The organism is Chryseobacterium sp. 7, assembly GCF_003663845.1.
Taxonomy (GTDB): Bacteria; Bacteroidota; Bacteroidia; order Flavobacteriales; family Weeksellaceae; genus Chryseobacterium.
The window spans coordinates 57,672-115,342 of record NZ_RCCA01000001.1; the positions used below are offsets into that span (position 1 = coordinate 57,672).

42 protein-coding genes and 1 pseudogene (1 of these 43 only partly in view) are annotated in these 57,671 nt (G+C 31.7%); 5 read left to right on the forward strand and 38 right to left on the reverse strand.

Annotated elements, in window-relative coordinates; all coding sequences use genetic code 11:
* Nucleotides 1-239 precede the first annotated feature (239 nt).
* The 3 genes from CLU97_RS00270 to CLU97_RS00280 form a co-directional block, all read right to left on the reverse strand.
* Complete coding sequence (locus tag CLU97_RS00270) at nucleotides 240-542, reverse strand: hypothetical protein (RefSeq protein ID WP_147436383.1); 303 nt, start codon at nucleotides 540-542, stop codon at nucleotides 240-242.
* A 4-nt stretch (nucleotides 543-546) separates the two neighbouring features.
* A complete protein-coding gene (locus CLU97_RS00275) occupies nucleotides 547-1,089 on the reverse strand; it encodes a hypothetical protein (RefSeq protein ID WP_228437422.1) in 543 nt (180 codons plus the stop codon).
* Between the two features lie 227 nt (nucleotides 1,090-1,316).
* Nucleotides 1,317-1,817 (reverse strand): hypothetical protein, encoded by a 501-nt coding sequence (locus tag CLU97_RS00280; protein ID WP_183084484.1) that lies wholly within the window; start codon nucleotides 1,815-1,817, stop codon nucleotides 1,317-1,319.
* 719 nt (nucleotides 1,818-2,536) lie between these two features.
* On the opposite strand from CLU97_RS00280, the gene CLU97_RS00290 reads away from it, so the two are divergent.
* A complete protein-coding gene (locus CLU97_RS00290) occupies nucleotides 2,537-3,517 on the forward strand; it encodes a zinc-dependent alcohol dehydrogenase family protein (protein ID WP_121486199.1) in 981 nt (326 codons plus the stop codon).
* A 437-nt stretch (nucleotides 3,518-3,954) separates the two neighbouring features.
* On the opposite strand, the gene CLU97_RS00295 is transcribed toward CLU97_RS00290, so the two are convergent.
* The 7 genes and pseudogenes from CLU97_RS00295 to CLU97_RS00335 form a co-directional block, all read right to left on the reverse strand.
* Nucleotides 3,955-4,179, reverse strand: coding sequence for a hypothetical protein (locus CLU97_RS00295; protein WP_147436385.1), 225 nt, complete (start codon nucleotides 4,177-4,179; stop codon nucleotides 3,955-3,957).
* 4 nt (nucleotides 4,180-4,183) lie between these two features.
* On the reverse strand, nucleotides 4,184-4,864 hold the full coding sequence (locus CLU97_RS00300) for a hypothetical protein (protein WP_121486201.1): 681 nt from the start codon (nucleotides 4,862-4,864) through the stop codon (nucleotides 4,184-4,186).
* A 69-nt stretch (nucleotides 4,865-4,933) separates the two neighbouring features.
* Nucleotides 4,934-6,166 carry a hypothetical protein gene (locus tag CLU97_RS00305; RefSeq protein WP_121486202.1) on the reverse strand — a complete coding sequence of 411 codons (1,233 nt, stop codon included), beginning with the start codon at nucleotides 6,164-6,166 and terminating at the stop codon, nucleotides 4,934-4,936.
* A 263-nt stretch (nucleotides 6,167-6,429) separates the two neighbouring features.
* Nucleotides 6,430-7,739, reverse strand: a pseudogene (locus CLU97_RS24310) (transposase).
* Between the two features lie 211 nt (nucleotides 7,740-7,950).
* Complete coding sequence (locus tag CLU97_RS00320; RefSeq protein WP_121486204.1) at nucleotides 7,951-8,250, reverse strand: putative quinol monooxygenase; 300 nt, start codon at nucleotides 8,248-8,250, stop codon at nucleotides 7,951-7,953.
* 1 nt (nucleotide 8,251) lies between these two features.
* Entirely contained in the window at nucleotides 8,252-8,956 is a 705-nt protein-coding gene (locus CLU97_RS00325) for a Crp/Fnr family transcriptional regulator (protein ID WP_121486205.1), read from the reverse strand.
* A 1,052-nt stretch (nucleotides 8,957-10,008) separates the two neighbouring features.
* On the reverse strand, nucleotides 10,009-10,362 hold the full coding sequence (locus CLU97_RS00335) for a hypothetical protein (protein ID WP_121486206.1): 354 nt from the start codon (nucleotides 10,360-10,362) through the stop codon (nucleotides 10,009-10,011).
* Nucleotides 10,363-12,361: 1,999 nt separating this feature from the next.
* On the opposite strand from CLU97_RS00335, the gene CLU97_RS00340 reads away from it, so the two are divergent.
* Together CLU97_RS00340 and CLU97_RS00345 are read left to right on the forward strand one after the other, a co-directional pair.
* Nucleotides 12,362-13,861: a transcriptional regulator gene (locus CLU97_RS00340; protein ID WP_121486207.1), complete on the forward strand. Its 1,500-nt coding sequence runs from the start codon at nucleotides 12,362-12,364 to the stop codon at nucleotides 13,859-13,861.
* Between the two features lie 353 nt (nucleotides 13,862-14,214).
* Entirely contained in the window at nucleotides 14,215-14,667 is a 453-nt protein-coding gene (locus CLU97_RS00345) for a DUF2867 domain-containing protein (protein ID WP_183084485.1), read from the forward strand.
* 1,408 nt (nucleotides 14,668-16,075) lie between these two features.
* Here the strand turns inward: CLU97_RS00345 and CLU97_RS00350 are convergent.
* The 9 genes from CLU97_RS00350 to CLU97_RS00380 all read right to left on the reverse strand — a co-directional run bounded on the left by CLU97_RS00350 (nucleotide 16,076) and on the right by CLU97_RS00380 (nucleotide 30,784).
* Nucleotides 16,076-17,800 carry a T9SS type A sorting domain-containing protein gene (locus CLU97_RS00350; protein WP_121486209.1) on the reverse strand — a complete coding sequence of 575 codons (1,725 nt, stop codon included), beginning with the start codon at nucleotides 17,798-17,800 and terminating at the stop codon, nucleotides 16,076-16,078.
* A 399-nt stretch (nucleotides 17,801-18,199) separates the two neighbouring features.
* Entirely contained in the window at nucleotides 18,200-19,543 is a 1,344-nt protein-coding gene (locus tag CLU97_RS00355) for a peroxiredoxin family protein (protein ID WP_121486210.1), read from the reverse strand.
* Between the two features lie 106 nt (nucleotides 19,544-19,649).
* Entirely contained in the window at nucleotides 19,650-21,716 is a 2,067-nt protein-coding gene (locus CLU97_RS00360) for a hypothetical protein (protein ID WP_121486211.1), read from the reverse strand.
* 97 nt (nucleotides 21,717-21,813) lie between these two features.
* Nucleotides 21,814-22,344: a hypothetical protein gene (locus CLU97_RS23455; RefSeq protein ID WP_147436387.1), complete on the reverse strand. Its 531-nt coding sequence runs from the start codon at nucleotides 22,342-22,344 to the stop codon at nucleotides 21,814-21,816.
* Between the two features lie 1,483 nt (nucleotides 22,345-23,827).
* Nucleotides 23,828-25,171 carry a peroxiredoxin family protein gene (locus tag CLU97_RS00365; RefSeq protein WP_121486212.1) on the reverse strand — a complete coding sequence of 448 codons (1,344 nt, stop codon included), beginning with the start codon at nucleotides 25,169-25,171 and terminating at the stop codon, nucleotides 23,828-23,830.
* Between the two features lie 234 nt (nucleotides 25,172-25,405).
* Nucleotides 25,406-27,457: an FISUMP domain-containing protein gene (locus tag CLU97_RS00370; protein ID WP_121486213.1), complete on the reverse strand. Its 2,052-nt coding sequence runs from the start codon at nucleotides 27,455-27,457 to the stop codon at nucleotides 25,406-25,408.
* 97 nt (nucleotides 27,458-27,554) lie between these two features.
* Nucleotides 27,555-28,085: a hypothetical protein gene (locus CLU97_RS23460; RefSeq protein ID WP_147436387.1), complete on the reverse strand. Its 531-nt coding sequence runs from the start codon at nucleotides 28,083-28,085 to the stop codon at nucleotides 27,555-27,557.
* A 642-nt stretch (nucleotides 28,086-28,727) separates the two neighbouring features.
* Nucleotides 28,728-29,264, reverse strand: a complete 537-nt coding sequence (locus CLU97_RS00375) for a hypothetical protein (RefSeq protein ID WP_121486214.1) — start codon at nucleotides 29,262-29,264, stop codon at nucleotides 28,728-28,730.
* A gap of 824 nt (nucleotides 29,265-30,088) precedes the next feature.
* A complete protein-coding gene (locus tag CLU97_RS00380) occupies nucleotides 30,089-30,784 on the reverse strand; it encodes a LytR/AlgR family response regulator transcription factor (RefSeq protein ID WP_121486215.1) in 696 nt (231 codons plus the stop codon).
* A gap of 1,005 nt (nucleotides 30,785-31,789) precedes the next feature.
* Here CLU97_RS00380 and CLU97_RS00385 point away from each other — a divergent pair.
* Nucleotides 31,790-32,602 carry a hypothetical protein gene (locus CLU97_RS00385; RefSeq protein WP_121486216.1) on the forward strand — a complete coding sequence of 271 codons (813 nt, stop codon included), beginning with the start codon at nucleotides 31,790-31,792 and terminating at the stop codon, nucleotides 32,600-32,602.
* A gap of 603 nt (nucleotides 32,603-33,205) precedes the next feature.
* Here CLU97_RS00385 and CLU97_RS00390 read toward each other — a convergent pair.
* The gene (locus tag CLU97_RS00390; RefSeq protein WP_121486217.1) at nucleotides 33,206-34,783 is read right to left on the reverse strand and encodes a thiol-activated cytolysin family protein; all 1,578 of its coding nucleotides are present in this window, start codon (nucleotides 34,781-34,783) and stop codon (nucleotides 33,206-33,208) included.
* A gap of 1,176 nt (nucleotides 34,784-35,959) precedes the next feature.
* On the opposite strand from CLU97_RS00390, the gene CLU97_RS00395 reads away from it, so the two are divergent.
* Complete coding sequence (locus tag CLU97_RS00395; protein WP_121486218.1) at nucleotides 35,960-36,991, forward strand: sensor histidine kinase; 1,032 nt, start codon at nucleotides 35,960-35,962, stop codon at nucleotides 36,989-36,991.
* Between the two features lie 1,024 nt (nucleotides 36,992-38,015).
* Here the strand turns inward: CLU97_RS00395 and CLU97_RS23890 are convergent.
* The 18 genes from CLU97_RS23890 to CLU97_RS00495 all read right to left on the reverse strand — a co-directional run.
* Nucleotides 38,016-38,219, reverse strand: coding sequence for a hypothetical protein (locus tag CLU97_RS23890; RefSeq protein WP_121486250.1), 204 nt, complete (start codon nucleotides 38,217-38,219; stop codon nucleotides 38,016-38,018).
* A 724-nt stretch (nucleotides 38,220-38,943) separates the two neighbouring features.
* Nucleotides 38,944-39,432 carry a hypothetical protein gene (locus CLU97_RS00415; protein WP_121486220.1) on the reverse strand — a complete coding sequence of 163 codons (489 nt, stop codon included), beginning with the start codon at nucleotides 39,430-39,432 and terminating at the stop codon, nucleotides 38,944-38,946.
* 90 nt (nucleotides 39,433-39,522) lie between these two features.
* Nucleotides 39,523-40,047, reverse strand: coding sequence for a hypothetical protein (locus CLU97_RS00420; protein ID WP_121486221.1), 525 nt, complete (start codon nucleotides 40,045-40,047; stop codon nucleotides 39,523-39,525).
* Nucleotides 40,044-42,791 carry a hypothetical protein gene (locus CLU97_RS00425; protein WP_121486222.1) on the reverse strand — a complete coding sequence of 916 codons (2,748 nt, stop codon included), beginning with the start codon at nucleotides 42,789-42,791 and terminating at the stop codon, nucleotides 40,044-40,046. Before CLU97_RS00425 ends, CLU97_RS00420 begins: the two co-directional genes overlap by 4 nt.
* Nucleotides 42,784-43,587 carry a WxL protein host-binding domain-containing protein gene (locus tag CLU97_RS00430; protein ID WP_228437424.1) on the reverse strand — a complete coding sequence of 268 codons (804 nt, stop codon included), beginning with the start codon at nucleotides 43,585-43,587 and terminating at the stop codon, nucleotides 42,784-42,786. The genes CLU97_RS00425 and CLU97_RS00430 overlap by 8 nt, the downstream gene beginning before the upstream one ends.
* A gap of 101 nt (nucleotides 43,588-43,688) precedes the next feature.
* Nucleotides 43,689-44,267: a hypothetical protein gene (locus tag CLU97_RS00435; protein ID WP_121486224.1), complete on the reverse strand. Its 579-nt coding sequence runs from the start codon at nucleotides 44,265-44,267 to the stop codon at nucleotides 43,689-43,691.
* A 3,113-nt stretch (nucleotides 44,268-47,380) separates the two neighbouring features.
* The gene (locus tag CLU97_RS00440) at nucleotides 47,381-47,755 is read right to left on the reverse strand and encodes a hypothetical protein (protein ID WP_147436389.1); all 375 of its coding nucleotides are present in this window, start codon (nucleotides 47,753-47,755) and stop codon (nucleotides 47,381-47,383) included.
* Nucleotides 47,756-47,766: 11 nt separating this feature from the next.
* On the reverse strand, nucleotides 47,767-48,243 hold the full coding sequence (locus tag CLU97_RS00445) for a hypothetical protein (protein ID WP_147436391.1): 477 nt from the start codon (nucleotides 48,241-48,243) through the stop codon (nucleotides 47,767-47,769).
* 54 nt (nucleotides 48,244-48,297) lie between these two features.
* Entirely contained in the window at nucleotides 48,298-48,879 is a 582-nt protein-coding gene (locus CLU97_RS00450; RefSeq protein ID WP_121486227.1) for a hypothetical protein, read from the reverse strand.
* A complete protein-coding gene (locus CLU97_RS00455) occupies nucleotides 48,866-49,423 on the reverse strand; it encodes a hypothetical protein (RefSeq protein ID WP_121486228.1) in 558 nt (185 codons plus the stop codon). Before CLU97_RS00455 ends, CLU97_RS00450 begins: the two co-directional genes overlap by 14 nt.
* A 22-nt stretch (nucleotides 49,424-49,445) precedes the next feature.
* A complete protein-coding gene (locus tag CLU97_RS00460) occupies nucleotides 49,446-50,000 on the reverse strand; it encodes a hypothetical protein (RefSeq protein WP_121486229.1) in 555 nt (184 codons plus the stop codon).
* A gap of 31 nt (nucleotides 50,001-50,031) precedes the next feature.
* Nucleotides 50,032-50,622, reverse strand: coding sequence for a hypothetical protein (locus tag CLU97_RS00465; protein ID WP_121486230.1), 591 nt, complete (start codon nucleotides 50,620-50,622; stop codon nucleotides 50,032-50,034).
* A 45-nt stretch (nucleotides 50,623-50,667) separates the two neighbouring features.
* A complete protein-coding gene (locus tag CLU97_RS00470) occupies nucleotides 50,668-51,165 on the reverse strand; it encodes a hypothetical protein (RefSeq protein WP_121486231.1) in 498 nt (165 codons plus the stop codon).
* A 22-nt stretch (nucleotides 51,166-51,187) separates the two neighbouring features.
* Entirely contained in the window at nucleotides 51,188-52,048 is an 861-nt protein-coding gene (locus tag CLU97_RS00475) for a DUF4138 domain-containing protein (protein ID WP_121486232.1), read from the reverse strand.
* The gene (locus CLU97_RS00480) at nucleotides 52,045-54,402 is read right to left on the reverse strand and encodes a TraG family conjugative transposon ATPase (protein WP_121486233.1); all 2,358 of its coding nucleotides are present in this window, start codon (nucleotides 54,400-54,402) and stop codon (nucleotides 52,045-52,047) included. Before CLU97_RS00480 ends, CLU97_RS00475 begins: the two co-directional genes overlap by 4 nt.
* A gap of 29 nt (nucleotides 54,403-54,431) precedes the next feature.
* The gene (gene traM / locus CLU97_RS00485) at nucleotides 54,432-55,604 is read right to left on the reverse strand and encodes a conjugative transposon protein TraM (protein WP_121486234.1); all 1,173 of its coding nucleotides are present in this window, start codon (nucleotides 55,602-55,604) and stop codon (nucleotides 54,432-54,434) included.
* Between the two features lie 3 nt (nucleotides 55,605-55,607).
* Nucleotides 55,608-56,015: a M23 family metallopeptidase gene (locus CLU97_RS00490; protein WP_183084486.1), complete on the reverse strand. Its 408-nt coding sequence runs from the start codon at nucleotides 56,013-56,015 to the stop codon at nucleotides 55,608-55,610.
* A gap of 169 nt (nucleotides 56,016-56,184) precedes the next feature.
* Nucleotides 56,185-57,671, reverse strand: the 3' portion of a protein-coding gene (locus CLU97_RS00495) for a type IV secretory system conjugative DNA transfer family protein (protein WP_183084487.1). 166 nt of this gene lie beyond the right edge of the window; only the last 1,487 of its 1,653 coding nucleotides appear in the window; the start codon falls outside the window, past its right edge; it ends in the stop codon at nucleotides 56,185-56,187.

The following is a 57,671-nucleotide window of genomic DNA, read 5'->3' on the forward strand; positions in this document are numbered from 1 at the left end:
CAATAGACGAATGTCCCGAAGATTCTTTCCTTCAAAAAGCTCCGAAACCTTTTGGATTGTATCATTTCCATTAGCTTCACCACCCATGCACAGCATAAGTTTTCCGTCAAAGTACTTGTACCGATCAAATAATAAATCTATATTTTCCGTAGAATCAATGTGATTAATATTCTTCTATTCTTACGGTTTCCATTTCAAAAGACGAAGAAACAATAGGGTATCCAAAGCATTTTCAACAATTACCATCTCATTTTAATACCTCTTATTTCAGAGATACCAGATATGCCAATTAAGCTATGATTTTCCGGATATAGAATTTCAAATCCACCGGAATGAGTTGGTATTGCTACGCCGAGATATTTTTTGCCTTCATACTGATAATAAATCTGGGCCGTATTCTGATGAATAAGATTTTTTGAAATCCCTTTTTGTTCAAAATATTCGGTAAACTTATATTTATTAGGACTTAGCTGGCTGATGATTCTTGCAGAAGATTGATTTTCTATAGGGTTAGAGGATTCCTGTTTCGGATAATCAGACATATGATTACTTTTTTTTCCTGCTTTCAATAAAGCGGTTAAACTTAAAAATTTCTTCAGCTTCCAAATCCCAGTTCTTTCGCGGAATTAGCTGCATGGACACAAAAATGTCTTTCTGTTTATCATAAGAATCTATCCTTTCAATTCTTCCGTTATACTCATAATCAACACCTTTGTAAAAGGAATAAGGCAGAATGGTATCGGTGGGATAAATGTAATACCGGGTATAGTTCCAGGGAGAGTTAATTTCAAAACGCTTATAATGCTTTTTAAAAAGCACGGTATCGGTTAGTTTCCTGCGGTTCCTGTAATTAAGGATCGGAACTTTCGAGAAAATTGCTCCGGCTGCTTTGGCATAAACTGAAATTGGTTTTTGCTTTTTTTGTATCTCTGACATAACAACTGATGTATGATCATTTTCCAAATCATAAAAAACTGAGTCTTTGATGAAATAAGTTGCCTTCGTTACTTCAGGAAATTCCAATTCGGGAACCATTTCTATAATCGAATCATGTTTATAATTGAGCTTTGAAATGTAAAAACTCCGCATGTTTTCCAAGCCTTTCGAGGCATCGAAATACACATTGGAAATAATGTCAATCCCTCCTTTTTCAGATGGAGTTTTTTCCGTGCACGACAGCAATATTACTAATAGAGAAATAATTGAAGTAAAAAGATTTTTTTCATATAAAGGTATTAAAAAAAGCGATAAAAGATACTTGTACCACTTTGTTATGGGTTTTAATAAATATCAATCTAAATTCCTCTGGACCAATTCTACTCTCTTACATTGCCTTTCTCATGCTTATTCTCATTTTCCAGCCCTTGCAATGATTTGTTAGTGTTAATGCGGTTCATGTCGTTGTCGTATAGATTTAGATTTTTGTACTGAGGGTTTAGAACGGCTTTTCCTTCGATAACCTGGTCATCAAGTTCAAATTTCACTTTGACAATATTTCCTTTTTCCAATGATTTAATCGCTGCAGTTTTGAATTCCGGCTTGTCAAAAACTAAGTTGGATTTTTCAACAATTTCTGCCGTATTGATTCCATAATTTTTGTAGAAAGTCTGGAAATGATAATTACCGTACTGATTTTTTACTTCTTCAAAATTCAACTTTACAAAAGCAGGCTCATAATCCAATGTATACCCTATATGCTCTACAGCTCTTTGAAATTTTTCATATTGACTATAAAATAATTCACCGTTATCAATATTACTATAGTAATTAGTCAGTTCCTTTAGCGCATCAGTGATTAAGTGCTCGTTATCAAACAAATCAATCTTGTGATGGAATAAATTTTGAATTTCTTCATTTGGAAAAATGAGTTTTTCAGGATGTTTTTTGCTTTGTCAAGAATACTCTTTAATTCATTTTCTTCAAAAGCAGTAATAACATCTAAATCAGAATGATTATTTGGATTATTTTGGTCTAACTTGGATCGTTCGTTTTTCATCTGGATTTTCTTGTTTAAATAAATGAATATCAGACAAATTTGATTAATAGGAATCAGTAAACCTATACAAGTTGTAAGGTCAATACTAAAGAAATCCTTCTGATTTATTGCAAACTTATAACGTAAACCTAAACAAAAGGACTAATTGCTTGATTTTCAAAATTTAATTTAACAAATGCGCAAAATATATCAAAATAACATAAAATTTTTGTAGCGAAGTGCATTGTTTAATTTAAAAGCATTTCAAAAAGTAAATATGTCTTTTGCGACAAATTAATTATATTTTGATAATCAATTATTTAAAATATCGCTTATCCTAAACTATGTTTTAATATTTTAAAAGTAGATTGTTAAATCGGGCAAGCTTCCATTCTAATTTATTCTGCGTCATAACACGTTTATTTATATATTTAATCATATTCACAATCCACACAAACGCATTTTAACACCAAATATACGTCGTTTGGGTTTTTTTTTTATTAAAGAGAGTAATATCAACTATTTTTAAAAAAATTACAAATTATTATTAATAAATAAAATATGAGAGCATTAGTTTTAAACAAGTATGGAGTAGATTTTGAACAAATAAACCTGCCAATACCACATGTAGAAAAAAATGAAGTATTAGTTAAGATTTATTCTAGCGGAGTTAATCCTATTGATAATAAAATTCGTATAGGAAAAGCTCCTTATGCTACTCCAAATTTACCCGCTATTTTAGGAACAGATATGGCAGGAGTAATAGAAGATGTTGGAGAGGATGTTATTAACTTTAAAAAAGGAGATGAAGTATATGGCCTTGTGGGGGGTGTTTTCGGTTCTGGCGGTACCTTAGCTGAATATGTGTCAGTAGATGCTAACCTTATAGCAAAAAAGCCAAATAATTTAACATGGAAAGAAGCTGCCGCTGTTCCATTGGTAGCATTGACGGCATGGGAAGGTATAAAAGATAGAATTAAAATCCAAATTGGAGACAAGGTTCTAATTCATGGTGGAGCTGGAGGTGTTGGACATATGGCATTACAATTAGCAAAAATTGATGGTGCGGAGGTATATACAACAGTATCCAACGAAAAAAGACATATAGTGGAAAAATTAGGGGGTATTCCTATAGACTATAAACAGGAAACAATTGAAGATTATATATCCCGTTATACAAAAGGAGAAGGTTTTGATGTTATTTATGATACGGTAGGGGGAGAAACTTTAAACGAATCATTTCAAGCTGTAAAACATTATGGAAATGTTGCAAGTTGTGTTGGATTTGACTCTCACCAAATGGCTGCACTTTCGTTCCGTGGAGCAAGTTTCCATGGGATTTTTGTTTTAATTCCTCTCCTAAAAGGAATTAAAAGAAATCATCATGGTGAAATTTTAGCCAAAATTTCAACTATGATTGAAAGAAAAGAAATAATTCCAATGCTAGATCCTAGGACATTCAGTCTTGATACTGCTCTATTTGCTTACAAAGCAGTTTGGGATGGTTCATCCTGCGGAAGAATTGTAATAGACATTCAATAATTTGTTCTTTTTATTCGGAACAAATTGACTCAACTTACTAGTTGGCTCATATAATATTAGCCTGATTTCGGGATAAGCAATATTTTAAATAATTGATTATCAAAATATAATTAATTTATCACAAAAGACATATTTACTTTTTGAAACGCTTTTAAATTAAACAATGCGACATTATAAAAAATTAATCCTTTTGTTTAGCTTTGCGTTTTATCAAAGCTTATCCCGAAGTCAGTTTAAAATGGTTATTCTTCATCCTATCATTTTTAATCCCAATGAAGAGTATAAACTAAATATAATCCTCAGTGCTATTGACTAACATACATTACTTTCAAAATTAACAAAAAAAGAGATCTGTAGAAAATCTGAACAGATTATTACAGAATCATTTGAGAGATACCAGATATGCCAATTAAGCCAGGGTTTTCCGGATATAGAATTTAAAATCCACCGGAATGATTTGGTATTGCTACGCCGAGATATTTTTTCCCTTCATACTGATAATAAATCTGGGCCGTATTCTGGTGAATAAGATTTTTTGAAATCCCTTTTTGTTCAAAATATTCGGTAAACTTATATTTGTGTGGACTTAGCTGGCTGATGATTCTTGCAGAAAACTGATTTTCTATAGGGTTAGAGGATTCCTGTTTCGGATAATCAGACATATGATTACTTTTTTTTCCTGCTTTCAATAAAGCGGTTAAACTTAAAAATTTCTTCAGCTTCCAAATCCCAGTTCTTTCGCGGAATTAGCTGCATGGACACAAAAATGTCTTTCTGTTTATCATAAGAATCTATCCTTTCAATTCTTCCGTTATACTCATAATCAACACCTTTGTAAAAGGAATAAGGCAGAATGGTATCGGTGGGATAAATGTAATACCGGGTATAGTTCCAGGGAGAGTTAATTTCAAAACGCTTATAATGCTTTTTAAAAAGCACGGTATCGGTTAGTTTCCTGCGGTTCCTGTAATTAAGGATCGGAACTTTCGAGAAAATTGCTCCGGCTGCTTTGGCATAAACTGAAATTGGTTTTTGCTTTTTTTGTATCTCTGATAAAACAGCTGATGTATGATCATTTTCCAGATCATAAAAAACCGAGTCTTTGATGAAATAAATTGCCTTTGTTACTTTAGGAAACTCCAACTCGGGAACTATTTCTATAATCGAATCATGTTTATAATTGAGCTTTGAAATATGAAAACTCCGCATATTTTCCAAGCCTTTCGAGGCATCGAAATACACATTGGAAATAATGTCAATCCCGCCTTTTTCAGACAGAATTTTTTTCGTGCAGGACATCAACATTACTAATATAGAAATAATTGAAGATAAAAAGATTTTTTTCATATAAAGGTATTAAAAAAAGCGGTAAAAGATACTTGTACCGCTTTGTTATGGGTTTTAATAAATATCAATCTAAATTCCTCTGGACAAATTCTGCTCTCTTACATTGCCTTTCTCATGCTTATTGTCATTTTCCAGCCCTTGCAATTGTTTATTGGTGTTAATGCGGTTCATGCCGTTGTCATATAGATTTAGATTTTTGTACTGGGGGTTTAGAACAGCTTTTGCTTCGATCATCTGGTCATCAAGTTCAAATTTCACTTTGACAATATTTCCTTTTTCCAATGATTTAATCGCTGCAGTTTTGAATTCCGGCTTGTCAAAAACTAAATTGGATTTTTCAACAATTTCTGCTGTATTGATTCCATAATTTTTGTAGAAAGTCTGGAAATGATAATTACCGTACTGATTTTTTGCTTCTTCAAAATTCAGCTTTACAAAAGCAGGCTCACTTTCATTAGATTTAGGATTAACAAATTCAGTTTTTACAGAACGTCCTTCTAAAAGATTCAGGGCTTCTTTTACTGTAAAGAAAGCCTCTTTTGACACTCTGAAATTTTGAACAAGAGATTCTCCTTTTACATTAGTAAGAATTGCATCGTATGAGTTCAGGAAAATTCCACCTTTTTCAGTTTTGTTATAATTTAAAGTATAATCCATCTTATTTCCTGGCAGTGTTTTGTCTGATCCTGTTTTAAGATGAAAATATTTTTCAGTTGAATCAATTCCTTTCTCCAAATCTTGGTGAAGCTTTTCATCTTCTCCGAAACCAAGGTATTTTAGTTGCTTTTTTAAATACTCGGTTTGATCAAATTCCTTTTGTGTTGCCATAATCGATGGGGTTTGTAAGTTAGTGTTGTATTTATCTGAAACTTTTTCAACTGTCTGTAAAATATTTTCAGGGTATATCATTTGATAAAGCATAATCTGCTCATATTTATCAATCGGTCTTAGATTGATCGGTACCGCGTCAAGATCATAATCCAATGTATATCCTATATGCTCTACAGCTCTTTGAAATTCTTCACATTGACTATAAGTTAACTCACCATAATCAATGTTGCTGTAGTATTTAGTCAGTTGCCTTAGCTCATCATTGAGAAAGTCCTCGTTATCAAACAAATCAATTTTGTGATAGAATAAATTTCGAATTTCTTCATTTGGAAAAATGAGTTTTTCAGGATGTTTTTGTGCTTTGTCAAGAATAGTCTTTAATTCATTTTCTTCAAGCGCAGTAATAGCATCTAAATCAAAATGGTTATTTGGATTATTATTTGGGTATAACCTGGATCGTTCATTTTTCATCTGGATTTTCTTGTTTGGATAAAAGAATATCAGACAAATTTGGTTAATAGGAATCAGTAAACCGATACGATTAGTAGGGTCAATACTAAAGAGTACCAAATTGGACTAAAAAATACCCCTTAAGAGGTAATGTACTACAAAAAAGAGGTTGTCTCAAAAGGATAGTCTCTTTTCATGCCATGTTGAGAAAAATGTTTTTTTCAGTTTTGTAATTAAAAAAAGAAATATAAAATTCAAAAAAGAAGTCTTTTTTAGTCTGCACTTTACATTTTCTTGAGATTGTGGGCAATCGCGAGTATACCAATTTCTACCTTGACTTTATTTTTTCCCCGAAGCAAGAATCGTTTAAATTTTTGTTATGTTTGAGCTCGGCAAAACAGGTTCAACATCATGATACCTTTGTCTTTTGAGTTTAATACCTTTGCTCTTAGTAAGAAGTTTAAAAACCTTCACTCTAATTTTCGACAGTTTGAAATTGTTTTGTGAAGTGGTTACTTGTCCTGATTTTTGGTCTTTTCTAAAATAGTTTTATTTAATATAAGCCTTTATCTTCTTAGATTTAATACGTTATAATTTTCTTATGAGCCATAATCGGCATCGACAACTAGCTCTTTAGGAACTTTGTGACAATCCTCTTCAAATTCCTATAAATGAGATTTTAACGTTTTGGCATCTGTTGAATTGGGATGAATTGAATAATGTAAAATGAATTGTTTATTGGTAGAAATTTGAAGAATGTAAGCTGGTTTTCGCTGTCTGTTTCGCATATAATCCTCCTTCATCCACATAAAGGTGGCATCTGTGTCGGTTTTGGAATAAGAATTTCTTCCTTCCAGTATTTGTTGTTTACTGTATTTATCTAAACAATTTGCCCAATTTTCTTACTATAATTCATTTTCTAGCGGACTTTTGAAGGTACCTTTTTATCTTGCAAACCTTATTGATCTTTTCAATGTTTTGAGTTACTTTTTCAGAATCGATCTCTTGAAAATCGATATTTTCTTTATTTTGAAGTTCATCTTTGGTCACTCCTTCTGCATAATCCCATAGTTCTTCCAGCTGCTGAGCGATCCTTTCTTTATGTTTTTTGATGGCCATTCCTCAAACAAAACTATAGCGGTTGGTATTTTATTCTATCTTGATACCGTCCACAAAAGTGGTTTGCAGGCTCACCAGCCCTTTTTCAAAAGCAAAACGATTTGTGTAAAAAGGCTTTAATCTCACCTTTCAAGCGTTCACTGTGAAACCTGTTTAAGATATTATAATCTAGGCGGCTCATGGCCGAAAGCCACATGAAATGAACATTTTTTCAAGGTCTGTTCCATTTTGCAGCTTGAATAGATATTATTCAAATAACCATACATTAAAAACTTTCAAAAGCATTTTAGGATGATATACAGAGGTTCCGCCGGATTTGTAGGTTTGATAAGGTTTTTAATATCAAGGTCATTAATAATGCCTGTAACAATTCTAATAAGATGCTTTTGATCTATGAACTCAAATAAATTCGGAGGAAAAAGCAAGTTTTTTTGGGTTTGTAGTCCTTAAAGACTATTCTTGATTTAATAAACATACAGCAAATTAATTAATTTGCAACAAAGGAAAGCTTTTGCTTTCCTTTGTTGCATAAAAGAGGCTATCTATTTTGAGACAACCTCACTTGAAATCTGATTCGCACTGAATTGTTTCTTTTTCATAACATATACTCCTAAGTTTAAACTTTTTGTCTAAATTTTAGTTGTACAATTTACGGCGGAGTTTACAACAGCAATTCACCAATAAAATTATTTAATAGCAATTAAGTCTATTAATTCTATGCTAGGTTCTTTTGCTAAAAGTTCGGATGCATTAGCCATCAAAGTAGTAGCAATTTTACCCTCTAAGTGAATCTGACGTTCCTCAGTAGTTTCAAATGTGTCAAAGATCCCATATGTTGAAGGGCTCAATTGTGTTGCATACCATTTTATAGTACCTACTTCTTCTTTTGCAAGAGGTAATGCTGATTTTAAAAAGGCTAAGACTTCTTTTTCTTTACCAGGTTTAGCTTCAAGTCGAGCTAAAATTGCAAATTTCTCTGTTTTCATTTTATATTGACGTTATTTTCAATACAAAAGTAATAAGTCCATTACCAAATAATGGTATCAAAAGGTACACAGTAGAAAAAAATAAAACTTTAATCATATTGCGATAAAGTTTTACTTTTCCATTTAGTTCAAACTGCTTTAAGATCCTGGAAATTACAACTCGTGTTGTCCCTAATTCGTTAGCTAGCTGCTGGTGAGACATGGTAACATAATTTTTAGGGTGTAAAGATCCTTGTTGTTGCAGATATTCTAATAATCGTTTGTCTAAATGATCAAATACTATACTTTCATAGTTTACTAATAACTCATCATACCTTTGTTTAAAAGTTCGGATGACAAATTCATTCAACGAATTATATTCACGCTGCCATTGATATATAAATCGAGTTGGAATAATCAATGCTTCTGTTGTTTCCAATGCAATGGCTTGAGATGTGCTTTTTAGATTAAAAAAACCGGCAGAGAGAGACATTATACAGGTTTGATAAGGCTCAACATAATAAAGTAATATCTGCCTAAGCTCTTTGGTTTGAAAAACCCTAAGTTTCCCGGTTAAGACAATTGGTACAACTTTAATATATTCATCCTCTCTTACAACAATGTCATTTTTTGCAAAAGTTTTAATTTCACAATGTTCAGCTATCTTTTTTCGTAGTTCTTGCTCTGGAAAAAGCTTATAAAACTTATTTAATTCAATATCTAACAAAATTTATATTTTATTCTTATTTAAACATTATTGTCTGATAAAAAAATCTCCGAAAACTTTTAAAATAAAAATGCAAATTAGATTTGTAATAATCTAAATACGATGAGTAAAAGTAAGCATTTTTCTAGAAATTCATTTCCGGACTGATTTGTAATAATCTAAATACGATGAGTAAAAGTAAGCATTTTTCTAGAAATTCGTTTCCGGGCTGATTTGTTGGACATCAAAATAAATGATTAAAAATTTTTAATGTACTTATCTGAATACACCAGCACAATTAACCGTATTTCAATTGCTAAAGAAAACACAGCTATTTAACGCAGGAATCGTTGCCGGACCTCTACTAGTTTAAGTATGTTTCGATTTTTACTATCATACTATCTTTAATAATGACAATTTCACTATTGCTTTTTTTCTTGAATTCTATCATTTCTTCATAACCTTTTTCAAATCCTTTTACAATTTTATTTTGCTTTTCAATTTTGGTTTCATTTGTTATAATAACTTTTAATTCATTAAATTTTTCTTGATTGTAAACGTTAATTTCTTCATAAAAATTCTTTTCGATAATTAACTCGTGTTTCCCTTGTGAATTATCAAAAATTAAAATTTGATCTCCAATTGGAAGATATATATTAAAACCTACTATGTATTCAGAATAAGTTAATTTTTATTTTGTTCAACATAATTCTTCCTGCTTCAAATGTCCTTTTTCTGGCTGAAAAGGAGATAATCTTTTTGCTATTTCATCAGCATTTACAAATTCTTTACATTCAAGAATTTCAAGTATGATTGTAAATGCAGCCGCAGTTTTTCCAGCACCATTACAACCTGCAAGTATGTAAAGATTCTTATTATTTCATAATGAAAAATTTAAAATTTATTTCTCATTTCTTAAAACTATTTCAGAAGGTTGGCAGTTGCTATACTTTTTGGAGCTTTCCCATATAAATTTTGCCTCAAAATAGTTGCAAGTTCCCAACATAATAATGATAATGCATTTAAGAGCGTATCAAAAAGTGTAGGCAATTTATGCAGTAACTTTATTTTCTTTATAGTTTCACGACTGTTTCTAAGGTGTCACGTTCAAATGGCTGCCATACTTCCCCATCGAAATAATAATACCCTACAAGGGTCATTTTAGCTGTTTTCAATGTTGTATTTCCGATATCAAGCCCTTCTGTTACATAAACAATTGTTCCTTTCTGATCAGTATTATAGAGTGAATCTTTACTTTTTACCTCTGAACCTTTTAAACGGGGGGCAATAATCCCGTCAGGTTTTGTAATATCAACAGTATTTTTCATGACATCAAGTGTAGCTTTAGGACTGTTTGTATTGATGCCTACCTGTCCCTGAACTGAGACTCCAATAAGTGGAAGAAACAAATAAATTATTGTTTTCATTCTGTTCTTTGTGTTTAGTTTCTACTGCAAAATTGACGCATCAAAACCATGAAAACAATAGTACTCAAAGCCGCTGGATTACATAAGACTACTTTGGATTAGTCTGGAATAAGAATAGATTAAATAAGAATGAATTGTTCTAATTTGGATTTATATACCTCTCAATAAATAAAAACAAAAATACAAGTTCCGCTGTTTTTTCCCCTTTTTGCAAAAAAGCAAGAGAGTCTTAGTTCCTTAAAATTTTGAAAAAATTTGTGGGTACAAAGACACATCTTGCTTAATAAATGAGCTAAATTTTTGAGAGTTCTGAAAAGGAGATATCGGAGTTACACTTATTTCAATAAGATATTGATTGTCAATGCCAAATTTTGTAAATCATATTTTGAGAGTGTAAAATAAATACGTTGTGTTATTTTTTACAGTTCATCTTTTAAACCTTGTGTTATTTTTTACACGCTAATCACTTAATCTGATATTGTTTTTTATAAATCAATACTTAAATTTTATAATGTTTTTATATGCTATAAAAGTTGAACCAAATAGAAATATTGCATATATTATTTTTTTAATACTAATGCCAAATTTATTTGTCCATTAAACGATATATTTGATCTATCAATTCGACACTATCTGTTTTTTTGTAGATTGCCTTTTATGATAAGTACTGAACCATCGGGCAATGGTAGTTTCTGGTCTGTCCAAAACTTATATATGCAATATAAAATATTTACTATAATACCTGCACTTATCTCAATACTATACAACGGAATCACTATGGCAATGATACAGATTTAACAGAATAGTACTGAGCTTGCAGACACATTCCTTCTCAATTCTTTATTTTTTAAAAAAGTAACTTGGCAGTCTTAGATTGTTAGCTTTTTATCATCTTCATAGTCGTTATATTTTAAATTAAATATCAAGCCATCGATTGTGGAATAACGACTATCTTATGCGTAGGCTGTTCCTTTAAAACAGTACTTAATAATTTGTTTCTGAGCAGTTAGGTTTCTTTTGTTCAGGAAATTTTACTTATACTCTAAAACCTCTTTTGTAAATTCATAAAATTCTTCTGCATGAGTTTATCAAAAATGTGTTTTTATTTCTTTATTTTCATATAGCTCCAAAACTTCAGCTCGTTTATTTAGAGAAAAATACAAATTTACTAAACACAGATTAACAAGCAATTAACATATAATTAGATCAACTATCCTATATGTACCAATTCAACATTTTGCCCTCCCGTTCTTATTATGGCTAGTTTATTAGTAGCTATAACTCCTGAAATACTAGTATATTAGTAGATCAACCCAATTTTATGTTTTTGCCTGACATTGCAAGCCAGTTATTTACAGTGTAAACAGTTGCTGCATTGGAATTAATAATTTTCTACCAAATAGTTCCGTCAAAATAATAATAACCTGCATCAGTGATATTGGTAGTTTTAGTAGTTGATGAAGGCACGGAGGCTTAATATAAACCAAACTTCCTGTCTGGTTTGTTCTGTACTGCTCATCAGCAGGCATAATCAGGTCTCTTGTAAATCATGGAATAAATTACCCGTTCCATATGGGGATTTGGCAGAACATCCATATCAGCTTTTGGAGCAGTATCAATAAATCCTACTTATGAAAATACAACTCCTGTTAAAAGCAAACCTGTTGTTAAAATAATTTTCTTTTCCATTTTTTCTATTTCTAATTTTTGATAAAATAGGTATGTTGTAAAAGTATTTAATATCCGGTTGATTAATAAAATTATTACATATAGATAGAATATCTGAGGAATATGCAAAACTGTGTGTGTTTATAATCACATTAAAAAATACAGTTAAAATATATAACACTAAGCATTATTACTCGATTCAATTACGAATGATTTAAGCAATTTTCAATATAGTCAGAGTATTAAATTACAACAATATTGATTTCAATCATATAGACAAAATTTTATTTTATTTACATTTACATCGCAATATTATTAAAAACAAACTAACATGAATTCTATTTTGATAATCATTTCATTATTTTTTTCACTAAATATTGAAAAATCACCAAATGAAAAAAAACCAAAAGTTGACTATTTATTAAAAAAATCTGAAACATATCTATCAATTGATAATCTAAAATCTTTAAGATATGCAAAACAAGCAAGCTTGATAGCTGAGAAAACAGGAAATTCCCCAAAAAAAGCAGAAGCATATCTTCATATTGCGAGGTGTACACAAACATTGGGGACATATAAGGAAAGTCTATATTATATAGAAAAAGCTTTAAAAGAGCATGCCGTAAAAAATGATTTCATTCTAAATGCGGAACTTAAAGAAATAAAGGCGACTAATTATGGGATGTTACATTTATATCAACAGGAAATAATGGAATATCAAGAAATCATAGCAATTATCGCTAATAAATCTGATTTAAAATCACAGAGATTAAGCGCTAGAATCTATACTAAAGTTGCTTCATACTACCTAGAAAAAAAAGATTATGGCAATGCAAAAAAAACAATTAAAAAATCATTCAACCTGTACAATAAAATATTAAAAAAAATTCCTATTAAAACTTCTGAAATTTCAGATCTATATAATATTGAAGGATATATACAACTATATGATAAGGTGTATGACTCCGCATATTTTTACTTCAATAAAAGTTACAATCAAGCAAAAATAGGAAATGATTCAAAAAAAATGTATATTCAACATATTTCGTTTGGTGATTACTATTTTCATTTACAAAACTTTAATAAATCTATTGAATACTATGAAAAAGCTATTAATGATTTGCAAAAATATAACATTGATGATCCAAATTATCAAGAAGTGTATAAAAATATCTCGTCTGCATATTCCAGTCTTAATGACAAACAAAATAGTGCAAAATATTTAAATAAATACTACAGTAACCTTGAGAAAATACAAAACATGAACATGATAAACTTTCAGGCAGCTGTAAATACAATCTTAAAAGGGGAATTTAATCAAAAGGAAGAATTAAAAACCCAAAATTGGGTGGCAAATTCCTTTATTACATTATCATTAAGTACATTATTAGTATTTAGCTATTTAAAATACAAAGAAATAAAAAAAAGAAAAAGGATAATTATATGTGAAAAGGACAATTTGTTACTTATCCAAAAAGAACTTATAGCAGCAAAGGATTCCTATACTAAAAAATTAGAAGAAAAATTACTTGTAACTCCAGAAGAAATCATGAACCTTGTAAAGACAAATAGTCCCTATTTTCTTGATGAATTTAAAAAATTAAATCCGAATTTTCATAATATATTAGAACATATAAATCCTAGCCTTAATAATGGAGAGCTCACACTACTAGCTTTTATTTTTTTGAATTTATCTTCTAAAGAAATAGCATTATATACTTTTAGATCTTACCGTACCATTCAAAATAGGAAATATTTATTAAGAAAAAAACTTGGATTAAATAAGGAAGATGATCTATACATCTGGTTAAAAAAACAGGTTAAAAACTAACTATCTTTATTTCGAATTTTAAGGCGAGCTTACGTTCCAGCTAATTTTACCGGCATTTACCCCATATTAATAAGCTTGGTAATTCTTGCTTTAAATAAATTATGCTGTAATTCGGGTTTTAATTTTCTTAACACTTTTGCAATGCTTTTTACAAATAATATATACTAATTTGAAAATCAAAATATTACATTATTTTTTAAAAAAGAATGACTAAATAATTCTGATTCCTTTGACTTTAAATCTAATTTTTACTATTTTTAAACATAGACAATGAGAGCAGTAGAGTTTTTTACTTTTATCAAAAATTTAAACTATTGTAATACTCTAATTATTTTCAAAAACTTATAATACATTTGGAAACAGAACCTGTAATAGAAGAAGAAACAAAGCTTAGTGAACAAGGAAAAAATAGTTTGAAGAAGATAGATTTTCAGGATACATTTTCGACTACCAACCATATAAATTCTATAGAAGAAATATCAAAAAAAATTTTTGAATATTCCCCTTTATGGATCAAGACCCTTTTCTCAATCCGCAAATTTTTGACAAAAATGATAGGAATAGAAACACCAAAAATAAGAGAGGATAATTCCCAATTTTGTGTTGGTAGCTCTATTGGGAATTTTAAAATATATAGTATTGTACAAAATGAAATAATAGTAGGGAGAGATGATTCTCATCTTAACTTTCGTGGTATCATAACAAATCATCCTGATCTTAAACAGTACAATATTAAAGTGACGACTTTGGTTTCATATAAAAATATAAAAGGGCATATATATGTTTTTTATATCTTATTTTCATAAAATAATAACAAAAAATATGCTAAAACAGGTTTATCGCTTATAAACTCAATTTAACCGAATTTAGTAATCTTTTTATTTTCAAAAAGTATATCAGTCATTTTTCTATCTGAATAAAGGAAAAATCCAATCCCAAGGTTTATCATCTAGGGATACGATATATGTTATTTATAATATTTCCATAGTTAAAGCAGCAAACACGCTTTAAGTGTGTGTATTTTTAATTCTAACTCCTTCACTCTCTTGCTTCGATTGCCCCAGTTACACAATGTGGCTCTGCTAATACGTAGCTACTGACAAGTTCTATCAAAATACTTGAAATGTGATTGCCATTGAATTTTTTCTTTTTCATAATCTACTCCTAAATTTAAACTTTTTTTCAAAATTGTAGTAGTACTATTAAGGGTATTTTACCTTGGAAAATAATTAAATAAATCTACCTGTCAAATAAAAGGTAAATATCATTTAAGTACTATAGCTAAATGCGTATTATGATTATTAGGTACTGTAGCAAAATTGCAGAATCTTCCCAAATGCTTTTATAAATGTCATAACGTACATTGCTATTTCTACAAGTGGCGAGCAAATGGTACTTTATGCTAGTAGAACAGTACATTGAAATCAGATGAATTATATCGGTCAAGGCAAAGCAAATATCCCAAGCCTTTTATCCAATAATAATCAACCTGTTACACATGATGCTTTTTTAACTTTGGAAAAAAGGGATAGATGGGAATAAGAAAGTTAAAGGTCGCTAACCTCATGTGAATACAGATACTACCACCCTTGTGTGCAGAGTGGTAATCAGTGTGGTTAATAAATTTATTGAATGGTTGGGCAACAGCAGGTAAAGTCTTTGTTGATTTATCTTAACATAGAAAGATAGAAATCCCACTTTATAAGATTGTATTTATGAACTGGGAAAAGCTGCGATATGGGTTTAAAGTTGAAATGTCATCACGACCTCCTAGTGAAAAAAGGGATGCTACTGTCAAATTGCGATGGTTACCGAACTGAGTTTCTACACATTAAACTTCCTTAGAAGGCACGACAAAGACTATGAAAAGACACCAGAAAGCCAATAGTATTAAATCTTAAAACAAAATTCTCACTATCAGTCTACACAAAAAACTAACAATCAATTAGTTATTTTCAAACAGACTCTAAATAAAATTGAAGAGCTAACCAATACACTACTACCTTATAGTGGTTGAGCGTAGATCAATTTTATAATTATGAAAATCTTATTGAATATTAACATACAATATTTGACAAGGATTCTGAAAATTATACTAAACTATAAAATATCTTATCTTTACCTAATAAATTAAAAACCAATAGATTATATAAGATTTACGATCTACATCCTCAACCGACTTCAAATAAGGATTGTAAACTATTTTAATATAATTTACTTTTCTACTATTAGTTTTTCAGTTTGAATTTTACTATCAGGAGTTATTACTTTTACTACATATACCCCATTAGACAGATTACCAACCGAAATCTTTTCTTTATCATATTGCTTAAACAAGAGTTTTCCTGATAAATCATAAACCTCAACATTAAATTTACCTAAAGAATTATTAGAATATATAATAGAAAATTCGTCTTTAGCTGGGTTAGGAGATAAAAAAATAGGTAAAATACTGGTGTTTTTGATTCCCATATACTCTTTTACTTTAAAAAAATTATTTTTACTAAAATGATCATGATCATTAATTTCAAATGGAATAATTAGATTTTGAGCATATAATTTATCATATTTGTCTGTAGCTATTTTTTTCTCCTGAAATAGGATTATACTTTGCCTGTTGATAGGCTTTAATGAGATAATATTTGATTTCATAGCTGGAAATGTTGCCATTGGTAAATATTTCTGAGTCCAAAAAAAATCTCCATCATCCTTTAGTAACACAGCATTTAAAGATATATCTAAATTAGTAGATTCGAGTTTTTTCTGGACTATGAAAAAAGGATACTCATTAACCAAATGTAAATTTCCTTGATGAAACATTTGCCTCACATTAACAGGAAAAACCTGTTTAGCATTGTCCGTAAAAAGCCTAGTTCCTGTAACTTTATCAAATTTTTGAATAAATTCACCATTTAAATCTTGTTGTATAGAAGGGTCAAATTTATTATAGTTGGCAATAGACCAGATGTAAGGAGAACCCGGTGTAAATGCGATTTTCATATCTTTTTCCTTATAATCGTGGCTAATATCAAAATCAACACCATTTACTCCCCAAGGCAATGATCCATCTATGTTTATTCTCTGTAGATAGGCATTAATCTCACCTGTTCCTACTGTTCCACCACTGAATCCATAATATACAACATTCCCATCTATAACTCCACTATGTTTAACATTCCAAGCTACGCCCTTTGTTGAAATCTGCTTAGGTGATTCCCACCGTTTTACTCCATTAAAGTCAAACTTTTGTGCATATAAATACGAGCTTGTATATGATCCACTTCCGGGTAAAACTTTACTAAAAATGATTTCAAATTCATTATTGGGCAATTCAAATAGATCAGCAGGAATAGTTGTATTTTCTTCGCTATCAGATTTAATTACCACAGGAGAATTCCATACGCGCTGCCCAGAGGAATTAAATCGTTCTATTCTAGAATACTTTTTACTCTTTGGCCAATAACTAACTAATAATTCTCCATTAGAAAGAGGAAGTAGAGTAGGGCATAGTGCTTCTCCAATATTAATACCATTGGGCCATACTGAAGTTCCTTGTGGAGTTATTTTAAAAATATATCCAAGCTGCTCAACACCTGTGCCGGTAACTCCAATATAAAAATTATTAGAAGAATCAACAGCAGAGTCCTCAACAAAAGTATATGTGTTCATTGGAATTTGATTACTTAGCATAATCCCTTCACTGCCTAATTCTTTATTTCCATTCTTATCCAAAATCTGAAGCCATAATTCAAAATTTATCGGAGCAGGTACACTTTTCCAGTATCCTATAAAAGTTTTACCATCGCTAGAGGTGTTCGAAAATGCATCTCCACTTTTAGGATAGGCAACAAGAAGATTTTCATCTAAAATAGGATTCCATTGGGAATTGGAGGTTATCCCTACAAAGGCAAATGTAAACGAAAGAATAATTTTTTTCATAAATTTATTTTTGTATTTGTTAAAATATTTCTAAGTTTTTACTTTTTCTACTAAAAAGAAATTAAAAATTTATGAAGCAAATAAATTATTATTAAATTAATTATAACAATAAATCGGATAAACAACTGTTTATTTGTGACATATTAACCTTGTCCACTGTTATGCTTTTTTTGATTTGGTGTAAAATGGTTTGTATTAATCATACAATTTTAATTAAAATATTTCTAATGGAGCTCCTATTATTTCTTTTCTCTTTTTTATTATATCCTCAATATAAACATTGATAAGTATAGCTTCACTTAAAATATGTTTAAAACAAAAAAATGGTCGGAGTTTTCTTCCGACCATGACCGATCTAAACCGATCTGTTTCTACATAATCAAGTATAGAAAAGGAATTCTATTTAAAAGCTAATATTTCTTTAATTTCCGCAGTTCTTAATTCTATTTTACCTTTATTATCTACCAAGATAAGAGTTGGAGTTCCTGTAACAGCATAATTTTTAAAATTTTCTCCTTGTATCCCCTTATAATCACAGTAAACATCCTTCCATTTAAAATCTTTTGCTTTTGCTTTAAAGATTTTCTCCTCTTTATCAGCTGAAATAGCGATAATATGAATACCTTTTGCTTCTATCTGGCTATAATACATAGGCATTTGTTGTAAAAGGTTTTCACAAGAACCACAACCAGATGCATAAAAAAGAAGTAATGTTTTATCATAATTTATCTGAGAAGCATAATCCTTTAAGTTAATTACTGTACTGGTATTGGTTGAATCTTTAACTATCAAGTCAGGAGCCGTTTGCCCCACAGTTCCCTTTTGATAAAGAGCCAATGAACCTTCATAGTTTATAACTTTTCCAGAGCTAATTACTAAAGGAGCAATAGCACTAATATAGGCGTCTTTTCCTTGTTCATTTAAAAAATAAGCAGTCCTTCCTGCAAAATCAGCATACATATTTTTATCGGAAATCTGCGTGCTAATTTTAACAAAATCTTCGACAAACCGGAAAGGGCTATTTAATACCTGGGTATAAATACTTACCCATGAAGAAATAATATTACTCCAATGTCCAGAGGTATAAAGAGCATTCCAATCCATCTTCTGGGTCAGATATTGAGCGATATTTCTGGCATTCTTTTCTTCTGTATCTTCAAGTTGGGGACCTAGTCCTTGCGTAAGATTAACTATCTGCAGAAACTTCTGAGCATAATCTGAATTCTTACTGAGTCTATCCTGAAAATTTTTATAAAAGTTCTTTTGCTCTTTATATCTCTCTTCAAAAAGGTTATAACTTTTATCTTCTTTTGAAAAAGCTTTTGTAGCCTGCAGCATAGATTCGTGACGCATAAGAATTAATTGCTGCTCTTTGTAGAGTTTATTAAGCTCATTTATTTGATCATTCCCTTTATAGGTGATATTGGTATCATTAGGCTCCTTTTCCGGGCAACTTACCGAAAAATCTTTCCCCGGAATAACCATATCTATCCCGCCTCCTTCCTGAGAATTAGTGATAAGCCACCGGCTCATACCTGTATATGGAGCATATTCCTTCGGAATTGTAAGAGAAAACTTTCCATCTTGAGGTATCGTTCCTTGGACTACTGTTTTTTGTTTATCTCCCTGGAATATAATAAAATCATAGGATTTTCCTGCGAACTGTGGAAATACCATCCGAATATTTTGTGCATTGGAATTGGTAAACAAAAAGCCCAATGCAAGTAGTATTACTTTTTTCATAATAGGTGTGAAATTTTCAATGACGGTTTTTTCATTTCTGTTTGTCTAATAAAATTTCGGCGGTTAAAAAACCGCCGAAATAGATAAATTATAAAATTAATAGAATTTATTCTGAAATACAGCGCACACTCATTCCGAATAAACGCTGGCTGCTGTAGTTACCGGCCCCGGAGGTAGTATTAACTTTGGCGTAATTGTTATAAAACGTCAGATAGGATGGCCCCCCGTCGTAGAGCAGTTTACTACTTGAATAGTAGCCGCGGCTACCACGTTCTTTCAGCGCACTATTGGAACGAAAACCAGCACCAGGCAGAAATAAAGTATTTCCTAACTTTAGACCACTACTGTAATTCGTAGGACTATTAGTCCAAGTTCCTATATAAGTTTTCACGTTATTAGTAGAATTAACTACCTGCTGCCACTGCGTAGAAGTAGGCACTCTATATCCTGAAGGACAAGGATCCTGATCTGTTTTACTCGTATCAGACCATGTTCCAACTGGAAGTATAGAAGTATTCCATTCCGTAATAGTCCCACTATTGGCTTGATCAGTGGCTTGAGAAATCCAACGATTTCCTTCTTGTGCCGCCTGACCATTACTACCCCACTGGTATTTACCACCATGTATAGCAGCAGCAGGAACAAATGGATTCTGATCCGTATCTGCACCTAAATTATGACACATAAAGGATTTGAAATCAGTATTTCCAGGTCCCATAAATGCACCACACGTAACGATATTTAGAATAATATTCCCAACAGCAGGATCACCATTAATGCTAAATGGTAAGGTAGCTAATACCATTGTTGTTCCTGGAGTCAGTTTAAGAGCATTGAAGTTTCCATCTCCATCCACCTCAATAGTTACTGGGATGATCCCTGAAGCACTAAATGTTCCAGCTGGATAAGAAATTCTAAAGCTATTACTATCGCCACCCTGCCCGGTTCCTGAATTGTTTTGTATCCAAGGACCCTGATAGGCATCATAACTTCCTGTTCCAGCTGTATAAGAAACATTAATGGTAAATTTATTGGTTCCATTATCCACAATTCCTTGTATATCTCCAATTCCTCCAAGATTAACAGAAGCTACATATAGGTTCACAGGTAAGGTAAAATTAGCAGTACCTTTACCTACTAATTTAGTATTAGTACAATTGAGTGATAATTTGGTCCATGTTCCAGTAAGAATTCCATCAGATCCAGGTACTCCTGTAATAGGATACGTAACAATTACTGTCTGTCCACTAGCAAGAGTCACATTACCTGCAGAACCCGATGCCCCACTAAAAGTTGGAGTACCTACAGTAAGACCTGTAATTCCACTTAATACCAAATCAGCCGCAGTAAAATTAATTGTAGCAGAAGAAAATGAATTATTGGTGACACTTAGTTTATAATTAGCTGTTGATCCAACGTCAACACCTCCTGTGTAACTACCTGAAAATCCTGTACAATCTGAAGCAACTACTGTCGCTGCTGTTGTAGACCCAATACAAGTCCAATTGGGAGTAGTGGGACTTCCTAAGTTTTGTGACAAACAGCCGATAGGGGCCGAAGTAGTTCCACTACAATCTGTACAATAAACTATAAGTCCGGATATAGGAGAAAGAATGGCATCTCTTTGTGCCTTAGTGACTCTTGGCGGAGCAAAACCTTGCGTAGTGCTAGTTACATCCAATATCGCAGAGGCATCAGGAGTTGCTACTCCCACTCCTACATTTCCACCTGTGAACCCCAGTGTATTACTGTCTAAATTTACTTGGCGATTTCCAGTAAGAGCTCCATCAGAGTCATAAATATTATAACCTGTACCTGGAGTTGTCCCGCTGCTACTAATTATAGCTTGCCAAGCAACTCCATCAAAATAATAGTAGCCAGCAGCGGTAATATTTCCGGTTACAGCATCTGTAGTTGTAACAGCAGATGTAGCATAAACAATAGTACCTATTTGGTCTGTTCCATATTGCGCATTAGCTGCTTGAATCTGATCTCCTGTAAGACGTGGAGCAATTAGCCCTTCAGGAGTACTTCCATTAGTGTTTTTAGCAGTCACATCTAAGGTTGCTTTAGGAGAAGCGTTGTTTATACCCACCTGCCCATATGCAATTGAGACTGTTGTTATTGCAAATAGAGTCAATAACTGTTTTTTAATATTTAAATTTTTAATCATAATTGTTTGTATTATTTTATTGAGCACAACCTTAATATTATATTTAACATCATTAGTGCGCCTTTAAGAAATAAAATTGTAGCAATTTGCTACCTTATTAGACTAACAATGCGGGGGGAGGCCTGGATAAAAAAGAAAAACAAATTTCAAAGTAATAAGAAATACTATATGATATTTTGTGTTGAATACACTCTAAGATAATTAAACTACTATTCAATACTCTTTGTAAAGTATCCTTAAAAAGCATTTTAAAGTTATATGAACTAAATGGGATGATCAAATACCCGGCCCCTGTATGAAGTGATAAAAAATGGTAAGGTTCTAATGGGGGGATATTCCAACCCCTATCATCTCTTCTTTTAGAAGAAGTTGTTAAATCTTTGCTGGTTTCTCTTGAAACAGGTAAAGGGTGATTTTCTTTTTTGACAGTCTTATAAGAAGTATAATTGTTTAAACGAGTAGACGATTCATTTCCCGAATATGTATACACTGCATTATCGGCATCTGAAGTAACATAAATAGTAGATTTATCACCTATAAATATAGAATTGCTTGTATCACTAATAACTTGTGATTGACAAAAGCTGAAGATAAAAATTAAATACCCCACCTTATTCGAATGAAACATAAATCTTAACATTTATTAAAGAATTTATAATATATACCTATCAAATTAATAGATATGTAAATAAAAAATGTGCAGTTTAAGTAGAGCAAAATTTATTACTTTGAACATTAAGTTCTTCAATAATTTAGAGTATTCTGCCTCCTTTTTCATTGTTCCATATTTTAATACATCCAAAATGCAGGTTATTCTTGTTTCTTATAACAAGCTTGCTTCCAAAGATCAATTCTGCTTTAAAAGATTTGAAAAAAACTTTAATCCTCCGAATTATAACAATAATTCCATTTTCTACTTATTATCATTTTTTAAGTCATAAAATTCATTTGAATTTTATATATCAGTTTGTATAATAAACGTTCTAAAAGAGATATAATTCACAATAATTCAAATAGCTACACAAATCATTTTATTTTAAAACAGTACATATTTTGAATTGGAAATATATCGTCCTGTTTTGTAAAGTAAAATAACTTTAACATCTAGATTTAATATCTTTTCTCAATATTAAGTTGCTCTTATCTAAATTGAATTGCTTGTTTTACAGTCTGTCCTTAAGAAAGTTAAACTATTAACAATAAGTTACTCTCAAAGAAGTATTTTTATCTTTTCATATCTATTAATATTTATTAGTACAAATTAAAGGCTATGTGCTTCAATGAGATAAATAAAAATGATAAACGTGTTAAAAAAAATGACAAAGAGCATTTGAACCCGATTTTAAATACAAGGAAAATTAAGAAACGGTTCCCGCAATTGAAGAATACTAGTCTTTACCATATGGGTAATATTTTCACCAATATGAATACTATCCGATATAAATATATTTATTTTGTGTGAGGATAGGTTAATAGGCTCACTTTTGAAGGAAAACATTAAAAGATTATACACCCTATTTCCATATCAAGAATAGCCTAATATTAACTTAGCGCTAATGAAAATTTAGAAATTTAAGTATGGAAAAAAAATAAGTAATAATCTGTCTCACTCGCTTGTAATTATATCATCTGAAAATTAACCTTTGATACTTGTTATTAATGTACCCTATCCAGATTACAATCATGTGCTCCCTTTCTTAAATCTACCTAAATTTATGTCCCATTTTAAGTATTACAATCCCATAATATCCTTTTTGTCAGTACTACCTTCCTCAGGAATACTATATGATGTTACAAATTTAGCAACTATATTAACGGGAATCATGATAGCTTATGAAAATCCAGTCAATTACTATCTCCAATTGTACAAAATGACCTGCCGGAATGATAAATGTAGAACTTCCCACAGTTTTCAAGTTTACTATTTTATCACTACCATTTCCTGCCATCTAAAGTTTTAATCAAGGGGTATATTCTTAATTTTGTACGTTATGTCATTAATTGACTATAAATGACAAAGTAAATAATTGCCACACAATTGACAAGTAACCAGAGAAAAAGATCGGTTTAGACCGATCTCTTTTTACATAATCAAGTATAGAAAAAGAATTCTATTTAAAAGCTAATATTTCTTTAATTTCCGCAGTTCTTAATTCTATTTTACCTTTATTATCTACCAAGATAAGAGTTGGAGTTCCTGTAACAGCATAATTTTTAAAATTTTCTCCTTGTATCCCCTTATAATCACAGTAAACATCCTTCCATTTAAAATCTTTTGCTTTTGCTTTAAAGATTTTCTCCTCCTTATCAGCTGAAATAGCGATAATATGAATACCTTTTGCTTCTATCTGGCTATAATACATAGGCATTTGTTGTAAAAGGTTTTCACAAGAACCACAACCAGATGCATAAAAAAGAAGTAATGTTTTATCATAATTTATCTGAGAAGCATAATCCTTTAAGTTAATTACTGTACTGGTATTGGTTGAATCTTTAACTATCAAGTCAGGAGCCGTTTGCCCCACAGTTCCCTTTTGATAAAGAGCCAATGAACCTTCATAGTTTATAACTTTTCCAGAGCTAATTACTAAAGGAGCAATAGCACTAATATAGGCGTCTTTTCCTTGTTCATTTAAAAAATAAGCAGTCCTTCCTGCAAAATCAGCATACATATTTTTATCGGAAATCTGCGTGCTAATTTTAACAAAATCTTCGACAAACCGGAAAGGGCTATTTAATACCTGGGTATGAAGACTTACCCATGAAGAAATAATATTACTCCAATGTCCAGAGGTATAAAGAGCATTCCAATCCATCTTCTGGGTCAGATATTGAGCGATATTTCTGGCATTCTTTTCTTCTGTATCTTCAAGTTGGGTACCTAGTCCTTGCGTAAGATTAACTATCTGCAGAAACTTCTGAGCATAATCTGAATTCTTACTGAGTCTATCCTGAAAATTTTTATAAAAGCCCTTTTGCTCTTTATATCTCTCGTCAAAAAGGTTATAACTTTTATCTTCTTTTGAAAAAGCTTTTGTAGCCTGCAGCATAGATTCGTGACGCATAAGAATTAATTGCTGCTCTTTGTAGAGTTTATTAAGCTCATTTATTTGATCATTCCCTTTATAGGTGATATTGGTATCATTAGGCTGTTTTTCCAGGCAACTTACCGAAAAGTCTTTCCCCGGAATAACCATATCTATCCCGCCTCCTTCCTGAGAATTAGTGATAAGCCACCGGCTCATACCTGTATATGGAGCATATTCCTTCGGAATTGTAAGAGAAAACTTTCCATCTTGAGGTATCGTTCCTTGGGCTACTATTTTTTGCTTATCTCCCTGAAAAATAATTAAATCATAGGATTTTCCTGCAAACTGTGGAAAATTCATCTGAATATTTTGTGCATTGGAATTGGTAAACAAAAAGCCCAATGCAAGTAGTATTGCTTTTTTCATAATAAGTGTGAAATTTTCAATGAATATTTTAAAAAACTTTATGGTATACAAATAAGATTTTCTGTGATCTCAAAAGTCTATACTTCCCCAATATTAGCTTCTGGTAAAAATTGAAAATACAGTTTTAAACTGTTTCTCATTTACCTCTTATTGAGAGTTTCATTTAATACTGCAATTATCGAAAATCGGCGGTTTTTAACCGCCGAAATAAATAAATTATAAAATTAATAGAATTTATTCTGAAATACAGCGCACACTGTATCCGAATGCACGGCCGTTATTGCTTGTGTTGTTGCTGCTGACTCCTTGGCCATCTCTAGAGAAGTACACATAGTTCGCGTCCGGGCTGGTAACCTGGGTACTACTCCAATAGATGCCCTCGAAACCACGATTGCGGAGCTCCCCCGCCCCCTGGTCACGCCACCCCACAGCAGGTAGGAATAAGAAATTTCCAAGTAAGACACCGTTACTGTAATTAGTGGGGCTATTAGTCCAAGTACCTATACGAGTGATTACGTTATTGCTAGAATTAATCACTTGAGCCCACTGCGCAGAGGTAGGAACTCTATATCCAGTAGGACAAGGATCGTTGGCCGTTTTTGTAGCATCAGACCAAGTTCCATTTGGAAGTACAGAAGCATTCCATCCTGCAATAGCTCCACCATTAGCTTGATCTACAGCTTGAGTGATATATCTTCCTGCTTGGTTGGTTTTAGCTCCCCATTGATATTTAGCTCCATGTATCCCTTGTGCTGGAACAAGCGGGTTTAAAGTTGTGTCTGTAACCCCTAAATTATGGTTCATAAATGATTTAAACACTCCAGGAGCTGTAAATGCACCAGAGGTTCCTATAATCAGTTCAATATTCCCAACAGCAGGATCACCATTAATGCTAAATGGGAATGTTGCTAATGCCATTGTATTTCCAGGAGTCAGTTTAAGTGCATTGAAGCTTCCATCACCATCAACTGTAATGGTTACTGGTATAGATCCTGAAGGACTGAAGTTCCCTGCTGGGTAACTAATCGTAAATCCATTGGCATCTCCTCCTTGACCTGTTCCAGAATTGTTTGGCACTACTACGCCAGTATAAGCGTCATAGCTTCCTTTTCCTGCAGTATATGGTATATTAAGAGTAATCTGATTAGCTCCGTTATCTATAATCCCTTGTATTTCTAATACTCCGCCACCATCATTTGTAGAGATCACAGCACGAGTTTGAGGTAGAGTAAATGTTGCTGTACCCTTACCTACTAATTGAGTATTAGTACACGTTAGGGACAGTTTAGTCCATGTTCCAGTAAGTATTCCATCGGCTCCTGGGGTTCCAGTAATAGGATAAGTCACCACAACTGTTTGCCCAGCCACCAAGGTTACATTACTTCCACTCACCGCACCTCCAACAAAGGTTGGATTTCCTACGGTCAGACTTGTAACCCCACTTAATACTAAATCACTCGCCGCAAAATTAATTGTTGCTGTAGAAAATGAATTATTGGTGATTGTTAGCTTATAGTTAGCTCCTGATACAGGAGATCCTGCTGTATAGGATCCTGAAAATCCTGTACAATCTGAAGTAACTACTGTCGCTGCTGTTGTAGACCCAATACAAGTCCAATTGGGAGTAGTGGGATTTCCTAAATTCTGTGACAAACAGCCTACAGGTGCAATATCACTTCCGCTACAATCAGTACAGTAAACAAGCCCTCCTGTAGCAGGAGACAGAATGGCATCCCTTTGCGCCTTAGTTACTCGGGGAGGAAGAAATAATTGTGTAGTACTTGCGACATCCAATATCGCAGAGGTATCAGGAGTTGCCACTCCCACTCCTACATTTCCTCCTGTAAATCCAAGAGTACTACTGGCCAAATCTACTTGACGATTTCCAGTAAGACTTCCGTTAGAGTTATAAATATTAGAAACTGTGCTTGGATTTGTTCCACTGCTACTTCCTATAGCTTGCCAAGCAACTCCATCAAAATAATAGTAGCCAGCAGCGGTAATATTTCCGGTTACAGCATCTGGATTTGTAACAGCAGATGTAGCATAAACAATAGTACCTGTTTGGTCTGTTCCATATTGCGCATTAGCTGCTTGAATCTGATCTCCTGTAAGACGTGGAGCAATTAGCCCTTCAGGAGTACTTCCATTAGTGTTTTTAGCAGTCACATCTAAGGTTGCTTTAGGAGAAGCGTTGTTTATACCCACCTGCCCATATGCAATTGAGACTGTTGTTATTGCAAATAGAGTCAATAACTGTTTTTTAATATTTAAATTTTTAATCATAATTGTTTGTATTATTTTATTGAGCACAACCTTAATATTATATTTAACATCATTAGTGCGCCTTTAAGAAATAAAATTGTAGCAATTTGCTACCTTATTAGACTAACAATGCGGGGGGAGGCCTGGATAAAAAAGAAAAACAAATTTCAAAGTAATAAGAAATACTATATGATATTTTGTGTTGAATACACTCTAAGATAATTAAACTACTATTCAATACTCTTTGTAAAGTATCCTTAAAAAGCATTTTAAAGTTATATGAACTAAATGGGATGATCAAATACCCGGCCCCTGTATGAAGTGATAAAAAATGGTAAGGTTCTAATGGAGGGATATTCCAACCCCTATCATCTCTTCTTTTAGAAGAAGTTGTTAAATCTTTGCTGGTTTCTCTTGAAACAGGTAAAGGGTGATTTTCTTTTTTGACAGTCTTATAAGAAGTATAATTGTTTAAACGAGTAGACGATTCATTTCCCGAATATGTATACACTGCATTATCGGCATCTGAAGTAACATAAATAGTAGATTTATCACCTATAAATATAGAATTGCTTGTATCACTAATAACTTGTGATTGACAAAAGCTGAAGATAAAAATTAAATACCCCACCTTATTCGAATGAAACATAAATCTTAACATTTATTAAAGAATTTATAATATATACCTATCAAATTAATAGATATGTAAATAAAAAATGTCCAGTTTAAGTAGAGCAAAATTTATTACTTTGAACATTAAGTCCTTCAATAATTTAGAGTATTCTGCCTCCTTTTTCATTGTTCCATATTTTAATACATCCAAAATGCAGGTTATTCTTGTTTCTTAATAACAAGCTTGCTTCCAAAGATCAATTCTGCTTTAAAAGATTTGAAAAAAACTTTAATCCTCCGAATTATAACAATAAGTTACTCTCAAAGAAGTATTTTATCTTTTCATATATATTAATATTTATTAGTACAAATTAAAGGCTATGTGCTTCAATGAGATAAATAAAAAATGACAAACGTGTTAAAAAAAATGACAAAGCGCATTTGAACCCGATTTTAAATACAAGGAAATCAGATAGAACCAAGAAATTAGTATATGCCATAGACATACCAATTGAGTAGATAATCAGATTCAGAATATAGAATCTAAACCAACTTTTAACTTAAAAAATTATTGGATAGTGTCTTTTTTATATTACTAATCTATAACGATCATTTAGAACTAGTTAAAATTTCAAGCAGGTATTTTTGCAGTTTTAATCCTTATGGATAACTTTACCATTTACTTACAATTTATTGGATCGAAAATTTCTCTAAATACTGCTTTGGAAACATCTTTATAAGTTAAGTTTCCATCACTTTTAGAGTCCCATAATTCTCCAATCTTGATAAATAACTTATCTTTTTCTATCTTCATTACTTTTGTTTCAGTTTGTCTTTGCCCATCTATAGTATACTCATATAATAATTCCATTTCATACATGGAATTTATTTTACCTATAAGATTACCTACAGCTCCATCCTTTTGCCATGGCTGCCAAATCATCTCTCCTCTAATGTCATCATCACTTAAAATTCTCAATTTAACAATTGTAGAATCTTTACCCTCAACCTTCAAGAAACAATAGTCACCTTCTAAATACTCCGGTTTTTCTAATTTTTCTGAATTTTTTTCACTGTTTTTTACTTCATGTTTAACAGTATTTACAACAGTATCGCTACCCAAATTCTCATTGCTATTAGAAAAACCATTATTATTCTTTTTACAAGAAAATAGTACAACCAATACGGTTGTAATAAAGAAATTTAATTTATTCATTTTCTATATTTTAGGACTTTAACAAATCGCTATTGATTAAGCTTCCCATGTTGATCAATTTTTTTAAATTAATACAATAGTGATTTGTTTAATGTTTAAAAATTATAGCGAGGAAGTATTACCCAACTGTTGTCTTACCTATAGAAAGTAATACGACAATAATACTATTTAGCTATCGTCGTGCAAAGGTATTATAGCACCCTTTACTATATTACTTAGCATTGTTATTTAAGTAGAAGTAAACATATATTTCTACTATCCATTAAGAACAATCCTAAAAATGATTTTTTACGCACTTTAGAATCTATATATCATACACTGCTCTAAAATACGTAGTAGTAGAATATTGTAGTACTATTCATTGATAAAAGTTTAGCTTTCGATTAGATATAGCTAAACATGTTATCTAGAATCCTTTCTAATGTTATTTCCTTCCAGATCAAATTAGCCCTAGTACTTCTGACACCAATTTAAAATTTAAGCTTCACTAAAGCAAAAAAAAAACAAACAATGAAACAAAACTTCAATCACTCTAAACACTGATGCAATACTGATCTATCAAATATTTATATGTCCTTTAGTCAAAAGGATAAAAACGGCTGTATAGTTACTCGCTCACAAAAGGAATAAATCGCGTTATCATAAAATCTCTTAATATGTAGGAAAAATTTCAAATCATATGCTCCGAAAATTGCCCGAATATTTCACAAAATATAAAAGTTAAAATAATCCTCAAAAAAACTAAATTTCACTTTTCTAACAATATTTTTTATTATAACTTCAGAATGGTATACTACTGTACCTATTTAAAATTGCAAATTCATTTATAAGTGTTTAAGAAGATCTCTTTTAAACATATTTCCAATTGGTAAAATAATTCCATTATCGATAAAGACCTGTCTTCCTGACACTTTTTTAATATGCTTTAATGAAATTATATACGATCTATGAATTCTTACAAAAATATCTTTATCTAGTTTACTTTCTATTTCTATAGTTGTGGATTGTGTAAGAAGCATTTTTTCAATAGTAAATACTTTTATATAGTTACCATAACTTTGAATATATAAAATATCCTTGAAATTCACCATTATATGATCTCCATCCACGCGTAAAGTTATATGGTTTATTACATTTGAATCAACGGTCTTTGATATAGCTCTTCTTCTATTTAGTACTTTATTAATAGCTAATATAAATGATGTCATATCAAAAGGTTTTACCAGATAATCAACAACCTCATATTTATAGCTCTTAATTGCGTACTCCTCATAGGCTGTAGTAATTATGACGTAAGGTTTATTTACTAAAGTATCTAGCATTTCTAGACCTGATATTCCTGGCATATTAATGTCTAAGAATATTAGATCTACAGAGTTGGAATGCATAAACTCTAATGCATCAATAGAATTAAAAAACTCACCTACCAAGGACAAGGTCTTTATTTTATTAACATAATGCCTTATAACTAAATGAGCACCTTGTTCATCATCAATAACTATACACTTTAAATTATTCATCCGTATTTTGTTGAAAAGTATTATTAATCTAGACCTATTCTTATATTATAAATATTTGAACTTTTGTCTTTTATTTAGATATTAATCTGCAAATTAAAGACTATATTCTCCTATACATCAATTAAAAGTGACAATCGTGTCACAATAAGTGTCCAATTACATTTGACATATTTAAAAGTAATTAATAATTTGATTTTAGGCCTGTTCGTTTTATCAAGAAATATTTATCAAAATTTTCAATTTCAAAAATTTAGTCTTTATTAGTCAACCTAATGTTATTGCAAATGAAGTGCAGTTTTGGTAAAAACGCCCACTTGAAGACTTTTATATCATTGTTTGCAAGTAAATGCAAAAGGAAATATATAACATCTTGGCTAAACAATTTTGATAAGCTGACCATATTTTTTGAATTTTTATACCACCAATTTAATTGAAAACATCAATAGGATATCAGAAAAAAAAATGTCTTTGTCTCCAGATCATGTCGTCATGAAATTATTGTACTTGTCATGAAAAGATGCTATTAAAAAATGAACAAGACCTATCAAGAATTGAAATATTGTTCTAAATCAATTTATGCATATTTTTGTAAGAAGTTCAGATTAAAAAAAATCTAAGCATGACTATTCAAATTATATACTTTCCGGAAGATTTTCTTATAAACCTAAAAATGACATAACTTTCTTATCTCTAATTTTTAATAGTTCATCATCTTATTGATTTATAATTTTCAAGTATTACTAAATTAGCATAGAATTATTAGTTGGTTATATTTTATATTAATATGTATAGTGTGTTTGGAGACTTTACATTTGAAATAACCTGTAGTAAGAAATCATTGCTCTATTTTAAAATGTAGATCACATGATACACTATGAGTTATATTGATAAAATTAACTTTAACTATTTTAAAGTGGATAGCTTTTAAGTCCTTTTTCTGTAATACTATTTAGAAATTTTTAAACAATATCAGTATAAAATATAATGTAATAAAAATAATAGAGAATGAACAAAAACATTTTAAATTTTTCCGTATTTTGGGGAATAATATTCACTTCCCATATTTTAACATGTTGTTATGGTGATAGATCAAACTTAGAAGATCTATCTACAGATGATATTATTAATAAAAATAAAGTTCTGAAAGTACAAAGAATATTTCCAGACAATTTTCCGCTTTCACATAGACACTTAAATACAGATATTACACTTCCTGGTGTCGTTTTTAGAATCGATGCAAGAAGCCCTACCGCAGGAATGAATTATGATGGAACACATAATATAGGAATATTTAATGCCGGTTTTACTGCAAGAGGAACAGATTATAGTTTAACAAATCACGTATTAGGTGGAAACAATAATAATGCAAGCAATATTGGTTCTGGCTATGTAGCTACTACCTCAAGTCCTTCATCAGTTAATGCTATTCTATCCTCAATAACAGGAAATATGCTATTGCAAGAAATTACCAGAAGAAATGTGCAATTACAAAATAGTGGACGTATTGTAATACGTGCTTACGTATATAGCATAAGACCTACCAATTCTAATTTTTATTCTGTAGTTAATAATTTACCCGATGGATCTAGGTGGGATATGTATCGCGGGCAAAACGAATGGCTTGCTGTCGATCGGATTGCCCGAGAACAAATTCAATCTGCTGTAATATATGAAGACACATTCATTAATGGGGTGCGACAAGGAGGTATTTCGCCTGTTTCTACGGTAAATAATACTTCTTATTCTCCGAATAATCCGGGATACTTTCCTACTTATTTTAATACAGCCAATGTTGGTGTTACAAAACTTAATCCGTAATATTAGAGATATATAAGATAGTTCTTCTTAAATTTATTACCTTACTTAAGGTGAATTAAAATTTAGAACAGTACCAATTTAAAATTGATACTGTTCATTTTTCCTGAACAAAGACACTACTGATGTTAAACTAAAATATGGTTTTATAGAATTAGAAACAAAATTTTTGTAAAAAGGGATATTTGATTCAAAATACAATTGATGTCCTTTTTTATTGTTGCAGACATTGATGATAATTTATTTCCCTTCATTATTCTATAGGCTCATTACCAAAATTTTGGAATCCACATCTACTCCAATTACTTTTATCTCTAAATTTATCATAATAAAAATTTTAAATTTCATGGGAAAATGCTTTTCTTTTTGACCGGTGTGAAGGTTTTATCTTTATCAAACAGCATTCTATTCGGGCTTTAGAAAACAAACATAGGGACTAAAATGTTTAAAAAGATATTCAAAATATACACAGGCTCTGACTTTTTCCTATTGCTCTTTCCAATCTATATTACTAATGAAAATTAAAAATTTTCATTATCTTGAAGTTTTAATGTGTAAACTTATCACAGGCTCTAAAAGAAGAGTTTGCTTCCGAACTTTTTTAATCTACTTCTTCTTTATTTCAAGAATAAGAGTATTATTAGCTAAATCTTTAGTTCCAATTAATAGAGCTTTACCACTGCCATTAATATTATCCTCCAAAGTGTAGGCAGTTGTATTTGCTATGTCTTCATAGTTATTGAAAAGCGATTTTTCAGAGCTAAATCGACCCGAATTATAGCTTATTCTAGAAGGAAACATTGGACTTAAACCTGATATGAAATTTATATCATCTGAGGCATTTCCATTATTAAGATCAATTTGCTTTAAAACGTTATTGCCATATACGAAATTTCTTAAATTAGTATCATAAGGCAAGATAACACTTTCCCCTGGAGATAGATAAAACGTACTACTATTCCACTTAGTTTGTGTTCTAAATTTAATTGGCAGAGTAGGAAAATCTGTATTTTTTAAAATTAATCGATAACTTCTGTCAATACAATTTTGATATTCTAATACTTCTTTTAATTTTATAGTAACAGGTAGATTAGAGCCAATATTGACAGCAGTATATTCAATAGGGTATCCGGGGTTTGATTTTGAAACTTCTGCACCATTAACTACAAAGTTTCTAATTGAATCAAAGTTTCCAGATAAAGCACCTAGTGAAGACTCTAATCCTCCGCTAGCACTACCTCCAAATTGCTTTACATATACTGTAGCATTTTGTAAAGTAGATTGAAATTCTGATTTTTGTACTACAGAAATAGGAGTAGCTGGATTTTTAAAAGCGAAATTAAGAGCCTGCTCTAGTTTGGTAGAACTTTCATTGGATTCATATACCAATACATATAGTCGGCCATATGTTACAGATGATATATATACAGGGGGATTATCTGGTGAAATATATGGAGCAATTTGATCTTGAGGATAATTTTCTTGAATCCATCCATTTACTCCTTTTAGCCCAACTTTAGGCGTTACTGAAACCGAAAAAAATTTTTGCTTTAAAGTTACTGCATAATAGGTTTTATTACTTTTAATATTAATTCCTAAGCTTGTTGATAAATCAACAGCTGGGCCTGTATATCCTACATTTAAAGCAAGCTGCAAATGTTTACTACTAGAGGTCCTCTGTATATCAATAGTATAATTTGCAGGGAAATTTGTTCCTGAGGTATAATAACTATCTAATATTGTACCCAATTCATTCTGCACCTTTCCTGCTGTTGGATTATCAATATGTTTTGAGGTTGAAGTTGTATGATTCGAGGAAAAAGCATCTACTTTTACTTCAATTGGATTTCGTCCATTATCACCTATAGGAATAGTAGCAATTTGACCAGACCTTATCGTCTGTCCTTGAACAAGATTCCCTGGCCACAAAAGATGAATACCTGTACCAAGTTTTGAAAACTCTCCAAAGGTTTTCTCATGTTCTTCAGTAATATTTTCACATACCATGTTCTTACCTAGCAAAGTTGGTAATGATTTTCTCGATAGGTTTTTCTTTACTAAATCCGTAGATGGGCCATCATATATACTGTTGGCATTCTTTTCACCATAGCCATCTAATTGTTGATCTGTAATACAACTGTACAATAATAACGTAGATATAACTACATAAAATGTTGATTTCATAAAATATAATTTTCTTCTGACTTGTTCCAAAATTAAGGATTGTATATTTTCTATTTTCACGCTATAATTAAATTACAATGTTCAAGTAATAGAATATTAATAGTAAATCATTTATAATTGATTTTTTAAATTAATTAGTTTTACAATAACAGAATTACAAAAAATATTTAATAGTGAAAAACAATTATGGAAATTTAAGAAATAAAAATGACGAAAACCCAAATAAAGACTTCTAGTGCAATTTAAATCACCTAATATTCTAAATAGTTTACGATTGTGTAATAATTAATGATGAAACAAAAAAGAAAGTCATTATTAAGAATAATTATTACAATAAGTTTGAAAAATAGAATACAGAATGAAAATTAAGAATCTAAAAATGATAATGAGATATCACTGGTTTTATATTTTAATTAACACTGTTCGGAATTACTCACTTCTTCACCCTAAATCTTTAACCAAAATTTTCATCTGAAAATCCTAATCAATTTTAGTTCTGATTATGTTACGATAAAACTATAAATGCAACAGACCAGGCTTCATTTATAGTTGGAAAATAAACAGATTAGTCATATGACAATCAAATAATTACAAATGGATTATGAAATTCATAGAATTGGTTCGATTTCCTGATTTCTTGATAAAATTATAGCTTACGAAATCATAGTTAATAATATTTACGAATAGTTAATTTTTTGTAAAATATTAAGTATCAAGGCTGCTGCACAGTAAATGTAAAATTATCATTGGTAAGATAGTATCTATTTATCACAATGCTTTAAAAACTCTGAATATTTAGTAATGTTCTTAAAGTGAAAGACATATGGAAAATTTAATCTCATCATTTGGAGGTTAATAACAGCTCCATATAGTTACTTTGAGTGATAGAATTATAAAGAAAAGCATTATCAAACACCAATAAAATACAGGTAAAAAATATTGTTTTGATGAATAAAATTACTTAAATTTATTAAAAATCATTGCTGAAAAGTCAGATGCTTTCATCAAATTTAGTATTAGTGAGGTGAATAACAATTAACATATGAAAACAATAATAAAATCTAGAAAACCAACAACTCATACTAATCTAAATAGGATTTAAATTTCATGGGCTTAGCCTGTATAAAAGTTTCATACTTAAATTATATCATTTAGGTTTAAATCATTATAAATAATATGGAAAATGCTTTATTAAATAATAAGTTTTTACGAGAAGTCGTAATATTCATTACTACGTTTACTTTAACAATTCTTCATGAGTGGATATTTATTGACTCATTAAATGCTTTTCTTAAAAGCGTCCTTTTTTTCATAATACTTTATGGACAAGCTCAGATTAATAGATTATATATTTTTCCATTTTTTACAAGCGGTAAAAAGAAATTATACCTTATCTTAACTTTAATATCTACAATATTCGGTTGTTTATTGCTTTTTTATATGAATTACTACTGGATAGATCCAGAATATTATCAAAATAACAACATAACTTCCTCTTTAGTGTACAATTATATACTTTGTATTATTAGCTTATTCATGGTAATGTTCTTGCACTTAATTCAGCTGTCCTATCTTGATTCAAAGAGAATACTGGAAGACAAATTGGTGATCAATGAAATGAAATTTAAATTGCTCTCATCCCAGTTAAATCCTCACTTCTTTTTTAATATGCTTAATAATCTTTATGGCGCAAGTTTAACAAACCCCGCTAAAGTTCCAAATTTAATCATTCAACTTTCTCAATTAATGAGATATCAGTTAGAAAAAGTAAATTCTTCCCAAGTAAAATTATCAGATGAACTATTATTTATTCACAATTATGTGAGCATGGAAAAAGATAGACTAGAAAAACGTTGTATAATAAATTTTGCCTTTCCTAAAGACAAAGAAGTTCTTAGGAAACATTTAATAGCCCCACTGATAATTATAACTTTGGTGGAAAATGCTTTTAAGCACAGCATCAATAACAAAAAGTGGTTTGTAAATATTTCAATTAATATTGATTCACACAAAATACTAATTGTTGATATACAAAACTCACTTGGAGACCCTCTATTGGTAAATACTTCTACAGGAATTGGTTTAAAAAACATACATCAACATTTAGAATTACTATACAAAGGAAGATATAAGTTAATACATTATACAAATGAAAAAATTTATCGTGTAAATTTCTGTTTAGAATTAGATAAAGTTGAAGCTACATAAATTCGTAGCAATTAATAATTTTAACAAAAATATCAAACATTTAACATATATAATGAAGAACATATGTATATTATAATAAATTAAGTAGTATCTCTAAATCATTATAATATACTTCAGAATAACTAATAAAGTTGTAATATTAACAATTTTTAAAGGCAGCTAATTAACACACAAGCCTTTTCTATCATTAATTTTATATACTTTATCATGTTTTATTGTCAAAAAACTTAAAAATCACCTTTTTTTGCAAAAATAAATTATACATGTTAAAAGACAAAATTAAAGTTTTTTTAAGAAAAGAAACTATCACATTATATATTATTCGTATTAAAAAGATACATTATAAAAACTATGATTTTGAAAATAGTAATATTCTCATATGTTTAGGGGAACTAGGAAAATGGTTTGATCCAAGGTCTGTCATTAAAAGCAAGTATAATTATTAATTATATTACAATTCAGCATGAAATAATAAATATTACATTCTGAAGTTTTTTATCTTGGCATTGAAAGATTCAACGGCAGCATTAGTACTTTTATCAAAATATTTAGGATGTCTCTATAATGGTATGATTATCTTTAAGGTTGAAAATGATTTAAACTCTGCTTCTTCAACATTCTTGAAACAATGTACCAGTTTAGTCATTGCTAAAGAATTTTATAATGTTTTGATTATAAATCTTTCTAAGCCCATCGACCAGATGATAAGCTTTTTCCAGGTCAGGATATAGACAGAAAAGGAATAGAAGCTCTTTGCCTCTGGGATTCACTCCACTTCTTTTGACCTTTATAAAGTAAATACCTGCTTCTTACCAAAAGCTGTTTCCTGGTATCTGCATTGGTGAAAGATTATTCTTCAATAGAGTTATTTTCCATTTCAAGGGCTTCCCAGCGGTGTTTTATACAAGGGCTTCTATGGCTAATTTTGAACATGAAAACGGTCACTTTTTAGCAATAAGTTTCATTGAGCCATACATATCCAAAATAAATTCTTTTACCATTATGCGAAACTTTCTGCTTATTTTTAATGATGTTCTATAACAACTTCACGCCGGATTCCTTTAATTATTGCTACAATGCTGCCTTTTTTACCTGTTGCCTTCTTGGAAGTGAGAACAGTATAAATTTCTCCATCAGAGAGAGCTTCTTCATCCAAAGATAATGAATCTGAGAGGTTCTCAGGATAAAGAACCCAGTGGTGAGCATGAGATCTGTGCTCCCAATTCACATACTCACTTAGCTTATTTTGATATTGCCTTTGAAAAGCCTTCATTTAAACCAAAGAACTATGCAGTAACCTTCAGAGGAAGCGCTTTAATATCGGCTATTTTTTTAAGAAACTTGCAAAGTCCTGAATCATACACGTTCCTTTCACTACAAGATGCCAATCTCTCCGAGGAATTTCCCCCGATGACTTATCAGTCCATCTTCTTCTTTTTACATGAAGCTTTACTATTTTACCCCTTAATGGGTAATCATCTACGATGATTTTAGGTAAAAACCTTTCGATTCAATAGTTTTTCTTTGAACTCTTGGGGAGTACTATTTTTTTCTGCAAAATAAATATGAAGTTCAGTATTCTATTCTTCTGCTTTGATGATATCAAAGTATTTAACTAAAAATTCCGGAAGTAATAATTTAAGAAGCTAGTGATCGCTTAACAAGGACAAAGATACACCAACTTTTGCGCCTGACCCGTTACTTCCGATATAGATTTTATTGATTACACTAAAATTGTAGAAAAATTATAAATTAGTTTTAGTATATAAGTTTGCTTAAACTGACAATGTAATTTTGGGACAAATTCAATAGTACTTTAAGTGGTAAAGTACCACCAGAATATCTTATCCTTTACCCCAATATTTTGCGTTTCGTTAGCCTACCCCAATAAAAGATATACAATTCTTACCTAAATTAAACAAAGGCGATGCACTCAAATAACGCTTATTATCTTAATTCGGGCCTATTGTGAAAACAATTTGGGTAGCGTAATTTGTTGCGGGAATGATTACAGAAACACCACTTATCTGAACTTGTCCATTAATACCTGAGAACCTTACACTATTACCTAGTCCTAAGATTCCGGAAAAGTTGATGGTAAAAAATGCAGTGGCCACGGTTTGTGGTATTTCCACGTAGGTAGTCCCTCCATTAATGGTTGCAGTACAGCCGAGGCAGAGACCACTGATAGAGGTTGTTCCGCCACTTCTTTTAGTATAGAGATGCAGATTGCTATTCCATGTGGTTGGGGTATGATGTACGCTTATTCTGGCGGCACCACTTGAAAGAAGATTTAGGAAAGATCCCGGTAATGTTCCGGATAATGTATATAAATTGGTAACACTCTCATAAGTTCCGGCATAGTTTGTTCCGGCTTCGGTGATAGTAGGTACACTCACAGTCCAGTTACTTCCGCCTACAGTTATGGTTTGCCCTTTCATATAACTAGTGACAATTATAAGGATAAGACATAGATATATCTTAAAATAGGTTTCTCTGAAAAAGCGGATGTTGATTTTCATTTTTCAATTTTATTCTGTGATGGTGTAGGTAATGACGACAGCCGTATTAGCCTGTGCAATTAAATTAGCATATGTATTGGTCGTTAATGAAACAGTAAGCAGATGGCCGTTACTTGAACCATTTCCTGTATAGGCACCTCCAATTCCACTGATAATAGTAGTGGCAGTAGTAGATAAGGTAATGACCCCAGCGGAAGTTCCCAATGTTCCTCCTCCAGCTCCGGTAGCTGCTGCGGCTTGTACTCTTATATTAACTCCTGCGATGACTTTATTCACAGACGCTGTAATTCTTCTGGTAAGACCGCCGGGAGCAATAGCAGAAGTATAATTGATCCATTTAGAGGTATTAGGTGTAGGGTTACCAATAGCATTTCCGGCTTCAGTAGGAGCGGTAAAATTAAGGGCAAAGCTTCCTGTAGGCTCAATATCCATTAAAGTCACAACAGGCAGTGTCATCGTTACATTGGTCTGGGAGTAAAATAATCCAGACAGAAGAAAAGATGCTAATAACAATATGGAACGGATCAAAATCATTTTTTCTTTTTTATTTCATTATATCCCACTTTTAAGGATTCCTGCTGGTATTTTATTTCTATCTGCTGCTTAACAACACTGATACTTATTTTTTTTGTTTCCGAAGACTGTAGCGTAAACTGAAATTTATCGTTGGAAACCTTGTAGCGTTTATCAAGACCATTACGATAAACTTTTACAGTCCAGTCTCCCGGCCTGAGGTAAGTGAAATCAAAATCCTCTCCTATAAAACAGATTTTTCGATAGGTTTGATCCTTGCTTGCCGCTTCTATAATAATACTTTCCTTTTTCTTTTTTTGTGCTAGGGGCTCAGGAAGTTCTGTCTGATTTTTATTTTCTGTTTCCAGAAATTGGATATGTCCTTTGACATTAGCCGCAGTAGTTAATCCGAAATTAAAAATATTTTCTTTATTGCTAAGAGAAAGTGCTGCGGGAAAAGTTAACGTAGAAATATCATTAATGTCTGTTGTTGAACGGTCTATTTCCAGAAAATAATTTCCCGGGATCACATTTTTGAATACATAATTACCCTCTTTATCGGTTACTGAAAGATAGCTGCCCAGCATTAATCTTATTCCTTCAGTCTTTTTTATCCCAAGATTGCTAATGTTTCCTGATAAAGAAATATATTCTGCTGTTTTCTGTACTGGAACGTTGGGACGCCAGGTATACCGCATGGAAAATATAAAATCTTTATCTCCAATTTCTCCTCTTTGTAATGAATATCTTCCGGAAAGATCCAGTTCATTTCCAGGAAATAGCTGTTGGTGAAAGAGAAGTTCAAACAAATTCCTGTCTTTAAAATATTCTTCAGGCATATAATTGTTCTGATAAAAAATACTTAAAGAAGTTTTATCAGAAAACCTGCTGTAAATTCTTGCCCCATAATAAAGCTGTTTCTGATTCAGCAGCTGGTATCTTGAGCTGATGGCATAACTACCGAATACATTAAAAGATGTTCTGAATTTTTCAAATGAAAGATTGGCAGAATAGAAGCTTGAATTACCACTAAATCCAATCAGATAATTGTCTGTCTTACCAAACTGTCCTTCTAAGTTTACCTGAAACATACCGATCTTCTGATCAATACTCACTTTGAAAAAACGCTCATAATAATCAAACTGTTTGGGTTCCAGACGGTCCTGATATTTTTGATAACCATTATTAAGGATAATAGAGCCGTTGGACAGGTATTTATACTGCAATCCATACTGGAAATACTGTCTGTAAGGCGCAGCTAAAAACAGTGTGTCTCTCTGAAAATTTTTTACATCCTGGGTATAGTTGACAAAAGCCCCAAGCTTTTTAGAAATCTTGTAATAGACATTTCCGTTAAAAGTATTGGTATTTGTGAAATATCCGGCAAATTCAGGGCTTGCTTTTACATACATTAAACTTCCGTTGAATTTTTCAAAAGTAGCATCGGCCTGCAACATATAAGCTGTCCCATCAGTCTGTTTAGTTGTACTGTATGCAACTTCCCCGGAAAGATTGATGTTTCCGGATATTTTGAATTTTCCCTTAGCGTATGGAAGATGGGCATCAGAATCCAGTCTTACATCACTATATCTGACTTCTCCTTTTCTTGGCGTTTTATAAAGATATCCTACAGAAATTTCTGATTGTTTCCTGATTTTAAAAGTGGAATAAAAATTAAACTCATCCTTTATATCCCGAAAAAATCTCGGATGATTATAGAACCCGCCCACACTTACTTTATTAAAATCATACCGGATTTCTGCGCCGCGGCCGTATCTTGCAAATTCCGTTAAGTAAGATGAAGAGTAGGTTTTATCACCCAGATGAATGAAAAAATCATCACGTTTATAGTTTAAAAAATATTCTTCATATTGGGTGAATGTGTTTAATTCTACGGGATTGTGTGTAACTGCCCGGAATTCAATCTGGTTTTTATTGTCTTTATCAAGGGTTCCTTTACCATAAATTTCTCCCTGAAAACCGTCATTGTAAACGCCCATATTCTTCATTCCTATGAAAGAGAGCGAAACGGCAACAGGAAGCCTGTGGTAAATGTCATTTTCTGAAGGTTTTACAGAGATAACCTGGGTGCTTACATAAACACTTTGATTTTCTTTACTGCCACCTTTTGAGTACACAGAAAGATTTAGGTTCTGAAATTCATTTTGGCTCAGTTCAGGATTTGTTATTTTGTGGATTGTGATTATTTTTGACTCATTGGGTTCTAATACTACCGAAAAATCACCATCAAGAACTGCATTTTTACTTTCCAAAAAAATGTCTTCCGTTATATTGCCATTATTTTTTAAAAGAAAGCTAGCCCTGATCGTTTCTCCAGCCCTTACAAATTCTGGCGAATCAAGAGCTGTGACAGAAAGGCTTCTGTTTCCTGAAACGGTTATTTTGGATGTTTTTGTGAAGGATATTCCGTTGCTGCGATCGGTAATATTCAATGTTACAGAATAATTGCCCTGAGCGGTTTCCGCAGCAATACGCAAAGGAACCAGATAAGCGGAAGTCTCATGCGGAGCAAGCTGAAATTCTCCCTTTGCTAAAATAGGGGTAATAGAAGTACTGGATGTGGCAACTAAAATGTCATACATTTTGCTTTCTGCCGAATTATTTTCTAATGTAAAAGGAATAGAAGTAGACATTCCCGGCATTAAACTATCTTTTTTACTGACCAATCGGGTAGATTGCTGTTGAGAAAAAATAAATGCCGGGAATAATAATATGATAATAAATAAAGTCCAAGTTCTAATCATTTTTTACTTCTAATTCAACGTTGATTGCAAATGCATTCTCTTCTTCATCCGTAGCTATTATGGTGGCTCTGTATTTGTCCGGTGGTATTTTGCTGATGTCTATGTAAAACGTTTTGGAGGTATCTGGCAACAGACCCATCGTTAAGCTTGAATAGGCTCCTACTTTCTCCCCTGTTTTACGGTTATAGATTTCAATGGTTGTTGTGGGTTTACAATAAAGATTACCGTTATTGGCAATGGCTATCTTTGCTGTTTGTTTACCTTCCTGCTTTTCTACTTTTACACTTTCAAACTTAAGGTCCGGTTTGGCTTTTTCTGCTTCAAAATCTGTAATCACCTGAATGGCATATCGTATTACAGAAGTGATACTCACTCCCGGTTTATTATCGCTGGGTTTTATATCCTCTACCGGTTCTACAATGATGACACTCCAATAGCTTCCGGGATCTACAACCTGATTAGGAACGGTAATTTCATAAAGCACTTCTGTCTTTTCCTTGCCTTTAAGGGTAACCAGATTGGTGTTGAGCTTTATCCATTCTCCGTTAGAACGTTTATTGGTGCGTAATGCTGTATAATTAATGGTTCCATCTGCATGGTAAGCAAAATCCTGTAAGAATAGTTTTACACTTTGAGGGTTGCTGCTCGTGTTTTCAATGGAAACTTTTCCCTTGTAAACTTTCCCGTTTTCTATTTTATAAGAATGCGTAAGCCCGTTGAGAATCACAATGCCGGCATGTAAAAAGCTGAACTGCAAAATCAAGGTGATCAAAAGAAGAATACGCTTTGTCATCATGTAAAGTTTGGTGTTAAATCATTAATAATACAAAACCAGGAAGAAACTGAATAACAATTTCTTCTTGCTTTTGAAATACGAATTAGAAATTTATTTAAATTCTAATTGTCTGATATCGTATAAGTAACAGTAGCTACTACAGTGGCTGTTGCCTGTAAATCTGCATATGCTGCAACTCCTCCGGGGCCGCTTCCGGCAGCAAGAGCATAGGTAAGATTGTGGCCGTTATTGGCACCATTTCCTGTATAAGCACTTCCTATACCGGAAATAATAGTCTGGTCAGCAGCACTTAAAGTCAACAGGCCTGCAGATGTACCCAATGTACCTCCTCCAGATCCTGTAGCCGCAGCTGCAGTTACACGAAGATCAACTCCTGGAACTATGGCGTTCATTTTTACACTTACATTACGTGTAGGATCTGCAACAGATTTAATAGAAGAATAATTTAGCCACAAAGTGGTGTTAGAAGCACTTGGAGTAACAGGATTTCCTGCTTCTGTAGGAGCTGTGAACCCAAGTGTAATATTTTTCGTAGCAGCTGGCTCAATATCTACCAACGCAACTTCGGGAATAGAAATAGTGACTGTATGATTGTCTGTATTGGTATCCTGCGCGCTCAGGTTCACGGACAAAGCAACCGCAAATAAAGACATTGCAATAGTTAAATTTAGTTTTTTCATGATGTTGATAATTAATTGTTGTTATTACTTATATAATATATTGATTATTTTCACCGAAAGCCACTCATATAATGAAATATTCATAAAATCCCCAACTACACATTTATTATTGAGAAACATTGTACTTCTTATTTTTAAAATTGCCCTCAATTTACCATCATCCCCATTATATCCTTCATTAAATTGAGGGCAACTTAAAAACAGCCCAAGGAAACCCTCAGATACAAAAAACCATTATCAAGATATTTAATCTTGTTTTACTAAGATTCTAACAAAATTTAATTTTTCTGTGTAGAATTATCAAGTATAAATTTTAACATCTATTTTTATAACATTGAATAAATGTATTATTTAGTATTATAAAAATAATTGATATCAAAACATTACGGAAATAAAAATGTCGAAACGCTAAATTTTAAACACAAACAGTGTTCGTCAAAAAAAAAAACAAACACCTATAAAATAACAAAAATCTAAAATATGATTATATTTGGCAAAAGGTGCGGGATTATAAATCTAATTAAACTAATTAACAGACTATGGAATAAACTAATTTTAAAGGCCAAAAAAAACTACTATTTACTCAATAGCTATTATAATTATCTTCCAATACTATTTTTTTGTAGGATAATAATATATAAAAGTATATTTATAGTGAAGTACAAGATCCAGAAGACTAACATTAATTTTAGTTCGTAATTATTACTTTTCTTACCTGCCGATTTAAGATTATCATTACCCATGATTGCAGGAAAGCCCCTATATTACCTTGAATGCGAACTTCATATTCGGTTTGAATATTATAAATCACAACAACAGGCTTTTGAGAATATCCCCTCAAAAACATGTTAAGTCTTAACACATCACTTTGAAAAAGTGAATATCATCTTTAACAAAAATTAAACTGAAAGCCAAAAATAAACTCAGGAGTAATTCCTAATTTTGTATAAAAAATGGATGAAAGGAAAATATCATGAGAACGAATAGAATCAAGTTCTAGCATATGTGAGTGGATATATTCAATTACTCTTATTTCATCAACATAGACCAAAAGAGAAGTGGCTTTTTACAAACATACCCAAAGTAATCTCTTAAAGATGTATGATTTCGACTATGAAGAGCCGTAGAATAAGTAATATCTTTTTTCTTTGCTAAATCGAGATAAAACTATTTCAAACGCAGACATGAATAATCAAGAAGGTTTTATACCATGTACTATACTACTTTTTGATATATAAGAGGAGATTTGATGGAGCGTACCGGGATTCGTATTCAATTACCTGATATCTTATACCTAATCCTTGGAACTCTTTATAATAGGGCGGACAGACCTTATAAACTCCTGTTTCAAAAATTTTTATATCATATTCCGTATAGTCATAAAAAGTCATCGTGTGCCAGATAAAGATTATCTAAAGTTGCTAATAATAAAAGTCGAGTGATTATATCAAACCAAAGAGACGGATAAATTCTTTCAATCAATCTTTTACCATTTCTTCATTAACATCTTCCAAAACCTCAATACAAAAATAAGGATTAATATTGACGAATTTCATATCATTCTCTATTAAATAAATGACTACGAAATATACGTATTTAATAATAATTCTATGGCACTTTTAAGTTTCAATGTATTTACGATATTGGGAAACTTAAAATAGCAAGGATAATTATATTATAAACCGTTATATTGGATATATCCTAAATAAACACCTAATTGGGATTGTGATAATCTATAAGTTTTTATTTTTAGTGGAAAAATGGCTTCTGGGAATTGTAAATTATGGTACACTTTTTCACAAACCCATGAATAAAATGTTATAAATAACATAATTTCAAAAACCTCATTCCACTAAAAAAATACTCAAAATTATAAAAATATTACAATATAAACCCAAATTAACATTCTTAACATGGACTAATCAATAAAAACTCTACTTCAAAACTATTGAATTGTACTATTAATTTAATAATAAAAAAGTTAATTTAGTAAGCTGACCTGTGGATAATAAGGAGAAATTTTCAATTATATATTAAAATTCAGAATATAAAAATATAAATAGGTAGTTTTCTAAAGAGAAGTCTCAAAACATGCGTCTATCTGTAAATCTCGTATGCCGTAATTCATTCTTTTAGTGGATAAGAAATCTTTTCGAATTTGCCAAAGTCACTAAAAATTTACTTTAATAGAAAGAGAGAATATTAGAGTGAAAAATAAATTTTTCACTCTAACTAAAATTATCTAAGTACATATGGAACGGCTCCCGTCTTTTCTTGAAATAACGAATATATTTCCACGATCTAATTCTGTACTTCAAAATTAATCTTAATTTTCAAAAAATCTTCCTATGTATACTTTATACTTCAGAATTTTTCTGAGATCCAAACCGGTTACCTTTTGTATTTATATTAATTAAATTTTCTAATTTACTATCAAATCTAATACACTGCACTCCCATTTTGAAATCAAAAAAAATTCTTTAAATTCACCTTTTCTAGGATACTTTTTTTTATATATAAATAAAGAATAGGAATTACTAAAAAATTAATGATAATAATACTTCTTTAAATACAATAAAAAGAAACAACATAAAACATATAACTATTATAATACCGGAGATTACGGGGTAACCAAAGATTAAAGGTTCCTTTTCCAATGTTTTTGGGGTTTTGTATTCCATACAATTTTGCTTATTTATTAGAAATTGAGAGTACACAATAGCTTTTTTTCTCAACAAAATTGAGAAAATGTAAATCTGTTTAAATTTAATTTAAGTATTTTATATATCTGACATCAAAAATATTTAAATTACAGAAGTTAAATATTTTTGAAAACCACCATCAAATCCTAAAATAGAGTTTTTTGGTAGAGTTTAATATGCTATACAAAAAACAAACAGTTTCTAATTTCTATTTTGTACGCTATAGATAATTTACATAATATGCGGGTTATAAACTGTAACCAGTTTTGTACTTCAAAATTTATTTAAGATGATTTTCCTTGACTCAACTTAGGTAAAATATTAATAATCTGAACTTCTGCAAACTTGCTCTTTTCACCATCTTCTAAATTTTAATATTATACTTTTAAAATGATAATAATTGAAATATATTTACTTAGCTTTTAATGCAGCATTGAAAGCTTTTCCGGCATTAAAAGCTTTTCCAGGTACACCTCTTAATACGGAACCAGCCTTCATACTAAATTTATTGCCAGCTTCAGAATCTACCAAAAGATTCGCAAACTGCGGAACTTTTAATATCATAAATATCATTACGAGTTGAAAAGCAATAGAAAGGAGAACATTAGTAAATTCTGTAGTTCCAACAGGTAAAAGAATGATCATCACTTTCAAAATGATTAATATAGGTTCCCATAGCAGGATAGACAGAAAGCCAAAGAACCATGCCTTTACAATTTTTTCATTAGATACAATAAGGGAAAATGGTAAAACAAATATTCCTAGAACATAATAAACAAATATCATCAGTAATTGTCTCAATAATATATATCCCCAACAACAGAAGCGACAAAATAAATAATGATATGAAAAAGTTCTAAAAAGGGATTAATCTGCAGAACATCATACACTCCATTTCCATCTGCTCCTGTTCCCTGAACATGGGTTATCGCAGCTTGAAAGGCTTTTTCAAAATCACCAGGGTTACGCCCTGTCACACTATAAGCTCCCTGTTTTACTACAGCAGATAAAATATCTACCGTATCAAATAATAATAATTTGACCAAAGGAATATATAATGTGATCGCCATAAGAGTGAGAATAGGCCTTAAAAGTGTATCCCGCCCAATTTTTTCATCCGGATCAGACATTGCTCTCATTACTTTATACCCAACGAAAACAAAGGTAAATGTTATAGCCATCAGAAGAACATAGGGTCTTGACTCGTTAATAAAGAGATCAAACCTAGTTTGAAGAATTGATCTGTATTGATTTAAAATTTCATCTATTGTCATTTAGCTTGTAGTTTTAACCATCAATAAACTTCAATTTAAAGATGTTACTATTTTTTATATTTTAAATAAGACTTTATTGGCGACTGATAAAGATTCAATATCTTTCTTTATAGCCAAAACAGTAGCTCTAATTTTCAAAATTCTTTCTAGCAGCTTTCCAAAAACAGTATAAACCTGTCCCAAGCCTCCAGAAAGAAGTCCTGATCCCAAATATTTGTAATAATCCGATTGAGCTTCATCTAAGTATCTGTTTTCAATTACCAGGTTTTCATATTTCTCTGACAGTGAATGTTTCAGAAATAATGGATTTAACTTTATGATACTGATAACCTTTTTTACAACTCCAATATCTTTTCTTGTATCAGCAATCATAATAAGAGAAGTAGATGCAAGTACAAGGCTATTTACATTTGTTATGCTCTTTTTGTCATCAATCTCTTTTTCAAGCTTTATCAATTTTTCAAATAATTTATTTTGTTTGTCCTTTAGAGCAATTTCTGCTCCTAACCCGCCAATAATTCCAGTTTTCGTTCCTGCGACGGCATAATCATTAATATCAAAAGACCAACTCTGTGTATAACAAAAACTAAAGCTAAAAAAAAGCAGGAATGTGGATATTGATTTAATATGTTTCATCTTCCAGTGTTACTCTTATTACTTTATCTAGTGCCTGCTGAATTAAGCGCAGTCTTTCCCCTTCAGGAATATAGTTGGCAGTATTCAGATAATTGCTAATATTTTCTATCTCTGAATCAAATTTCGTTTTGAATCTTCTTCTTATCAAAACATTTGAAAATTTACCACTTGAAAGTGGGGAAGTTGTTATAATCGGATACTTATCCTCTATATAATCATAACTTGTTTTGGATACAAATTTCAATATATCATTTTTTTTAAAGGTTAACTTAAATGATATATGGGTAAGCTCCTTATTAGGCTCTATATAAACATCTTTTGTTCTTGCTAGAATACCTGTTTTTGTTATGGCGTACCCTCCCAGTTTTCGATGTGCCGAGACCATATCCTTGTACATTTCCTTTGACAAAAGATCATTTGCTGACCAATTCCAAGTCATATTAATCGTAACAAGCTGAGCTTTAGGACGTATAAATAATAATGATGCTCCAACGAAAAAGGTCTTAAAACCGAATGATCTGAAATTGACATATAATATATTCATGACTTTAAAAAATTGATATTAACTATTTAGTAAATTGCCGGACTAATTTCCTCTTCAGCGTACTTTCTTTTATATTATCTTCTACCCTATCCAGTTTCCTGTTAATTGCAGACAGCGATGTTCTCAGGTCTTCATACAGATTAAACTTTTCTCCCAAAATGGTAGTAATTTCGCCATTTAAGAAATGGGAAGACATATTCTTAATTTGACTGTCTGCTGAAAGTAAATACCCCCTGTTCTCTTTCTTTTTTGAATAATATAAGAAAGAAAGCTTTTCATTATCATCCTTAAGTTTACTGGATCTATCTTTGACATTATTGATAATATCATTTACCGTAGATAACCAGACAACGCCGCCATAATATGGAATCCTCTTTCTATACTCTTTCAAAAAATCTTGAGTCCTTTTCTCTGTCGTTTCTTCTCTTCCTTTTAACGCAAGATTAAGTCCCAAAGTCACCCCTGAAAGTGTTACCGAAGGAACGTCTGATAAAGGCCCAATAGGGTTATTGGCAAACGGTTGACAATACGCTTTTATTGAAGTAAATACTAACAGTATTATCAAAACCCTGTACATAATAGAATAAATTTAGAGGTTAATAAAAAAACTAGAATATAATTTCAAGGTTCTTGATCAATTGAATGAGATCCGGATTGCTTTGTATCAGAAGTGCCAGAGCAGGCAAAGTCATTACTCCAACAACTTCTTTATCATTTTTAGAATATATCCTTACCAGCAGATCACGAACCCTATAGATTTCTTGTCTTTCAGATGCTTTTATTTTTGAAGCATCCACATTCTGAAGTGCAAGGAGTACTGATTTATCTAATGCTAAAGATTGTAAATAATCATTCTTAACATTAGTTATATAAGGAATTTTTTTAAACTGATTCAATATAACTGATCCTACCCCTAAAGCTCCAGTAGTTATAGATTTAGCAATAAAGCTATTTTGTTTATCAAATTTACCTGACTTTTTATAATTTCTTTCTAAAAATTCTTCATCATTTTTAATCATTTCTTTCAGGTAATCATTCTGTAGTTTTAGCTGTATCGCTCTTGCAGTGGTATGTCCAGCAATTTCTAAAAGCTTTTTCCTTGTGTCCGAATCTGTATTATTCAAATGGATGGCAACATGTACAAACTGAGCCGAAAATAGCTGGAATGTTAAAAAAAATAAAATGGGTAATACTCTCATAATACTATATTGTTAAAACTTATTATAGACCAATAAATATTTACGTTACTTAGGTATAAGACCTAATTTGTAGAATAGATTGCTTTGTTCCGCCTCATATTTCATTTCATCCAATTCCTTAGTCAGAAAATTTAAAGTGCTCAGAAATCCTTCATCCAACTTCTCTCTGTTTCCACGGTTAATTTTTATCCCCATCCCTGCTATAAACGCAGCTTCCAATATGCTGTTCGCAGCTTTAATATATTCCAGTTTCTTTCGGCACTTTCTTTTTTTAATGGGATTAATATAGGGGTTGCAAACATTAGAGTACTTGGAAAAGTTGATAAGGACTTTTTTAGAAATGGAAGTCCTAGCCGCATTTTCAAATTCATTGATAGCCTCAATTTGACCCAGCTCATCCAAACTTTTTTTGGTTACTTTTTCATAATCATCAGTGGCATTCTTCTCAAAAATTCTTGCCACTAAACCCGGTGGATCAATGTAGGGTAACTGCCCCTTATACAGCAGTGAAAAAAACAGTAATAGTAGAATTAGATACTTCATAACTGAAATACGTTAAGTATGTTTATATATATTCCGGAAATAAGAGTTTCTTTCTGGGAATGCGAATATTTACGCTTCTGCCTCCAGCATGCTCTCCTACTTCCAAGCTCAATATTTCATCTTCGTTTAATGTAAACTTATCAAAGATGAAGGTAAGAACCCTTGTTTCTCCCAATTTAATATTTCGCTGCTCACCACAGGATTTTACCGGTGTCAGTATTCTTTCCTGATATACATAATCTTTTTTGGCAGCATTATTTTTCTTAAGCTTTGATCTGAAAAGAATCTGGTCTATATCTAAAGTGATTTTAGACGTATTATAAATTTCTACCCGTAAGACAATTTTATTCTGAAAGTTCCTGTAATAGATTCCGTTTAAAGTCAGGTTCAATCCATCTTGAGTATCTTTAATTTTTACGGTAGAATGCGCGCTTTCAGATAACATACACAATTCCTGAAAGTCCTGTTCTGTCCTTTCTTCTTTTTCAATTTTGTAAATACTTTGTTTTGCAAAATAATCAATCGTAGTAAGGGTTTCCACCGCCTTATACGTTGTGATATCAGGGTTTCTGTTATACCCCATATCAATAGAATAATAGCTTCCTTTACCATTAATCACGGTAAGATTCGCCTGCTGGCTCTTTAAATCTTCCAACTCTTCCCCTGTATGCTTTAACTTGAGCATATTACCAATGGTATCAGCGACGAAATAAACAGACCCCACATCCACATATTTTATTTTTTCATCAAAAATAATGTGTGTGGTTTTCACATCTGAAACTTCAATTGCCTGGCGCTGAGATAAGGGTTCCAGTATTTCCTGGGCAAAAGATACCTGAGAACATATAAAAAATAGAAGGAATAATACAATATGTTTTTTCATTTCTCTTGAGAATTTAAATCAATAAAATCATTAATGGCCACCGACATGTTTCCTTTGGCTTCGTATATCCGCCGGATTACTTTATTTTCATCAGCATTAGAAGAATAACAGGCATATCTTTCAGGGGACACTTTCACTTTATACACGTTAGACATACTTCCTACTTTAACATAAACTTCTCCTTTGTCTGTGGAATAAAGTTTCTGAAGATCAGATTCGCTGAGTGATAAATATTTAGAAAATTTATCCTTAGATGCCATTTTCTTTTTATGGGAAAGCATAATTAACGTATCTGTATTATTAACCATCGCGGGTCCTGCAGCTGTATCCAGGATATCTTCCAGATCCTGGGTTGCAATGGCAACCTCTCCATAAAATTTACGAACGGTTTTGTACAAATACTTGATAAACTCGGCCATCTCCCCTTTGGAAATAGGCTTCCAGCACTCGTCTATAAATATTGATTTCTTTACGCCGGGAATCTTTTGGATCTTAGTCATCACCAGATTAATACACAACATGGTAACCAAAGGAAACAATGTCGGGTGATCTTTAATGTTGTCCATTTCGAATACAATGAAACGCTCATGAATCAGGTTGGCGGGTTCTGCTGCATTGAGTATATCTTTATAATGTCCGTCATAAAAATCTCTAAGGGAGAGTTTAAAACTGACCTTGTCAAAATAACTTAATTCTTCTTCAATAGCGGTATTTTCCGATATAAACTCATAGAAAGTAGACATACAGGGAAAAACATCATTATTCACAACATGCTCGTAATAAAGGTCCAGATAGGTGGACAATATCTGTTTCTCTTCTCTTGAAGGTCCTTCTTCTCCTTTCCATAAAAAGAAGATTAATGAAAGCAAAAAGGTTTTTTTATCTATGTTAATTTCATCTTCATCATAGTAATAAAAAGGATTAAATTGTAACGGAGAGTTTAAGTCATAGGTAAAGTAAACTCCTTCTACCAACTCACATAACTTTTTATAAGAGTTTCCGATATCTATCATGACGATATGATGACCTTGCTCATAATACTGACTCGCAATGTGATTGATCAAAAATGACTTTCCGGTTCCTGAAGGCCCGAAAATTAATCTGTTCCGGTTTACGATGATTCCCTTTTTAACAGGCTCGTCCCATAAGTCAAGACGTAAGGGTGATTCTTTTTTGCGGTCACAGAAAAGAATTCCATCTTTATTGCTCTCGTAATAGGACTCAAAATTTAGTAATGAGGACGTTTGCTCCGATATACCGATAAATTTATGATTCTCTGAAATATAAGCAGCAGTTCCAGGGCAATTATTCATATACAATTCCTTTAGAGCATACTTCACCTGATAAGGAGTAATCCCTAAATCTCTGAAAGCATTTTCCAATAAGTTGACATCATATTCCAATTTTTTTTGTGAAACATTCCAGACAATTACACTAAAATGCTGATAAATAAATGTTAACTCTCTTTCCAAAACATCTTCTACAAGATCTTCCACCTGAGAATAAGTAACCTGATTTTCCCTTGAAAGTATGGCCATACTTTTAAATTGATTCATTTTGGTTTTCAGAGAAGAAAAAACTTTTTCTGAATCCTCAATATAAATCACTTGATTGTAGATATGGTTTACATCCAACCCTGTAGATACCGGCTGTATAAAAGGAATTCTAAAATCAGTTTTAGGTGTGGAATGTTCAATACTTTTGATGGTACTATTAATGGTAATAGGAAGCTGACTATTGGAAGAAATCGTATACAGTTCCGCAAATTTATTTCCTATCTGTAAGTTCTTATCAAAAAACATATCCCTCAGATTAGTCTCCCCTTCTTTCGAAAGAGATAAATATTTTCCTAACAGCGCAATAATCTGATCATTACTTAATCTTTCTACTGCGAAAAAGCCTTCCTTAGTTAAAAATGAAAGACTCGACTCTACTGCTTTAATAAAATCATCTATTCCATCTAAATATTTGTTATACTGACTGGAATTATTAAGTATACTTACTTTACTCTTAGAGTCCTGTATTATAGTGAGATAACACTCATGGCTCATCGTAGGCTTTTCATGGAAAAACCTGTTATCGCTTGAGGCTAAAAAATTAGGACTGTCCGATATCTGCTCTTTGATAGAATCTACAAAAAAGAAATCCTGTTTCTGCAAGATTGTTCCGGCGGGTAAAGATCTGATTACTTTGTCAAAAATAACGCTAACCTGCTCAATCTGCTCGCTATCAAGTGAATATATCTGAGGAAGCATCACTTTATACACTAAGCCAACATCTCCTTTTTTGCTAATTAACAAATCATTGTCTACCGCTAATAAATTAAAAGCTTTTTTGATATCTGTATCTCTCATATTCTTAAGTAATAATTATAGCACCGTTCTTAAAGACCATTGTAATTAGAAACAGAGGCATTATTTGAGGAGCTTATATTGATCCATAATTGATATTTTTTAGGCAAGAACACTCTCCTCTTCTCAAATACTTCTTTACTTATTTCTTTTCCGGCTGACAAAATGGCCATGTTTTTGGCTTCCTTTAGATCCACCCCGGTATTAGCACCTCCTCCTAAAATAGAACTACCAGCATTTGTTCCTCTTTCAAGGGCATAATCGAAAATATCTTTTGAAACAGTTGATGGGATTTTAAGCCACGAATGATTGTTCACATGAATACCTTCTCTTCCATCATAGTCATACACTCTAAAGCTTAATAGGTACAGAACATTATCTTTTTTATAGCTTTCAATATTAATATTGATCCGATCCTCCCCTAAGGATATTCTTCCATAAACAATCGAGTTCTTAGGAATTACCAGTCCTCCGGGAAGATTTGTAAGCCTCATGTCTTCTTTTATTCTGATAGGAATAATATTTCTATCTAATACTCTCTTCTGTTCTATGGTTTCTGAAGGAATCAGCTGTAAAATCTTTCTATTACTCCCTGCTGTTGTTCCCTGAAAAAAATTCTTCTGATTGGGGATAGCATCTTTAACTAACTTCTCTTTACTTTCTTTTGTTTTTAAAGAATTAACAGAATCCGGAAAATTACGGGAGGCAGCAGCTTCCGTTAATCCTGCACGAATCTTATCCTGCAACGCAAATATTTTACCCAGACTACTTTCAGAGTCAGAACCATATCCGGAACTGTAATCGGAACCGGATGGGTAACTTCTTCCTTGTGAAGAGATGTTGGATAAAGCCTTCATATAGCGTTCCTGTCTTTTGGCGTAATCATTTTCTTCAGTTTTGCCATCAAAATTCTGAAACTGTCCCTGCAATAATTTTTCATCTTCCGGAAGTTCTGTATCTATTCCATACTTTCCATCTTTTGAAAAGTAGCTTTTTAGATCCCTTTCATCCTGATTATAAATTTCTAATTTTGATTTTTCTTCAAGCTGTTTCTCATCTACATTAGGAGTTAAAATCAACTTGTCATTGGACTCCTTTACTTTTGGAACCAGGATCAGGCTCATCATCAAAACAAGAATACCTAATGCAGCCACAAAAACAACCCCAATGATGATCTTTTTTTTCTTATCAAGATTTGCAAACATATTTTATAAACTATTGTTACACATAATATTCAGAAACAATAAAGGGTCAATTTTTTTACCTTCAATTATTACTTCATAATGTAGATGAGGACCAGTAGAATGTCCTGTATTTCCACTCAAACCTATCAACTGTCCAGGCTTTACCAAGTCTCCTTCTCTAACAAACAGGGACATTAAATGTCCAAATTTGGTTCTAAAATCTCCATCATTATGGATTACGATGGTATTGCCATATCCTCTTTCGTACATAGAACTTAATACAACTCCGTAATAGGTAGATAATACAGCAGTTCCCTGAGGTACAGAAAAGTCAACCCCATGGTGCTTTTTAAAAACTCCATCAATAGGATGTCTTCTATACCCATAATGTGATGAAACAATTGTCTTGTAGGATTCAACTGGCGGTATCATCTTCTGTGATTTTACTCTCTGATAAGGAAACATGATAGAAAGAATAAAATATACAGGAAGCAACCTATTTCTTTTGCTAAATACTATATACATAATGAGTTATCATCATTTTATATTTATTTCTTAAGTACAAAATCCATTCTATTGATCGTCTACATGCAAGGACAACTCAGCCCATAGTAGTTTTTTCCTCCCGGGAAATTCTATATAATTCGTTTTCAATGAGAATATCTACCTCTTTTACAATTCTTTCAAAATTTCCATTTAAAACCTCATTTATCACTTCTCCCTCTATAATCGTGGGTATCTCATTCTTTATCTGATCAGTACGCTTTTCTACTTTTATTTTCCCCCTGAAAATTTTTCGGTTAATTTCTTCTCCGAAATTATCTGCAACTACCCCTACAAACTCTCCCTGAGAAAGCTGTGATATAGCAGATACCGGAATTACGTACTCTAAATTCTCATTAATGGAATATGAATTATTGGTATCAATGGTTACATTTTTTAATTTTTGCTTTTTCTTTCCAAATATTTCCTGAAGCTTGCTTGCCGTCTCACTTCTTACTGAACCACTGAAAATATTACCTACGATATTAAATATTGTTTCTGCTACTTTATCGCCATAATCTCTTTTCAGCTGTTCAAGATCCTGCATTCCAATGGTTGTAGAAACTTTATTGGACCTGGCCGTTGCAATCAGGTTATCCAATCCCATAAAATACATGGTGGGCAACTCGTCCAATATAACCGAACAAGGTTGTCTTCCCTGTTGATTTATTTCTTTCAAAAGCTGTGTAACCACAAGCCCTAAAGCAGGAGAATTGGTTGTTTGGGTACTAGGTGAATTGGCAATTATTAATATGCATGGACTTTCCGGATTATTGATACTTAATGAAATATTCTCTTCAGGAAAAATATTATTGCCCATTACCCAGAATAATTCCTTTGTTGCCAACTGAGACAGAGGTATTCTCGCAGACGCTGTCTGACCTGAAAGCTGCTCATAAGCCTGTTTTGCCAAAGCATCTGCAAAAGGAGTCATAAAGAACCTTAATTCCGAATATTGACCAAAAACTTTAAACACTTTTTCATCCGGCAATGAAGCTAAAGATATTGCATGAGGCAATGTACAGAACTTCCCGTCTTTATAAATTCTCAGAAAATAAATACAGGCAGCGAAATAAGAAATAGCAGACTGAGCAAAAAAGTCTTTTTCAGTAATCCATTCTTTATTTAAATTAAACAAGATAGTTTGCGATGCTTCGATGGCATCTGCTGCTTTTCTAATCAATTGAGGATCCAGAGGATTCACAAAATTAGATTTCTCCAAATCATCCAAAGAAACCACACAGAAACGAGGTTTAATTTTGTACTGTTCTTTATAGTATTCATAAAAAGCAAATGTCTCTTTAGCGAGTGCAGGAAATTTAAAATCATACACCATCATCGAAAATTGCTTCTGAATATGTTGCCGTATATATTCTTCAACCACAGAGTAAGACTTTCCTGATCCCGGAGTACCTAAAACCATTGTGGCCCTGAAAGGATTCACAACATTAATTACCCCATTTTCTGTTTTAAAATTCACAGAATAAGGATTTTTCTTCACTACTTTCTCTTGTTCAAAAATTAGATTTTTCTCATTAAATTCAT

Bases quoted from the DNA above. Each gene is read 5' to 3' on its own strand.
- CLU97_RS00270 (WP_147436383.1), bottom strand. From the start codon at position 542: ATGTCTGATTATCCGAAACAGGAATCCTCTAACCCTATAGAAAATCAA.
- CLU97_RS00275 (WP_228437422.1), bottom strand. From the start codon at position 1,089: ATGCGGAGTTTTTACATTTCAAAGCTCAATTATAAACATGATTCGATT.
- CLU97_RS00290 (WP_121486199.1), top strand. From the start codon at position 2,537: ATGAGAGCATTAGTTTTAAACAAGTATGGAGTAGATTTTGAACAAATA.
- CLU97_RS00295 (WP_147436385.1), bottom strand. From the start codon at position 4,179: ATGTCTGATTATCCGAAACAGGAATCCTCTAACCCTATAGAAAATCAG.
- CLU97_RS00300 (WP_121486201.1), bottom strand. From the start codon at position 4,864: ATGAAAAAAATCTTTTTATCTTCAATTATTTCTATATTAGTAATGTTG.
- CLU97_RS00305 (WP_121486202.1), bottom strand. From the start codon at position 6,166: ATGAAAAATGAACGATCCAGGTTATACCCAAATAATAATCCAAATAAC.
- CLU97_RS00320 (WP_121486204.1), bottom strand. From the start codon at position 8,250: ATGAAAACAGAGAAATTTGCAATTTTAGCTCGACTTGAAGCTAAACCT.
- CLU97_RS00335 (WP_121486206.1), bottom strand. From the start codon at position 10,362: ATGAAAACAATAATTTATTTGTTTCTTCCACTTATTGGAGTCTCAGTT.
- CLU97_RS00340 (WP_121486207.1), top strand. From the start codon at position 12,362: ATGAATTCTATTTTGATAATCATTTCATTATTTTTTTCACTAAATATT.
- CLU97_RS00350 (WP_121486209.1), bottom strand. From the start codon at position 17,800: ATGAAAAAAATTATTCTTTCGTTTACATTTGCCTTTGTAGGGATAACC.
- CLU97_RS00355 (WP_121486210.1), bottom strand. From the start codon at position 19,543: ATGAAAAAAGTAATACTACTTGCATTGGGCTTTTTGTTTACCAATTCC.
- CLU97_RS00360 (WP_121486211.1), bottom strand. From the start codon at position 21,716: ATGATTAAAAATTTAAATATTAAAAAACAGTTATTGACTCTATTTGCA.
- CLU97_RS23455 (WP_147436387.1), bottom strand. From the start codon at position 22,344: ATGTTTCATTCGAATAAGGTGGGGTATTTAATTTTTATCTTCAGCTTT.
- CLU97_RS00365 (WP_121486212.1), bottom strand. From the start codon at position 25,171: ATGAAAAAAGCAATACTACTTGCATTGGGCTTTTTGTTTACCAATTCC.
- CLU97_RS00370 (WP_121486213.1), bottom strand. From the start codon at position 27,457: ATGATTAAAAATTTAAATATTAAAAAACAGTTATTGACTCTATTTGCA.
- CLU97_RS23460 (WP_147436387.1), bottom strand. From the start codon at position 28,085: ATGTTTCATTCGAATAAGGTGGGGTATTTAATTTTTATCTTCAGCTTT.
- CLU97_RS00375 (WP_121486214.1), bottom strand. From the start codon at position 29,264: ATGAATAAATTAAATTTCTTTATTACAACCGTATTGGTTGTACTATTT.
- CLU97_RS00380 (WP_121486215.1), bottom strand. From the start codon at position 30,784: ATGAATAATTTAAAGTGTATAGTTATTGATGATGAACAAGGTGCTCAT.
- CLU97_RS00385 (WP_121486216.1), top strand. From the start codon at position 31,790: ATGAACAAAAACATTTTAAATTTTTCCGTATTTTGGGGAATAATATTC.
- CLU97_RS00390 (WP_121486217.1), bottom strand. From the start codon at position 34,783: ATGAAATCAACATTTTATGTAGTTATATCTACGTTATTATTGTACAGT.
- CLU97_RS00395 (WP_121486218.1), top strand. From the start codon at position 35,960: ATGGAAAATGCTTTATTAAATAATAAGTTTTTACGAGAAGTCGTAATA.
- CLU97_RS00415 (WP_121486220.1), bottom strand. From the start codon at position 39,432: ATGAAAGGGCAAACCATAACTGTAGGCGGAAGTAACTGGACTGTGAGT.
- CLU97_RS00420 (WP_121486221.1), bottom strand. From the start codon at position 40,047: ATGATTTTGATCCGTTCCATATTGTTATTAGCATCTTTTCTTCTGTCT.
- CLU97_RS00425 (WP_121486222.1), bottom strand. From the start codon at position 42,791: ATGATTAGAACTTGGACTTTATTTATTATCATATTATTATTCCCGGCA.
- CLU97_RS00430 (WP_228437424.1), bottom strand. From the start codon at position 43,587: ATGATGACAAAGCGTATTCTTCTTTTGATCACCTTGATTTTGCAGTTC.
- CLU97_RS00435 (WP_121486224.1), bottom strand. From the start codon at position 44,267: ATGAAAAAACTAAATTTAACTATTGCAATGTCTTTATTTGCGGTTGCT.
- CLU97_RS00440 (WP_147436389.1), bottom strand. From the start codon at position 47,755: ATGATATTTGTTTATTATGTTCTAGGAATATTTGTTTTACCATTTTCC.
- CLU97_RS00445 (WP_147436391.1), bottom strand. From the start codon at position 48,243: ATGACAATAGATGAAATTTTAAATCAATACAGATCAATTCTTCAAACT.
- CLU97_RS00450 (WP_121486227.1), bottom strand. From the start codon at position 48,879: ATGAAACATATTAAATCAATATCCACATTCCTGCTTTTTTTTAGCTTT.
- CLU97_RS00455 (WP_121486228.1), bottom strand. From the start codon at position 49,423: ATGAATATATTATATGTCAATTTCAGATCATTCGGTTTTAAGACCTTT.
- CLU97_RS00460 (WP_121486229.1), bottom strand. From the start codon at position 50,000: ATGTACAGGGTTTTGATAATACTGTTAGTATTTACTTCAATAAAAGCG.
- CLU97_RS00465 (WP_121486230.1), bottom strand. From the start codon at position 50,622: ATGAGAGTATTACCCATTTTATTTTTTTTAACATTCCAGCTATTTTCG.
- CLU97_RS00470 (WP_121486231.1), bottom strand. From the start codon at position 51,165: ATGAAGTATCTAATTCTACTATTACTGTTTTTTTCACTGCTGTATAAG.
- CLU97_RS00475 (WP_121486232.1), bottom strand. From the start codon at position 52,048: ATGAAAAAACATATTGTATTATTCCTTCTATTTTTTATATGTTCTCAG.
- CLU97_RS00480 (WP_121486233.1), bottom strand. From the start codon at position 54,402: ATGAGAGATACAGATATCAAAAAAGCTTTTAATTTATTAGCGGTAGAC.
- traM (WP_121486234.1), bottom strand. From the start codon at position 55,604: ATGTTTGCAAATCTTGATAAGAAAAAAAAGATCATCATTGGGGTTGTT.
- CLU97_RS00490 (WP_183084486.1), bottom strand. From the start codon at position 56,015: ATGATACCGCCAGTTGAATCCTACAAGACAATTGTTTCATCACATTAT.